Annotated in this window: 39 protein-coding genes; 4 read left to right on the top strand and 35 right to left on the bottom strand. The window is 27.2% G+C overall.

Going from position 1 to position 46,373, the window contains the following annotated elements:
* Positions 1-215: 215 nt before the first annotated feature.
* The 18 genes from KGF46_RS17805 to KGF46_RS17890 all read right to left on the bottom strand — a co-directional run bounded on the left by KGF46_RS17805 (position 216) and on the right by KGF46_RS17890 (position 22,920).
* Entirely contained in the window at positions 216-1,190 is a 975-nt protein-coding gene (locus KGF46_RS17805) for a glucosaminidase domain-containing protein (RefSeq protein WP_227862213.1), read from the bottom strand.
* Positions 1,191-1,313: 123 nt separating this feature from the next.
* A complete protein-coding gene (gene wecB, locus KGF46_RS17810) occupies positions 1,314-2,423 on the bottom strand; it encodes a non-hydrolyzing UDP-N-acetylglucosamine 2-epimerase (protein ID WP_227850759.1) in 1,110 nt (369 codons plus the stop codon).
* Between the two features lie 57 nt (positions 2,424-2,480).
* Positions 2,481-3,566 (bottom strand): glycoside hydrolase family 113, encoded by a 1,086-nt coding sequence (locus KGF46_RS17815; RefSeq protein WP_227843017.1) that lies wholly within the window; start codon positions 3,564-3,566, stop codon positions 2,481-2,483.
* Positions 3,567-3,603: 37 nt separating this feature from the next.
* On the bottom strand, positions 3,604-5,685 hold the full coding sequence (locus KGF46_RS17820) for a cellulose biosynthesis cyclic di-GMP-binding regulatory protein BcsB (RefSeq protein ID WP_227850760.1): 2,082 nt from the start codon (positions 5,683-5,685) through the stop codon (positions 3,604-3,606).
* Positions 5,686-5,707: 22 nt separating this feature from the next.
* Entirely contained in the window at positions 5,708-6,964 is a 1,257-nt protein-coding gene (locus KGF46_RS17825) for a glycosyltransferase (RefSeq protein WP_227830095.1), read from the bottom strand.
* Positions 6,965-7,013: 49 nt separating this feature from the next.
* Entirely contained in the window at positions 7,014-8,678 is a 1,665-nt protein-coding gene (locus tag KGF46_RS17830) for a polysaccharide deacetylase family protein (RefSeq protein WP_227850761.1), read from the bottom strand.
* Positions 8,668-9,516: a GGDEF domain-containing protein gene (locus KGF46_RS17835; RefSeq protein ID WP_227830097.1), complete on the bottom strand. Its 849-nt coding sequence runs from the start codon at positions 9,514-9,516 to the stop codon at positions 8,668-8,670. Before KGF46_RS17835 ends, KGF46_RS17830 begins: the two co-directional genes overlap by 11 nt.
* A gap of 341 nt (positions 9,517-9,857) precedes the next feature.
* Positions 9,858-10,910: a spermidine/putrescine ABC transporter substrate-binding protein gene (locus KGF46_RS17840; protein WP_227862214.1), complete on the bottom strand. Its 1,053-nt coding sequence runs from the start codon at positions 10,908-10,910 to the stop codon at positions 9,858-9,860.
* A complete protein-coding gene (locus tag KGF46_RS17845) occupies positions 10,910-11,584 on the bottom strand; it encodes an ABC transporter permease (RefSeq protein ID WP_227436781.1) in 675 nt (224 codons plus the stop codon). Before KGF46_RS17845 ends, KGF46_RS17840 begins: the two co-directional genes overlap by 1 nt.
* 104 nt (positions 11,585-11,688) lie before the next feature.
* Positions 11,689-12,525: an ABC transporter permease gene (locus KGF46_RS17850; protein WP_227830099.1), complete on the bottom strand. Its 837-nt coding sequence runs from the start codon at positions 12,523-12,525 to the stop codon at positions 11,689-11,691.
* Between the two features lies 1 nt (position 12,526).
* Positions 12,527-13,570 (bottom strand): spermidine/putrescine ABC transporter ATP-binding protein, encoded by a 1,044-nt coding sequence (potA, locus tag KGF46_RS17855; RefSeq protein ID WP_227830100.1) that lies wholly within the window; start codon positions 13,568-13,570, stop codon positions 12,527-12,529.
* A gap of 18 nt (positions 13,571-13,588) precedes the next feature.
* Positions 13,589-14,128 (bottom strand): helix-turn-helix domain-containing protein, encoded by a 540-nt coding sequence (locus KGF46_RS17860; RefSeq protein ID WP_021383760.1) that lies wholly within the window; start codon positions 14,126-14,128, stop codon positions 13,589-13,591.
* Between the two features lie 430 nt (positions 14,129-14,558).
* Entirely contained in the window at positions 14,559-15,248 is a 690-nt protein-coding gene (locus KGF46_RS17865; RefSeq protein ID WP_227850762.1) for a hypothetical protein, read from the bottom strand.
* Between the two features lie 349 nt (positions 15,249-15,597).
* The gene (locus KGF46_RS17870; RefSeq protein WP_227830102.1) at positions 15,598-17,499 is read right to left on the bottom strand and encodes a CotH kinase family protein; all 1,902 of its coding nucleotides are present in this window, start codon (positions 17,497-17,499) and stop codon (positions 15,598-15,600) included.
* A 16-nt stretch (positions 17,500-17,515) separates the two neighbouring features.
* Positions 17,516-18,190: a DUF4956 domain-containing protein gene (locus KGF46_RS17875; RefSeq protein WP_413841505.1), complete on the bottom strand. Its 675-nt coding sequence runs from the start codon at positions 18,188-18,190 to the stop codon at positions 17,516-17,518.
* A gap of 84 nt (positions 18,191-18,274) precedes the next feature.
* Entirely contained in the window at positions 18,275-18,964 is a 690-nt protein-coding gene (locus tag KGF46_RS17880; protein WP_227830104.1) for a polyphosphate polymerase domain-containing protein, read from the bottom strand.
* 327 nt (positions 18,965-19,291) lie between these two features.
* The gene (locus tag KGF46_RS17885) at positions 19,292-21,097 is read right to left on the bottom strand and encodes an ABC transporter ATP-binding protein (protein ID WP_413841514.1); all 1,806 of its coding nucleotides are present in this window, start codon (positions 21,095-21,097) and stop codon (positions 19,292-19,294) included.
* A 95-nt stretch (positions 21,098-21,192) separates the two neighbouring features.
* Positions 21,193-22,920 (bottom strand): ABC transporter ATP-binding protein, encoded by a 1,728-nt coding sequence (locus tag KGF46_RS17890; RefSeq protein WP_227861531.1) that lies wholly within the window; start codon positions 22,918-22,920, stop codon positions 21,193-21,195.
* A gap of 72 nt (positions 22,921-22,992) precedes the next feature.
* On the opposite strand from KGF46_RS17890, the gene KGF46_RS17895 reads away from it, so the two are divergent.
* Entirely contained in the window at positions 22,993-23,826 is an 834-nt protein-coding gene (locus KGF46_RS17895; RefSeq protein WP_227830107.1) for a MerR family transcriptional regulator, read from the top strand.
* 258 nt (positions 23,827-24,084) lie between these two features.
* On the opposite strand, the gene KGF46_RS17900 is transcribed toward KGF46_RS17895, so the two are convergent.
* From KGF46_RS17900 to KGF46_RS17910, 3 genes are all read right to left on the bottom strand, one after another.
* The gene (locus KGF46_RS17900) at positions 24,085-24,696 is read right to left on the bottom strand and encodes a hypothetical protein (protein ID WP_227843022.1); all 612 of its coding nucleotides are present in this window, start codon (positions 24,694-24,696) and stop codon (positions 24,085-24,087) included.
* 25 nt (positions 24,697-24,721) lie between these two features.
* Positions 24,722-25,345 carry a hypothetical protein gene (locus KGF46_RS17905; protein ID WP_227862215.1) on the bottom strand — a complete coding sequence of 208 codons (624 nt, stop codon included), beginning with the start codon at positions 25,343-25,345 and terminating at the stop codon, positions 24,722-24,724.
* A 71-nt stretch (positions 25,346-25,416) separates the two neighbouring features.
* Positions 25,417-26,496, bottom strand: coding sequence for an amidohydrolase family protein (locus KGF46_RS17910; RefSeq protein WP_227830110.1), 1,080 nt, complete (start codon positions 26,494-26,496; stop codon positions 25,417-25,419).
* A 211-nt stretch (positions 26,497-26,707) separates the two neighbouring features.
* On the opposite strand from KGF46_RS17910, the gene KGF46_RS17915 reads away from it, so the two are divergent.
* Positions 26,708-28,258: a PucR family transcriptional regulator gene (locus KGF46_RS17915; protein WP_227830111.1), complete on the top strand. Its 1,551-nt coding sequence runs from the start codon at positions 26,708-26,710 to the stop codon at positions 28,256-28,258.
* Positions 28,259-28,401: 143 nt separating this feature from the next.
* Here KGF46_RS17915 and KGF46_RS17920 read toward each other — a convergent pair whose 3' ends face one another.
* The 4 genes from KGF46_RS17920 to KGF46_RS17935 form a co-directional block, all read right to left on the bottom strand.
* Complete coding sequence (locus tag KGF46_RS17920) at positions 28,402-30,015, bottom strand: sensor domain-containing diguanylate cyclase (protein ID WP_227843024.1); 1,614 nt, start codon at positions 30,013-30,015, stop codon at positions 28,402-28,404.
* Between the two features lie 218 nt (positions 30,016-30,233).
* A complete protein-coding gene (locus KGF46_RS17925; protein WP_227830113.1) occupies positions 30,234-31,721 on the bottom strand; it encodes a sensor histidine kinase in 1,488 nt (495 codons plus the stop codon).
* 279 nt (positions 31,722-32,000) lie between these two features.
* Positions 32,001-32,747: an RNA-guided endonuclease InsQ/TnpB family protein gene (locus KGF46_RS17930; RefSeq protein WP_413841516.1), complete on the bottom strand. Its 747-nt coding sequence runs from the start codon at positions 32,745-32,747 to the stop codon at positions 32,001-32,003.
* Between the two features lie 526 nt (positions 32,748-33,273).
* Positions 33,274-33,906 carry a response regulator transcription factor gene (locus tag KGF46_RS17935; protein WP_227862216.1) on the bottom strand — a complete coding sequence of 211 codons (633 nt, stop codon included), beginning with the start codon at positions 33,904-33,906 and terminating at the stop codon, positions 33,274-33,276.
* Positions 33,907-34,392: 486 nt separating this feature from the next.
* Here KGF46_RS17935 and KGF46_RS17940 point away from each other — a divergent pair, with 486 nt between their 5' ends.
* Positions 34,393-34,812 (top strand): hypothetical protein, encoded by a 420-nt coding sequence (locus tag KGF46_RS17940; RefSeq protein WP_227862217.1) that lies wholly within the window; start codon positions 34,393-34,395, stop codon positions 34,810-34,812.
* A 94-nt stretch (positions 34,813-34,906) separates the two neighbouring features.
* Here the strand turns inward: KGF46_RS17940 and nagB are convergent, their stop codons facing one another.
* From nagB to KGF46_RS17955, 3 genes are all read right to left on the bottom strand, one after another.
* Positions 34,907-35,656 carry a glucosamine-6-phosphate deaminase gene (gene nagB, locus KGF46_RS17945; protein WP_227830116.1) on the bottom strand — a complete coding sequence of 250 codons (750 nt, stop codon included), beginning with the start codon at positions 35,654-35,656 and terminating at the stop codon, positions 34,907-34,909.
* Between the two features lie 102 nt (positions 35,657-35,758).
* On the bottom strand, positions 35,759-36,892 hold the full coding sequence (gene nagA / locus KGF46_RS17950; RefSeq protein ID WP_227861530.1) for an N-acetylglucosamine-6-phosphate deacetylase: 1,134 nt from the start codon (positions 36,890-36,892) through the stop codon (positions 35,759-35,761).
* A 9-nt stretch (positions 36,893-36,901) separates the two neighbouring features.
* Positions 36,902-37,636 (bottom strand): GntR family transcriptional regulator, encoded by a 735-nt coding sequence (locus tag KGF46_RS17955; protein ID WP_227436666.1) that lies wholly within the window; start codon positions 37,634-37,636, stop codon positions 36,902-36,904.
* A gap of 292 nt (positions 37,637-37,928) precedes the next feature.
* On the opposite strand from KGF46_RS17955, the gene KGF46_RS17960 reads away from it, so the two are divergent.
* Positions 37,929-38,771, top strand: coding sequence for a S1-like domain-containing RNA-binding protein (locus KGF46_RS17960; protein WP_227830118.1), 843 nt, complete (start codon positions 37,929-37,931; stop codon positions 38,769-38,771).
* Between the two features lie 87 nt (positions 38,772-38,858).
* Here KGF46_RS17960 and KGF46_RS17965 read toward each other — a convergent pair whose 3' ends face one another.
* From KGF46_RS17965 to KGF46_RS17995, 7 genes are all read right to left on the bottom strand, one after another.
* Complete coding sequence (locus tag KGF46_RS17965) at positions 38,859-41,192, bottom strand: ABC transporter permease (RefSeq protein WP_227843027.1); 2,334 nt, start codon at positions 41,190-41,192, stop codon at positions 38,859-38,861.
* Complete coding sequence (locus KGF46_RS17970; RefSeq protein ID WP_227830120.1) at positions 41,189-41,872, bottom strand: ABC transporter ATP-binding protein; 684 nt, start codon at positions 41,870-41,872, stop codon at positions 41,189-41,191. The genes KGF46_RS17965 and KGF46_RS17970 overlap by 4 nt, the downstream gene beginning before the upstream one ends.
* Positions 41,873-41,943: 71 nt before the next feature.
* Complete coding sequence (locus tag KGF46_RS17975; protein WP_227843028.1) at positions 41,944-43,185, bottom strand: sensor histidine kinase; 1,242 nt, start codon at positions 43,183-43,185, stop codon at positions 41,944-41,946.
* A gap of 10 nt (positions 43,186-43,195) precedes the next feature.
* Positions 43,196-43,882, bottom strand: a complete 687-nt coding sequence (locus KGF46_RS17980) for a response regulator transcription factor (protein ID WP_227861529.1) — start codon at positions 43,880-43,882, stop codon at positions 43,196-43,198.
* Between the two features lie 237 nt (positions 43,883-44,119).
* On the bottom strand, positions 44,120-44,548 hold the full coding sequence (locus KGF46_RS17985) for a hypothetical protein (RefSeq protein ID WP_227830123.1): 429 nt from the start codon (positions 44,546-44,548) through the stop codon (positions 44,120-44,122).
* 116 nt (positions 44,549-44,664) lie between these two features.
* Positions 44,665-44,928 (bottom strand): zinc ribbon domain-containing protein, encoded by a 264-nt coding sequence (locus KGF46_RS17990; protein ID WP_077705485.1) that lies wholly within the window; start codon positions 44,926-44,928, stop codon positions 44,665-44,667.
* Positions 44,929-45,109: 181 nt separating this feature from the next.
* The gene (locus tag KGF46_RS17995) at positions 45,110-46,291 is read right to left on the bottom strand and encodes an NADP-dependent malic enzyme (RefSeq protein WP_227830124.1); all 1,182 of its coding nucleotides are present in this window, start codon (positions 46,289-46,291) and stop codon (positions 45,110-45,112) included.
* Positions 46,292-46,373 lie beyond the last annotated feature (82 nt).

A 46,373-nucleotide genomic window follows, 5' to 3' on the forward strand; every position in this document is an offset into this window, starting at 1 on the left:
TTATCAAAATATCTGGCTTTATGGTTTGTTTCTTGTTTTATAAATTAACCTACTGTTTAATTTTCAAAGTTCATTTTGCTCTCTTTCGAGTACAGTAATAATAATATCACCTTTTAAATAACAAGTCAATACATTTTTTTATGTTTTTTTACATTTTTTCTATTCTTTTGTAAAAAACAAATTTATCTTGTTACACATTCATGTAGAATCAATACTTATTTTGTTTCTACTTTATTATCTATTAATTGTAAGTTATAACTTCTAATAACTTCTATCAGTAGTTCTGCATATATACGATTCCCACTTTTGTCTTCAGCTGTACTATATCCAGCATCTTCTAATGCTTGTGCTTGACTAATATAGTCTTTTGATTCAAACAATCCATTTTTTCTATACCTTTTATTATTCACTAAAAATAAACCATGGTCTTTTACAGAGTCCTCCAGTGAACCATATGACCTAAAACTTGCTACAATCTTTTCATTATAATGTTCAGAAGTTGAAATTGCTACACTTTTTCCCTTCCATGCTTTATCTGCCTTTATACCAAATAAATTATTACTTTGCTTTGTAAGTTTAGAATTACCCCACCCAGATTCTAATATTGCTTGTCCAATTGTTATAGATGGTAATATGCCATAATCGATATACTCTCTTATAGCTGAGTCTTCTAATTTCTTTATAAACTTAATTTTTTCATCACTATCTTTTAATTCTTTATTTCCAAGATACGTGTATTCTAAATCCTTCATGTATTTTTTTGCTCTACTTTTTTGAGAAGTGTCAAATTTCAATTCATTCAATACTTTATTAAACTTTTTTACCTTGTATACTTTTTCTCCCTTATCATTTTTGTCTTCTACTATAAATTTTTCACCGACATTTAATGTATCTTTCTTTTTTATATTACTTAAATCTTCATCATATATTACCATATCTATAGCAAGTAACTCCTTCCAGCTTAATTGAACTTTTCCGCCCCCTGCTTCATCAGCTACATCCATATAGTATTCAATTTTAGTAGTTTTTATATCTCTTACCTTGTATAAGTCTTCAAAATATTTTGTTATATTAAAAACAGCTATTATACTTGCTATTATAAATACAGTAATAAATATCTTTTTAAATATAAGCTTTAATCTTCTTATAATTTTATTTTTACCTAAATTTTTTATACATTTTCTAGCCATATTATTCCCCCTTGCTAATTGTATTCCTTATCTTATCATAATTTTTATATTAAGTGGTTATATTTTAATTCTATCTTATATATAAAATTTAAATTAAGTTAATAAAAGCTAATTTAAGTATCTTCAATTAAATTTTTTCACTATTACATCCACTATATACTTACTTGCATTTCCATCCCCATATGGATTAGACGCTTTACTCATTTGAATATAATTATTTCTATTTGTTAATAATTGTTTTACAGAATTATATATATTTTCTTCATTTGTACCTATTAATTTAAGTGTTTTTGCTTTAACACCTTCTATTCTTTCTGTCTTTTTTCTTAACACAAGTACTGGTTTTCCTAGTGATGGAGCTTCCTCTTGTATTCCTCCACTATCAGTCATTATCATATAGGATTTGTTTAAAAAATTATGAAAATCAACTACTTCCAAAGGCTCGATAATGTGAATTTTTTTAGAATTTTTCCCAAATACTTCACTAGCTATACTACGTATTTTAGGATTTAAATGTATAGGATATACTACCTGTACATCTTCAAATTCATCTACTATTCGTTTTACAGCTCTAAATATATTTCTCATGGGTTCTCCTAAGTTTTCTCTCCTATGAGAAGTCAATAAAATCATTCTGTCATCACCAAGCTTATCTATTATAGGATGAGTATAATTTTCTCTTATTGTCATCTTTAATGCATCAATTGCAGTATTACCTGTTACAAATATATTGTTTTCAGACTTTCCTTCTGAAATTAAGTTTTGTTTTGCCAAACTAGTAGGGGCAAAGTGTATATCAGCAATAATTCCTGTAAGCTGTCTATTTAGCTCTTCTGGAAATGGAAAATATTTATCATAAGTTCTAAGTCCTGCTTCTATATGACCCACTAGAATTTTACTATAAAATGCAGTTAAACTAGTAGCTAGAGTTGTCGTTGTATCTCCATGTACTAAGATTATGTCTGGCTTTTCTTTATCTATAATCATGGGAAGTTCATTTAAAACTTTACATGTTATATCATTTAAACTTTGCCCTTTTTTCATTATGTCTAAATCATAATCTACATTTATATTGAAAGTTTCTATAACCTGGTCAAGCATTTCTCTATGTTGTGCTGTCACACACACAATACTGTTTATATGCTCTCTTTTTTCAAGTTCCTTAATTAAAGGAGCTACTTTGATAGCTTCAGGTCTAGTTCCAAATACAGTCATAACCTTGATGTCATCCATTTATATCTCTCCTAATCAACTATTTATATACTATAATTGTCTATTTATATAACAAGTTTATTTATACCAAGATTTAATAATCTTTATACTCTCTTTTGATGGATAAAAGTTTTTTTCTTCATCAATTTTACCTACACAAAATACAGAAAAACCATTTATCCAATCTTCTTTTTCAAAAACTCGCCTATATGCTTCAAAGCATCTTGCTTGTTCTTCATCATTTATAATTTCTGAAGGAACATGATTCCATGGTTGAGAGCTTGCATTTTCTCTATTTGAAAAACCTAATTCTCCAAAAAATATCGGTTTACGATGAACCTTATAAAGATTATATAGTTCTTCTTTTATATTTTGTCCTCTATTATTCACAGTAGATGAATGTAGAGCAGAAACCAATTCATCAACTGTATTGACAGATTTATCACTTAACTCAAAATACGCTGCTATGGATATAAAGTCTAACTTATCAAAAAAATTATTATTTAGTTTTTGTTCATAAGATAATTTACTATTTAAATCACCTTTTCTCGTATACCACCAATTAGTTCTATATGTTACAAGACCATCAAATTTTGATTGTACAAAATCTATTATTTCACCCCAATTTTGTTGATATTCTTCTAAGTATACAAAATTAGAGCCTACATTTAAAACCTTTACATTCAATGGATTTGATACATCTTCTATAAGTTCATTTAATACAGTATTTTGCCAGTTATAAAAAAATCTTTTTTTATTCATAGGATTCCAATCGGTCTCATATAACTCTCCATTTTTTATCCATGGATATGCTTCTAATATTGTGGAAATACCCTTCTTATTTAATTTTTTTATTAGTTTAATTGCCTTTTTTTTGCTATTATTATCTATTGACATGATATCAGAATTAATATCATCCACATTTATAACTATAGGTACATTTATTGTATTCAATCCTAGCTTATCTATATCCTTCATAACTTGATTTATTTCATAATCTATAGATAAATTGGCTGATTTAATCTTGCCCTCATACTGGCTATTTACTAAACTTCTATTTTTTAATTCAACATTTACAAAATAAATTATAAATATAAAAGTTAAAATAATTCCTAAGATTAAAATATTTTTCTTAAATTTAAATTTGTTTACATTTTTATTCAAATCATATACCTCATTTTAAAATAATACGTTTACTGTATTATCTTCTTTTATATTTCTTAATAAATAACATTGATAGAATTACAGCTACAACTATAACAATAAAAGAAACAACAAAAAAAACTTTAGCTGTTTTACTTATATTCAATTCGCTACTCGAATCTTTTATTTCTTTATTTATTTTTGTATTATACGTTAAATCTTTTACTTCTCCATATTCATCAATTGTTAATGTATCTCCTTTTAAATCATTCACTTGACTTTTATTTAATAAATAATCCATTCCTAAATATAAATTTTTTTCATCTATTGAACTTATTACCATAATATTTTTTTGATTATTGTAAGGTGATTTTATCAATTGTATTGATGAAATATTTTTACCATAATCGTCAATAAAGCTTATCTTATCATTTGATAAAAAGTTAGAATAGTTTTTATTGAACTTTATATTTAAGTTGCTATTTATCATCTTTATAACAGAGCTGTTAAGTGGTACTCCAAAAACTATAATATTCGTATCTTTATATTTATTGCTAAACTCTTTACCTCTAATTACATTTATGTTTCCCTCATGCGAATTCATATTTGCACCTAAATTAACACCTAGTCTGGACATCCATGTCATTGCTTGGGACCCTGAATAATCTGGCATTATCACAGTTAAATCATTAAACTTATCATTCTTAACAAATGGATATGGATAACTTTCAAAACTCAGTGACTGATTCTCTTTTGTTGATAGTTCCAAATAAGAGCTATTTGACACATATGCCCAAGGATTATTACTTTCTCTTGTAACACAATTTAAATTTTTTATACTTAAATTAAACACCAGCTTAACTTGATAATAGTTTTTATTATCTATATCTTTAGGTATTTTTAATTCTAGTTTGTCATTATCTGAATATGCCCTATCTAATTTTTTACTTCCTACGACAACATCATTTATATACACTGTAACTAATGATTTGTCAAAATCCAAATTATCAGAATATCTTAAATTTAAAACAATCTTTGAGCCATTATCTAACTTTCTACCTTTTGGTATTCTAACATCAAATAAAGCTTGTTGACTAAATGCACCTTCCAGCAAAATATCTGTATATCCTAGGTCTTCTAAAGTCATATGACCTAAATTTAATTCTTGTTCACCAGCAGTCTTTATATTAGTATCTTTATTTACAAGTATTGATGATGATAAAATTTGATTAGAAAGTCTATTGTCTATCAATAAATTTGATGCTTTTATTAAATCTTCTTCATTACTACCTATTACTACTAACATCTTCTTATTATTGTTGTATGGAGAATTTATCTGTTTAATTATACAATTTGAAGATAATAAAGTTTGTTCCTTTGCACTTAGAATATTTAAAATTTCTTCTGCCGTATTTTCAGGTTTACCAATGTATATAATGTTATCATCTGACCAGTTCTTCATTTCTGAATATAATTTAACATCAAACTGTAACTTATCGTTCTGTGTTATTTTTCCAAATTCCGATGCTAAATTAAACACAGCTGTAGATTCACCCCTACTCATATTATCTGGAACTACTAAAGTTGTGTCTAATTTAAAATTTTCTTCAATTTCTATATATGGATATGGATACTCATTTATTGAATTGCCCAATTTTTTCTGCTTATATCTAATTGATGTATAAGATTCCTTATGAATAACCATCCAGTTTCCAGTGTTAGAATCATCTTGACATATTTTATCAGATATTGTTTTATATGCTTTTACTTTTATTTCATTATATCCTTGTATTATATATTCTTTTGGTATTAATACTTTTAGTGTATCTTTATAATCTTTTTTGGCATTTAGTTTAATTGATTTTATTGGTACATTATTTATTAAGATAGTTAAACTTGAAACATCTCCATTTAATATTTGACTCTTACTAAAATTAAGATTAAATGACACTTCCTCAACGTCCCAATTTTTGTTTACTTCAAAAAAAGTACTATTGCTCCCTATAACTCCATCAATAGTTACATCTCTTTCAAACTTATAATTTTTGACTTTAGTTTCATCAGCTTTTACTTCATCTACAAATGCGATATTTGAAAAAAACAATACTAAAGATACAATTAATACAACAAATTTTTTCATGTTAATACCTCCTGTACATGAATTAAAATCTTTCCGTTTTATACCATTTGACCTCTCTTTTAAAAATTATATCTTTTAAATACTCTACCATTCCTTTTATAGCAACAAATAGCCATAGTTGAGAATATGTAAAATACATAAGTGCTACTATAAATATATTCTCGATTGTAGCCTCACCTTTTTCTATAGTTAAGCTTATACTCACTTCTATGATAAATAAAATGTACGATAGTATCCATATTATGATAAAGTTGATTGGAATAGAAATCTCTATTAATTTAAATACACTTAAGACAAATAAAATATCTGAGATAATAACAGATGTTAAAAATAGAAAATATACAGAAAAAAAGTAGGCTATATCAAATACAATTTTATTTTTCCCTTGTTTAAATATATTTTTTATATATTTCATTAAAACGTATATATTACCTTTTGCCCATCTAGTCCTTTGCTTTATCCAAACTTTAATAGTTTCTGGTTCCTGCTCCCATGTTATTGACTGTGGCACAAGTTTTATCTTATATCCTAACTTATATATTCTAAAGCTAATTTCTGTATCTTCTGCAATTGCTTTGCTATCCCATCCCCCAATTTCTTCTATAATACTTTTTCTCAATATAAAGTTAGTTCCTGGTATTGTACATAAATTAAATAATTGCCATCTACCAGCTTGAGACATCCATTGAAAGCTTAAAGTTTCTATATTTATAAATTTCGTCAATAGATTTTTACTTTTATTTCTGGTTCTAAACTTTCCAATAACAGCACCTAATTCATCATCTAGAACTATTGTTTGTATTAAATACCTAAGTGCATCTCTATCTGGAGTATTATCTGCATCATAGACTGCTATAAACTCTCCTTTTGAAATTTTATATCCAATATTTAATGCATTTGATTTTCCCTTACCTCCAGTTATGCTATCTGTATTTATAATAGTAAAATTATAATTTTTATATTTATTCTTTATGCTTTCTAAAATTTCTCTACTATTATCAGAAGAATTGTCATTTATCACAATAAGTTCCATTTTATCTTTAGGATAATTAAGTAGTAGTAAAGATTCCACAGTCCTACCTATTACCTTGGCTTCATTATGAGCAGGAACAAGTATTGATACCATTGGATATCTATCAATTTTTTTTATTTTTTTATCAAAGTTCCTAAAATAAAATAAATACCCCCCCATAGCTAAAACTATATTTATAAGTAGTAAAGACCATATACTAAATAAACTAAATATAAATAGATACTCTGATACATTTAATCCTCTCATAAAATTCTCCTAAAATCTTTTTAAATCTTAGAACTTAATCTAAAATTTTTTATTTTAAAAATTTCTTTTTGTCTATTTTTTTAAAATACATAAATATAATTACAAAAACTAAAACACTTATGGATACTATTGATATTAAGATTTTGCTGATTTTAGATATAGATTTAAACCTAGTTTCATCTTCTTTATTTTTTTCTAAATTTCTATCATAGTTGACTTTAATTTCATTACCATCATTTCTTATTTGTATCTCATCAACCTTTACCCAATTATCAAAATCTCTTAAATCCATAAACTCTATATTTTGTTTTTCTAGGTATTCTATTGTATCTTTCAAATATTTTATATCTAAATACGAATGAAAGAAAAAACCGCCACTAAAGCCTCTGACAATAGATACTGTATCTAAATTTTCTTTTATATTTTGAAAAGTAAACTTATCCTCTGGGTCTATATATCCCAAATTCTCAGGTACAAATATATTAAACTCTTCTGTATCCCTAATAACATAGGGATATGTATTTGTGCTAAATTTTTTATCATTATTTTGATGTTGTCCTACATAAGTAGAAAAATATTTTTTTAATTCTTTATATCCTTCAGATTCTATTGCATAATGAGGAGCTTCAAATGCAAGAGGATAAATCCCATTTTCTATACATATTCTAAGCCCTTTTAAAACTCTATCTTTCACAAAAATTGTCATATTTTCTTTTAATGGAGCATCTTTTTCCCCATCCCAAAATTCATATCCTTCTCCAGAAACTTCTTCATTTTTATATTGATGAGTGTATCCATGTAATATCACTGTACCACCCTTATCTTGCATGTATTTTACTGCTTTAACAATCTCAGGGCTTTCTGATAAAGTAGTTATTCTATGATTTTTAGGATTTACATAAGCTGGTATTAAAGCAATTGTAAATGGTATGTTCTTATTGCTTAAATAATCAGCTATTTTTATTAATTCTTTTGGTTCTCTAAATGCATGTACATCTTCTATTCTTACAAATATGCGACCATTATTGAAGGTTTCAATATCAAACACATCATTTAGTGAATCACAAAATATATAAAATAAAACACCATCTAAATCCAACTTTGACACATAGAAAAGATTTTTGTCATTTACAATATACGGATATTCATTTACTGTATCACTAATAGTTCCTATAATTTTATTGCTTTTATCTGTTGATTTTACAATATTAAATAAATGGTGTTCATCTAAGTTATACTCTTTACCTTTATAGGTTACACTGTTTATATTATTTGTTTTTTTTACATATTCTAAATTATATTTCTTATATTCCAACAGATTTTCTATACCATACCCTAACCAACAGATGACTCCTTTATAGGAATCTAATGAATTAATTAAGATGTTAGTTTTTTCATCATTAATATATGAATTTTCATTTATCCCTATAATAAATATATGACTATAATAAGTTTTATTTATCTCATTATCATAGTTGCTTAATTTTAATAACTCGATATTTGAGCTAAATCTACTTAATAGAGTTCTTACAATTTTCAATATGTCTTGATTGTAAGATGTTTCTTTCTTAGAATCATAAATAACCAATACCTTATTTGTATTAGAATAAGTTTCTAGTGCATATGAGTGTATATTAAAATTTGACATTATCAATACTATTAAAAGCACAATTAATACTTTAGATAAATTTTTATTGTAAGTTTTAAACATCATACTGCAATTCCTCTTCAACCATATTTTTAAAATTTATACTATCTCCAAAAGTATCTCTATACTCTAAAATTGCAATTTTCACATCTATATTTACATATTTTCCTTTATCATTTAAATCTAAGTTTAACTCTTTTATCCTCTTCTTTATTCTATCTCTAACAACCTTTGAACCTTCTAATGCTGTGTTTGGCATCAGTATTCCTATCATATCTTTTTGTAAACTGTATATTATATCTTCATTTCTTGTACACTCTACAATATTTGAACTAATATATTTTACTATTTTGTTAGTTTTACTTTCACCAAATATAGTCTGTAGGTTTTCATAATATGGTAGTTTTACTATCATAAGAGAAAAAGTAGTAGTATGTCTGACTGACTTACTTATTTCCATATTTACATCATTATAAAAAATTTTTAAGTTTCTAAGCCCAGTTTCATTATCTATAGTTACTAGTTCCTCATATTGTTCAGTTAATTTTATATTTGTAAGTTGTAATTCATTTATATTTTTATTTATATTTCCCATTATAATTGAAGATATTGGTACTGCTATTATCCATATATATGATATAAACTCAATATCTATATTATGAGTAATATTGTTATATAAAATATAGGACGTATATATAAATATAATTATTGAACTTGTTATTAAACCAACTACTGAGTTTGATAAATAAGTTAACATTATTATAAAAAAAATAACTGATAACATTATAAATACATTCAATTTATTTTCTGTTCTAATAGATAGTATTACTATCCCAACAATTAAAAATATAAAAACAAACAAACTTAACATTAATAAATCTATCTTTTTATTTGTCCCATTCATTTTTTATAAATTTACACCTCCAATTATTTTATTAAGTTGCCCATTTTTTCTAATTATTATTAAAATCAATATGCAAATAATTTTTTAACTTAGTAAAAATAAATTAAATTATATATGTATATAAATAATAAAAAAACAAACAAATATTTAACATTAATGTTCTCTATTTGCTTATCTTCAAAATAATTATCATGTATGTATTCATAGTAAATAAATTATATATATCTATAACATATACATATATAGATATAAGTAAAAAAAATAAAACTGTTCAATAATTAGAAAATAATTTCTAAATAAGAACAGTTTTATTAAGTAAATATTATTAAATAAATAATACTCTATTTTGATTTTAACTCTATCCAAGCTTTATCGTATAACTTGATATTTTCACCAATATCTTCAAAAGTTTCACATTTAGCAAGCACATCTTTAGATGGATATGCAACAGGATTGCTAGTTATTTCTGGGTCCAATAACTTTAGTGCTCCTGTATTAGGTGTTGAATATCCAATGTATTCAGCATTTACTTTTGCATTTTCTGGGTCTAACAAGAAGTTTATAAATAACTCAGCTTCTTTTTTATTTTGTGCTGTTGTAGGTACACACATAGCATCCACCCACTTGTTCGTACCTTCTTTAGGTATAGCATAGTCAAGGTCAGGATTTTGATCCATCAATGTAACTGCATCTCCAGAATACAACATCCCCATTGAGACTTCTCCACCTAATAATCTGTCTTTTCCTTCATCGTTTACATATGCTAGGACTAAATCCTTCTGCTTTATTAAAAGATTTTTTGCTTCATTTATTTCTTTTGGATTTACACTATTCATACTGTATCCTAATTTTTTAAGAGTTATCCCTATAGTATCTCTAACAGAGTCAAACATCATCATGTTTCCTTTGTATTTTGGATTCCAAAGTATATTCCAACTATCTATAGGCTCTTTAACTTCTTTTTTATTATATAATATTCCAAGAGTACCCCACATATATGCAACACTATATTCGTTAGTTTCATCATATACAGGATTTAAAAAACTCTTATCTAAATACTTCATATTAGGTATGTTTTTAAAATCTATTTTTTCCAAAAGACCTTCATTTTTCATTTTTTCCACCATATAATCCGATGGAAAAACTAAATCATAATGAGTACTACCACTCTTAACCTTTTGATACATCATTTCATTAGTATCATAAGTTGAATATTGAACTTCTATTCCTGTTTCTTTTTCAAACTTATCTATAAGAGATTCATCTATATAATCACCAACATTATATACATTTAGAACCTTTGTAGAATCTGTTGATTTATTGCATCCTGTAAATAAAGTAGCTGTAATCATACCTACAGTTACAAGGGATATTATTTTCTTAAACTTAATCATTATTTAGTCCCCCTTACTATAGATTCTTTTTTATTAGCCAATAGAAGTAATCCTAAAACCACTGCAAACATTATCGTTGATAATGCATTTATTTCAGGCTTTATACCTCTTCGAGCCATTCCATAGATTTCTATAGAAAGATTACTTACACCATTTCCAGCATTAAAGAAACTTATTATAAAGTCGTCTATTGACATAGTAAATGCAATTAAAAATCCAGAAACTATACCTGGTTTTATTTGTGGTAAAATTACTTTTCTAAGAGCATACATAGGTGTTGCTCCCAAGTCCATAGCTGCATCTTCTATATTATCAGGTAATTGCTTCATTTTTGGTAAAACTGAAAGTATAACATATGGCAAACAAAACATTATATGTGCTAATAACATTGTTGTAAAACCAAATTCCATTTTTACAAATACAAATAGACTCATAAGGGCTACTGCTGTAACTATTTCTGTATTTAAAATAGGAAGGTAGTTTACATTCAGTATTAATTTTTTACTCTTCCCTCTCATCTTATGTATTCCTATAGCACTTATAGTTCCTACTATTGTTGATATTACGGATGCTAATATAGCTATCACAACAGTGTAATATAAAGCACTCATTATACTTTCATTTTGAAGTAATTGACCATACCACTTCCATGTAAATCCATTCCATCTTGCCATTGATTTTGAATCATTAAAAGAAAATAGTACCAATGCAAATATGGGTGCATACAAAAATAAGAATACTAATGCTAAATATATATTAGAAGTTATTTTCTTTAATTTTAAAATAGTAACCCACCACCTTCTTTGTCAGATTCATCTCCAAATTTTGACATTATCGACATGGATATTAATATTACTATCATCATAAATATTGATATAGCTGAGCCAAAGTTCCAATCTCCAACAACTGTGAATTGTTGTTCAATCAAATCTCCAACTAACATTATTTTGCCTCCACCTAGCAGTCTTGATATTGCAAAAGTAGTAACTGCTGGCATAAATACCATAGTTATTCCAGACATTACCCCAGGCAGACTCAAAGGAAATATAATTTTTCTAAATACTGTCATGTTATTTGCACCTAAGTCATGAGCAGCATTTATTAAATCATTATCCATCTTTGAAAGTGCTGTATATATTGGAAGAACCATAAATGGTAAAAAGTTATATACCATACCTAAAAGTATAGCAACATTAGTATACAAAATTGCTAATGGCTGTATTCCAAACCATCCTAAAAACGTATTTAAAAGTCCATTTTTTCCTAATATAGCTACCCATGCATATGTTCTTAAAAGAAAGTTCATCCACATAGGAAGAATAAACAACAGTATTAATGAACCTCTTCTACTTACATGAGCTTTTGAGATTATATATGCCACTGGATAACCAACTACAAGACATATCAATGTAGCTACTCCTGCTAAAAGAATAGAGCGAGCAAATACTTTAATATATATAGGGTCTATTACTTCTTTATAATTCTCAAGTGTAAACACATAACCTGTACTTGAGTCTTTTGTAAAACTGAAAAATACTACTAGTATTAAAGGAATTATTACAAATATCGCACTCCAAACTACATATGGATATGCTAAAAAAGATTTCTTCTTCATATTAGTTACTCTCTTTTCTCATTATATGGATGTCTTCTGGATATATATCCATGCCTAGTTCTACTCCAACTTCAGCATTTTTGGTATTATGAAGTATCCACAATCTTCCATTTTCATTTAATTCTATTTCATAGTGCACTCCTTTAAATACTGTAGATGTAACTTTCCCCTTTAACATTCCTTCTTCTGGCTTTACCATTTTTATATCTTCTGGTCTTATTACTACTTCTATATTTTCATTTTTTTCAAATCCTTTATCTACGCATTCAAACTCTCTCTTACAGAAATTTACTTTATAATCTTCCATCATAATTCCATCAAATATATTACTTTCACCTATAAACTTCGCTACAAATGAATTTTTAGGTTCATTGTATATGTCTTGAGGTGTACCCATTTGTTGTATTTTACCTTTATACATTACAACAATAGTATCTGACATAGTAAGAGCTTCTTCTTGGTCATGAGTTACAAATACAAATGTTATTCCTAACTTTTTTTGAATTCTTTTTAATTCTATTTGCATTTCTTGTCTTAATTTTAAATCTAATGCTCCAAGTGGCTCATCTAACAACAACACTTTTGGTTCATTTACTAAAGCTCTTGCTATTGCAATTCTTTGTTGTTGACCTCCACTTAATGAGTCTACTTGTCGTCTTTCAAATCCTTCTAATGCAACAAGTTTTAAAACTTCTTTTACTTTAGTATCTATTATATCTTTTGGAGTTTTTTTAATTTTCAAGCCAAAAGCTACATTTTCATATACATCCATGTGTGGAAATAAAGCATATTTTTGAAAGACTGTATTTACTTGTCTTTCATATGGTGGTAAATTATTTATTTCTTTACCTTCAAATAAAACTTTGCCATCATCAGCATACTCAAACCCTGCTATTATTTTTAATGTAGTAGTCTTTCCACATCCACTTGGCCCAAGTAAAGTTAAAAACTCATTTTTCTTTATATCTAAATTGAAATTATCTAAAACAGTAAGTTCCTCATAATGCTTAGATATATCTCTTAATTCTATTATATTTTCTACCAATTATTAAACACCTCTATTCTAAAATGATGGTGGCGTACTTACCCAAATCACTTTTGCTGTCGTTTTTCCTTCGTTTGATATATAGTGATTTGCTCTTGGTCTAAAGTAAAAGCTTTCTCCTTTTTTTACCTTATTTTTCTTTTCGCCTATATGAACATATATTGAACCTGCTAGTACATATCCAAATTCTTCACCTTCATGTGGCTTTTCTTCTTTATATTGTCCACCTGGATACAATGTTATTATTATTGGCTCCATTTCATTTTTTTGTGAATTTGGAATTAACCACTTTAATTTATATTTTAAGTCCTCATCTTCAGTTTCAAACATGTCTTCTTTTGTAAAACTAATTCTTTCGTCATCTATTTCATTAAAAAATTCCCTTAAATTTGTACCTAATATCTCAAGTATATCTATAAGGGTAGCTATGGATGGTGATGTTAAGTTATTTTCTAGTTGAGAAATAAATCCTTTTGACAATTCACATCTATTAGCTAACTCTTCCTGGGTCAGTTGTTTTTCTGTTCTTAATCTTTTTATCTTTTCACCTATATCCATGTTGCACCTCCTAATTTGTGTTTTATTTTACTAAACATTTTGTTTACTAAACATTGAGTTTAAAATTTGTAAACAACATAGGTAATTATATATAAAATTCAGATATAATACAAGACTTTTTTGCTAATTTTTTTATTTTTTTAGTTAGAATAAATACAAGTATTTTAAAGGCTTTGAAAATACACAATTTGAATGTGTTTATATTAATATCTATAAAGTTTAGTATCTCTAATTATAAATAAATCAATTCATCTAACATATATAAAAGCTTTTAAGGTCTTAGAATATGTTAAGTAAATAAAAAATTGCTAAAAATCTATATTTTATAGTTTTTTAGCAATCCATATCTTTTAATATTTGAAATTTTATATATTTACAAGAAAATTTTTATTTATAATTACTATATACTCTTAATTAATTCTTTATAGGACTATTTAGCCATATTTTGAGTGGCAGGTTTTTTATCTCCACTCATATATAATTTTATAAATTTTATATCATCTATTATAAATCTATGTTTAATTTTACTACAATCTAATTTAAACAAATTAAATAATATTTGTGTAAGATATCCTAGGCCAAATGCACTTATTATAGTTCCTATACCAACTTTTCCACCTAAGAAAAATCCAACTATTAATGCACCAACTTCTATAGTTCCTCTTATTAAGTTAAGTGATTTTCCTGTTTTCTTTTGAAGAGCAACCATCAAACCATCTCTAGGTCCACTTCCTAGACCACTTCCCATATAAAATACCATTCCAAGAGCTACAAGCCCCAAACCTAAAATCAACATAATTATTCCTATTAATACACTATCAGTCTTTGGAATTAAGTTAGTGTATAGAAGTAAATCCATAAAAAAGCCAATTAATAACATATTAAATACAGTTCCCCATCCTACATTTTCACCAAGAATAACATCAGCTATAACTACTATAGAGCCTACAATTATAGAGGCAGTCCCTATAGTTATTCCTACATGATTTGAAAGACCTTGATGAAACACATCCCAAGGAGATAAACCAAGGTTACAATTTATCGTCAATACTATACCAATTGAACATATAAATAGACCTAAAACCAGCTTTGAAAATTTCCATAATACTTTTTGTAACAAAATCTACCCCTCCTAAACATAATTTAACTACTCACCTTAAATACCAAAAGTCAGCAGTTTTCATACAAAAATCCTATTTTATAAATTTTATAATACAACTCTATGATACATCATTTTATGCTAAATAACTACCATTTTATTACAATTTGGTTACAAATTTTCAGATTATTTTTTCGAAGAGATAATTTATATATTTCTATGTTGAAATTCTATATTTTAAAATCTTTTTTAGGCCTATTTATAATGAAATAGTAAAACCTAATGTGAGATTTTAAATTAATATAAAGCAAAAAAATACTGTTAAGAAAGTAGTTGCACTTAACAGTATCAGTATTTATCTATTTTTATTTTATTTTGACTTTATAAATTTTCTTCTATTTATTTTTGATATACATACTAACATAACCGACATAACTAACATAGAAGTTCCGCCTAAAACCAATTTAGAGCATGCTGTTGTTTTACTCATAGAACCTCCTCCTTTGCCTCCAAAGTTTCCAGCTTCTTTTGGACTACCTTGATTTCTATCCATTTTCATATTACCATTTTGCTTATTATTCGTATCGCCTTTATCCATATTTCCCATACCTGGCGGCGTATTACCATCCATTCCTTCAGGTGGTTCTGGCATTCCATTCATACCTTCATCAGCTTCTTTCATGTCTTTATTATCACTTGAATTCTCACTATCAGAGGTTTCCTTCGTTGAAGAAGACTCTCCACTTAATTGAGCTTTTATTGTTTTACTCATACTTTCTGCTACCTCTAAAACTCCTGGTATTGATTTTCCTCCTTTACCCATAGGACTTTCTAAATTTTCTTTACTCTTATCGTCACTTTCATTGTTATTTGTACTATCTTTGTTATTTGTATTATTCTTATCTTCATTATTGTCTACAGCTTGACTATCTGCATTATTTTTAGTTTCACTTAAAGTAAGTTCCGCATTGACTTCTTTTTCATCACTTTTATTTTCGTTATTTTCATCATTAGAATCTTTATTATTAAATTCTTGATTGCCAAAGCCCTTATTACCACCTTTATCATCATTAGAACTTTCAATTGAAGATGTTATATTTTTTTCAAATTCTTCATATGTATAAAATGCTGTTGGGTCTTCTTTTACATATGATACTATTAAGTCATGTACTTTTGTTGTCATATTTTCTAGATAATCTGAACCTAAATATTTTGTTACTATCTCTTCTAGATATTCATGGTATTTTGTTTTATATGTCTCATTTTTTAATAATGCAGATATTAGAGGTCTGTCTTCTAAATTACTTGTCGTTGGTTCATCAATATATATTGATTGCCCATCTCCGCTTTTACCAGTACCACCAAACCCACCAAATGACATATTAAAATCCCATGGTAACATAGAAAATACTCCATCTTGCTCATACAGATAGTAATTGTGAGCAAAATTACCTTGATAGCTATCGAGATTTAACAAAGCTGTATTTATTGCTATATTTTTAAGAACAGAATCTACATCAAGATACTTTTCAATGTCTTCACCTGTATCTAGAGATTTTAATAGTTTTGTGACCTTAGACCAATCAGCTGTTTTTTTATCACTTTCAACGATTAAATTTGAATAACTTTCTGAATCATCTCCATTGTACTGCAATGAAGCGCCTTCATCAGACTTGTATAAATCACCTGTTACATCTCCAAAGTTATTTTCAAGATAAGATTCTTTTAATCCTTCCACTGCTAAATATAAACCATGATATTCACCATTTATAGAAACCTTTGCATATGCAAATTCTGGAGTAGCTAATCCCATATCTTCACAAATACTATATGTTATAAACTCTCTCATATAAGAGGGGTCAGAGTAACAGTTATTAAGATTTAATTGAGTAAGCCCTTCCATACTTTTACTAGTGTTATATTTATCAAAATTAATCTTATAACTATATCTATCACTATCACTATTTGCTACAGATGTAAGACTTGAATTTCCTTTAGTCCTGATTCCAACATTTCCATATGCATCACCATCTACGGTTACTTTTGCAACTTTAAATTCTTCTTTTATAGCATTTTCATTCATATCTTTTAAATCACTATCATCTATTTCTATATTAATTTCCATAACTTTATCTCTATCAAAATATTTTTCAATATACGCATCACTATATAAATCAACACCTTTATTTCCAGATATACTGTATATTCCAACTATTGCGCATAAAAATACAACCATAAATGAGATAAGAAGGGTAAGTTTTTTATCTTTCATAAAAGATTACTCCTCTCTATGCTACATAATCACCATTGTAACTTACAAGAACTGCATTAGTAACTCCATCTACTTGACTTAAATCATTTATAAGACTTGTTTCTCCATCTTTCATTCTAACTTCAAACACCAACTCTATTCCTTTTTCTGGTGTCACGCTCTTTGATTTTATTTGATATTTAGAAAATACCCTTTTGATTTTGTCAGTTGCAATGTCTTCTGAATCTTCATTATTACAATTTACCATTAATATATATGGTGTTTCAGAGATTGTTTTGTTTGAAAAGAAGATTAAAATTAATCCCATAATTACTGAACCCATTACAGCTAATGGAATTAAACCTGCACCCAAAACTATACCTGAACCCAATGACCAAAATAGAAATACTAAATCCATTGGGTCTTTAATTGCTGTTCTAAATCTTACTATAGATAAAGCCCCAACCATACCTAGAGATAAGACTACATTTGATGTAACTGCCAATATTACAAAAGTTGTAAGCATAGTGAGTGCTACAAGTGATACATTAAATGGTCGAGAGTACATAATTCCCATATATGTCTTCTTATAAACCATATATATAAACAAACCTACTAAAAATGCTGAGCCTAGAGCTAAAGCACTATCCACAAATGAAAAACCTGATACGTTTTCTATAAAACTTGACTTAAAAATATCGTTAAATGTCATAATTAAAATCATCCTTCCTATTTCTTCGTTTTTTCTTTAAATTTTATTTAAACATGTCTTTATCTAAATCTTAAATTTTTATTCTTATGTATATAACCTACTTGATGCATACTTTGAAACAGCTGTAGAAGTAGTCTTATTAATTTGAACTAAATCTTTTATAAAGTCTGGTATAAATTCGTCATATTTAACTTCCAATACAGTCATATTTTCGTCAATAACTGAAACAGTTGGCAATTCTTTATTAAATAAATCTGTTGAGTTTACAGCAGTTTTAATGTCACTATCAATTGTCACTCTTACATTCCCAACTGGATAAACAAAAGCTTCTCTATCGTAATCGACTATACTTTTTGCCTCCAATCTTTCACATTTTATCTTTAGATAAAACTCCCTTAATAAACAGTTTGTTGATTCTTTTAAGAATTCAATATCATTATTTAATATCTTCAATACTTCTTTTTTAGTTAAACTAGCTGACAGCTTTGATGTCATATTATAGTGCTTTATTTTTTTTTCTAATTTTATAAAAGAACAATCATTATTATAAAATCTTATTCTAAACTTTTCTCTTATTGCAACACCATTTAACTTATCAAGAAGAGCTTTATCTTCTGGTGTATCAAAATATAAACTTCTAATAAGATATTTTCCATCTTTTGATGCATTTGCATCTTTTTTCATTATTGGATAAAGTCTTGATTTCAAAGCTAACACATCCGCTTCAGTTATTTTATGTTTCATTTCAAATCTGTAGTTTAACTTTTTATCCATTTTTATCACCTCTCAATTTCTTAACTATATTTGATTTATTTTATATTTAGAGTATACTTTACTCGGCTTTGTTAAATCTCCGTAAAATAAGTGCATCTTTATGGCATATATGTGGCAAAGAAAGTTTTCCAGATAATTTAATGTTTCCAATTTTATCTCATGCTTAAACTTTACATTGTAATGACAAAATAAATAGGCTATATAGAATACACCAATATTTTGTATTCTACATAGCCTTTATTCATGTTACTTATTTTCAAAGTAAGTCATTGAGTTGGATTTATTCTCTAAAAATCATGGAATATAGATTATGAATCTTCCATTAAATTATACAACTTCTTCATCATATTCTCTTGAAAATTGACTATTATAAAGTTCCTCATAAAATCCTTTATTCTCAAGAAGCTCTTTATGGCTTCCTTGTTCAATAATAGTACCTTCTTTCATTACTAATATTAAATCTGCATCACGAATAGTTGATAATCTATGTGCGATAACAAAGCTAGTTCTTCCTCTCATCAAGTTATTCATAGCCTTTTGAATTTCAACTTCTGTCCTAGTATCTACACTAGAAGTTGCTTCATCTAGAATTAACACTGATGGGTCTGAAAGTATTGCCCTGGCAATTGTTAAAAGTTGCTTTTGACCTTGAGATAAATTAGAAGCATCTTCAGTCAATATAGTATCATATCCTTTAGGTAAAGTCCTTATAAAATGGTCTACTCTTGCTGCTTTTGCTGCTCTTACAACATCTTCCATTGTAGCATCTGATTTACTGTATGCAATATTTTCTTTTATGCTTCCATTAAATAGCCATGTATCTTGAAGTACCATTCCAAACATCGTTCTAAGTTCTCCACGTTTTAAGTCCTTTATATCAATACCATCAATAGTAATTCTACCCTCTTGTATCTCATAAAATCTCATAAGTAAATTTACAAGAGTCGTTTTTCCGGCTCCTGTTGGTCCAACAATTGCAATCTTACCTCCTGCATTTAACTTAATATTAATATCTTTCATAAGAATAGAATCATCATTATATCCAAATTTAACATGTTCAAATTCTACCTTACCTTTAGGTATATTTATAACTTTTGAAGGCTCTTTATCTTTTACCTCCTCTATTTCATCCATTACTCCAAATACTCTCTCAGCAGATGCAATTGCTGCTTGAAGCATATTTGTAATATAAGATATTTCTGTGGTAGGCTCTGATGATTGATTTACATATTGAATAAATGCCTGTATACTACCAAGAGTCATTGTTCCATTTGCTGCAAATATACCACCGACAACTGCTATAACCACATACCCAATTTGATTTACAAATCTAATGATTGGAGATATTGAATATGATGAGAATTGTGCTTTTCTACTAGCATTATAAAGATTTTGATTTACTATTTTAAAGTTTTTAATAGTATCTTCTTCTTTACTAAATGCCTTAACTACTACTTGACCAGTAAACATCTCCTCTATATTACTATTTAATTCACCTAAAGCCTTTTGGTTTTCTGAAAATCTTTTTTGTGATTTCCCCGCAATTACAATAGTAATGCATAGCGAAACACCTAATGTTATAGCTGATACTATTGTAAGTGACATACTTATGTTTATCATCATAACTATAGAACCAATCACCGTAACTACTGCTGTAATAAGTTGCATTAATCCTTCTTGCAGGCTATCTGCAACCTTTTCTAAATCATTTGTAACTATACTAAGAGTTTCTCCCTTTTTATGTGAGTCATAATACTTAAGAGGAAGTTTATTTAGCTTATCACTTAAATCTTTTCTCATACTAAGAACTAAATTTTGTGCAACTCCTGACATAATATATTGTTGTATATATATAAATACTGAACTAAGAAGATACAAGCTTAAAAGTACTGATATTATACCTCCCATAGTACTAAAGTTTACACTAAATTTTGTGCCAGTTTGAACTGCCGTTTTTATTCCATTAAATAGTTGGTCAATAGCTTTTCCCATAATCATTGGTGCTAAAACCGTAAGAGCTGAACTTATTAATACTGCAATAAAAATTGTCAGTATTTTAAACTTTTGTTTTGCCATATATTTTAATAGTCTTTTTGTAGTTTTTTTTGCGTCCTTAGCTTTTTCTGCTGACATACCATCTTCAAAACTAAGTACATCTACTTCTTTTTTTTCTACTATATTTTCACTCATATTACACCTCCAAATAAACAAATTGAATTTCTATTTTGCTATGCAAGTTCTTCTTTACTAAGCTGTGAATCTGCAATTTGCTTATAAACATCACATTCTCTAAGTAAATCTTTATGTTTACCAATCCCTACAATTTTACCTTCATCTAAAACTATAATTTGATTGGCATCCATGATTGTACTTATACGTTGTGCTATAATTATAGCTGTTGAATCTTTAATTTCATCTTTTAATGCTCTTCTAAGTTTTTTATCTGTCTTAAAATCTAATGCAGAAAAACTATCATCAAATATATATATTTCTGGCTTTCTAACTAATGCCCTTGCAATAGAGATTCTCTGCTTTTGTCCACCAGATAAATTATTTCCACCCTGAGCTACAAATGAATCATAATTATCTTCCATACTAGAAATAAATTCATCAGCTTGAGCTATGTTTGCTGCATGTTTTATTTCTTCAATACTTGCATCTTCTTTTCCATACTTTATATTTTCTTCTATTGTTCCACTAAACAAGAATGCTTTTTGTGGTACAAATCCAATTTTATCTCTAAGCTCTTTTTGAGACATATTCTTAACATCTTGACCATTTATAGATATCTCACCTTCTTGAATTTCAAAAAAACGTGGTATTACATTTGCAATCGTAGATTTGCCAGAGCCAGTACTTCCTATAATTGCAGTTACTTCTCCAGATTTTGTTTCAAATGTTATATCGCTTAAGACAGGTTCCTCTGATTCTGAATATGAAAATGTTACATTCTTAAAGACTAAATGCCCTCTTTCTGAAATAATATTTTCAGAATTATTTCCATCTACAATTTCAGGTACTATGTCTAATATTTGATTTACTCTATCTGCACAAGCCCCTGCTCTGGGTATGTACATAAATACCATTACTGCCATGATTAGATAAAATAAAATTAAAATACAATACTCAACTAAAGCCATTATATGACCTATTTCCATATTTCCATTACTTACTCTTATTCCACCAAACCAAATAATACTTACTATACCTAAATTCATTATTAACATTACAATAGGCATAAGTACTGCAAATATCTTATTTATTGAAATTGCTGTTTGAGAATAATCCACTGCTGTTTTATCAAATCTATTCTTTTCAAAACTAGTTCTATTAAAAGCTCTTATAACTCTTACTCCAGTTACAGCTTCACGTAACACTCTATTCATATTATCCATTTTTGTTTGCATTATCTTAAATAATTTGATAACTCTTTTACCAACTAAGCATGCAAACAGCATGAATAAAACCATTATTATAACAATAATAATTGTCATTACTCTATCTATAGAATAAGCTAAAAATAATCCAGAAATAGTTATAATTGGTGCTGGTAACACCAACTCAATAAACATAAATAAAGATTGCCCTATTAAAGTAATATCACTAGTACTTCTAGTAATCATAGATGCTGTACCTATTTTATTAAAGTCATTTATTGATAATTCTTGAGCTTTTATAAATACTGCTTCTCTAATATCTCTACAAAATCCTGATGAAAGATTTGCTGATACTTTACATACTAATACAGCTGATAGAGCTGTTATTCCTGCTACTATTAGCATTAATACACCTGTTTTTACAATATAATCTATATCTCCTTTTACTACACCGTTATTTACTATACTCGCGGTAAGAGTTGGTATATATAAAGTTCCAAGTGTTTGCAAAAACGTAAATATTAACATTGTAACAATTAAAATCCTATAAGGTTTTAAAAAACGAATTAATTTTTTCATACTTTCACACTCCTTTACAAAATATTATGATAAACTATACTGTAACAGGATAGTCAAGGAGGAATTTTAATTATGAGCCAAAATTCAAAAAATTACTTTACCACTGGTGAGTTTGCAAAGATTTGTGGAGTCAATAAAAAAACACTTTTTCATTATGATGATATAGGTCTTTTCTCTCCAGAATTGAAAAAAGAAAATGGGTATAGATACTACTCATACCATCAACTTAGTATTTTTAGCATAATCTCATCACTTAAAGAAATAAAAATGCCTTTAAAAGAAATTAAAACTTATATAGATAAACGAACTCCTAGTTTGTTAATTGAACTTTTAGAAAAAAAGAGTATTGATATTAACAATGAAATTGAAAAATTAAACAATATTAAGACTTTAATGGAATCCACTATTGCACTTACTAAAAAAGCTTGTGATATTGATATAAATACTATTACTTTAGAAGAACATGAAGAAGAATACATAGTTAAAAGTCCTCTTATAGAAACAGAACAATTTATGGGAGATGATGAAGAGAAATTCTTATATGAATGTATCAATTTTATGGATAACTATGAATTAAGTGATGATTGCTTGATTGGTTCGATTATTAAAGGTGAGGATATACTAAATAAAAATTTCGAGTCATATTCACACTTGTTTACTAAAGTTAATCGTGAATACAAAAAATGTCCAATATCAATCAAACCAAAAGGACTCTATGTAACTGCTTATCATAAAGGAAGTTATGATACACTTGAAACAACTTATGAAAAACTATTAAATTTTTTTAAGTATAATGATTTACGTATAGGAGACTTTGTTTATGAAGAATATCTTCTATATGATATAAGTATTCGAGATATTGATGAATATATAACTCAAATCTCAGTTGAAGTTAAACAACTTTAAAAATAACTACAACTGATTTTGCTTTTACACAAAACTTAAACTTAAATTAGTATAATTATCAGAAATCACCCTATTTAATTCTTTGACTCTTTTATATAAGTTTATCTCTATAAATTAACTATATAGACAAATAAAAAAGTGATAGTTAAATATAGCTATCACTTTTTCATCCATTAATTATAAGTATATAAATTTAAAGTTATTCTAAACATTAACCAATTTATATATGTAAAGGTACTTCTTTCTATTCTATTAGATTCATTTTATTTTCTTCTTTTCCCATCTATTTTTTGATTTTTGATAAATTAAATAAGCAGTAATTGTATATAAACATGAAAACAAAGAAGCAAATCCAGAAACTCGTGTAAGACCTAAAATACCTCCAATTCCAAATCCAAATGTAAAAATTATAACAGCAATTCCACCTAAAAAAGCAATGCTTGCAAGAATAATCAAAATAATTTTCTGCCAAAATATAGTCACACACAAAGTAATAACAAAATATACTACTGCTTCAATCAACAATAATGAACCAAGATAAACAGGTGATACGTGGATTAAGTAACGTGAAAAAGCTATTGAGTGAAGTCCAAACACAATAAGTAAAATTGCTATAATAAGACTTCCATAGTTAAAAAGGTGTTTTGCACCATTTTCTAAGATAAAATCCACAATCCGCAAAACACCACATAAAATCATATATCCAACAATAACATAAAACATGCCTCCAAGAAGAAATTCAGGGAATATTAAAAATGCAATTCCCATGCCTCCAAGAAAAACCGCTCGCAGTATTGCATGCTTTGTAAACTGTTTATAGAGTAATAAATTCATAATCAATCCCACCTCTCTTGGAAGGTATGATACCATGTAAACATTACTCTCACATGAATCTCTACTTACAATTTTGTAATGTTAACCATCTTTCTGCATCTTCATAAAGCTTATCAACCATTTCTTTTCTATCTATTCCAGGAAGTTCTTGATTTATTTTATATCCATCCTTACTCAACATATAAGAAAGATTTGCATACGTTGGTCTATAATTTTTTATTTCACTCTTAGAAACTTTGACATCACTATTCTGATAAACTGGTAAAAGTATATCTTTTTCGTATATAGCATCCATAGATACTATATACCACATATCATCTATCTTTTGAGTTTTATACACAAGCTTAACATCTGACTGAAGTTCAACTAAATTTCCATCTATCTCATTTCTAATATGAATAGCCGCCATTGTAATTGATACTGCCTTATTATTATTTATCCAAACTACTGTATTATAAACTTTATGAAGTGCATAAGACTTCATCTTACTTGATTCTTCTACAAAACCTTCTCCACTCCCTTGGTACCAAGATATTGATACTGTTGAATCTTTTGCAAAACATTTTTTCATTTCATCCCACAATGCATTATCTCTACAAAATCTCTCAAATTCTATAAGTTCTTTTACACTATTTTTATCTATTATATCTTGTATAGAATTATTCTCTAGTCTTTTTAATAACATATTTTTAATCTCCTTTAGTATAATATTTCTTTTATTTTTTTACCTATATTCATCTAATAATACTCAAGCTACTATCTTACTCTCTTACCTTTTATCCATACACCTTCTATATTTCTAGTTGCTGTTATATCTTTAGTTGGGTCTCCCTCAACCATTACTAAATCGGCTCTTTTTCCCTCTTTTATTACTCCACGGTCATCAAGTTCTAATAATTTTGCTGGTAAACTTGTTGTACTCTTAAGTACTTCAGTTGTAGTAAGCCCTGCTCTAACTAATAATTCAAACTCACGATGAATGGATTCTCCATGCTTTACTATGCTGACAGAGTTTTCATCATTATTTGAATCAGTACCAGCTAGTATATCTACTCCAGCTTTTTTCAGTGCTGCTGTATTTTCTATTGCTGTTTCTAATCTAATATCTTCTCTTCCTGTGACTTTATTTATATTTGATGCTATTTTTTCCATCATAACTATTGTTGGAACTGAAATAAGATTTTTATCTTTTATATTTTTAATTACCTCATCAGATAATTTACCTATAAATGGAATGTGATTTATTACATCAACACCTGCTTTTTCTGCATATTCATAAGCTATAGTTGTAGGTGCATGAGCGAATACTTTTTTACCATTTTCATGAGATACTTCAACTACTCTTTTTATAGTTTCAAAATCAAAAGCTGTATTTGATGTTTTTGGATCTTCTATTATAAGCTTTACAAAATCTGCTCCTTGTTTAATTTGTTTCTTAGCAAAATTTTCAGCATCTTCAATAGTGTATATTTTACTGTCTTTAAATCCCATTCCCATAAGGTGAGGATGTGCTGCTGGTGCTACAGGTTCATATACACTACGAATATCTGTTAATCCCTCTCTATTTCTCAAATAATCTACTATCTCTTTACTATCAGTTGCCATATCAAGCATAGTAGTTATACCCCAGTTAGTTGCATCCTCCAGGTTTTTTATACTATCTAAATGTATATGAGAATCAATAAATCCTGGAAGTAAAGTACATCCTTCCCCATCTACAATAATGTCACCAGTTGTTTTTGATGATATTAATCCATCTTCTATAACAATACTTTTTGCTTCTAAGAGCTTTTCTCCATCAAATATTCTAGCATTTGCAATTTCAGTTGTTGCCATAGTCTTACACTCCTTTTATTTTTGAATTTATTAAGACATTTACCTTTTATTAAGTTATTATTTTTATTACTTTGAATCTTTCTTAATTTATATAACTAATTATATATAAATAATTTTATCTAAACTATGTATTACAATTTAAACTTTGTTGTAAAATATATTATAGTGATTGTGCTATAGCACAATCAAATATGATTATAGGAGTTTTAGAATGAAACTAATAGATTTAATGAAAGAAATATCTCAGTATATATCAGTTTTAAAGCCATTTTCAGACGAAGATATAGATATCACCAGCTTAAATATTTATAAAAATAAGCAGACTGAATTTATTTCAGGATGTTTGTATTTAGGAAATATATCGGATATTCCTGTAAATTTGACCAATATAAATTTTTTAGGTATATTTATACAGAATGAAAATAACAGTGATTTGAAAATATACAATTTAAATTCAAATATTTGTATCATAAAGTCTAAAAAAGAAAAATATGACCTTTTTAGTGAACTATTAAATGTCATCAATCAAGAAATACATATTAGTTTATCTTCTCAAAAATTTTTTAATGTAGTCTCTGAAAATAAAGGCATACAATATTTAATTGATATAGCATATGAGGAATTTGGCTATCCTATAATAGTTAGAGATTCTAGCTTCAAAGTCTTAGCTTATTCTTGTAATGTTAAGGATATATTGCAACTTAATGAAGATTCTAATGGTGACACATATTTAAATGAAGAAACTATAAATTACATAAAATATCAAAATATACACAAAAAAATATATTATAACAAATCTACTAAAGATGAAAATAAACCAAATAACTGGCTTGGCACACTAATTTCATCAGTATGTGTAGAAGAAATCGAGGTAGCTCATATAGCCGTCTGTGAATTGAAAATACCCTTTAAGAATTTTCACTTTAAACTATTAGAATCACTTAATAAAGCCATCTCTCTTGAACTACAAAAAAATAATTTATTTAATATAGATAAAAAACTTATTCCTAATTATATACTTTCTGATTTATTGGAAAAAAAATATATAGATGATGATACTATAAGTAAAAGATTTCACTATTTAAATTGGACTAAATCAAATTCATTAAATATAATGGTAATAGTAAACAAGGATAATAATTCTTTTGACAGTAAAGTACCTTTTATTATGCAATCTTTAAGTGCATTTATACCTTCTAATAACTGTGTAGTATATAAATCTGCTTTAGTTGTTTTTATTAATGATTCCTTGATTCCTAATTTAATCGATTGTGAAAATAAGGATTTTATTGATTACTTAAAGCTAAATTCACTTTATGCTGGTATAAGTTCAAAATTCTCAAAGTTATCTGATAGCCATAAATATTATAATCAAGCTAAAAGAGCCAGTGAAATTGCTCAAAAATATGGTATAAATTTTTCTCCATTTGGAAAAAGCATACCATATATACTTTACGAGCTACTTAGTGCAAACTATGATTTATATGATCTTAATCATCCTGCTGTAACTAAATTGATGGAAGAGGATAAAAAAAATGGTTCTAATTTCTTAGAAACTTTAAAACAATATATATACTTCAGTAACTCCCCCAGTAAGGCAGCTAAGATTTTAAATATTCATAGAAATACTTTATTTTATAGAATTAATAAAATAAAGGAAATTACCGGTATTACATTAAATTATGCTGATGAAATACTTCAAATTTATATTTCTATAAGGATGCTTGAAATTAATAAAAAAATAGACTACTTGCCTAAGTGATGTTTACAATTAAAAATAACTACAGCTAGTTTTGTATTTTCACAAAATTAACTGTAGTTCCAAGTTATAATTATATTCTAAAGATTTATATAATCATCTATCACATAACTATACATATTAATCAAATTTTTATTGTATTAAAATTAATGTATATAAATATCTTCTTCAAATAAACAATATGAATTTTTTCCAGATGCCTTTACATTATAAAGTGCTCTATCTGCATTTTTAAACAATTCTAAAAATGAATTTCCATTTTGAGGATACCTTGCAATACCAATACTAACAGAAGCCTCAAAGCTAAAACTTAAATCTTTGTAATTATCTGTAAGAACTCTGTTTAATTTTTTTGCTTTTTTATGTATATTTGCTTCTGTATAATAATCTCGCATATATACCACAAATTCATCTCCACCAATTCGACCAATTAAATCTTCATTATCAAAATTAGCTTGAATCTTCTCAGCAAAAGTTTTTAGTACAAAATCTCCAAATGGATGTCCAAAATTATCGTTTATCTCTTTGAAATCATCTAAGTCAATAATGAATAAAGCATCTTTTTTATCACCTTTATTCATGACTATAGCTTCTTCTACTAATTTTTCAAATACCCCTTTATTATATACATTAGTTAGGGAGTCTCTTTCTGCTCTAGTTTTTAATTCTTCATATTTTTTTATATCATTATCTACATCTACAATTACTCCCACAACTTTTAAAATCTCATTCTCATTATTACAAATATTTGTTGCTGATGTTCTACACCAAATATACTCACCACTAGATTTTCTTAAACGATAAACTGCTTGATTATGTTTGTTATTCTTTTGAATACTTTCAAAAAAACTCTCAAAGATATTATAATCTTCATGATGAACTAAATCTTTATCTCTAATTTCTTTAAAAATATTTTCACAAACACTACTATATCCAAATTTTTCAGTCCAAATTTGAGACACAAATGACTTCTTCTCCTTGATGTTCCATTCAAAAACAACAGAATCAGTCTGTTCAACAATAGTTTTGTAACGCTCATTACTAAGCCTTAATTCTTCCTTATGAACTACTTCTTTTTCAAGCATTTCATATTTCATAGACAATTTAGTCTTTTCTATAATAGATTTAAATAAATAAAATACAATAAAGTTGATATATAAAATACCAACACTTGATATTAAGTTTAAAATTTTTAAACTTTGAGCTGGAAAAAATTTATTTATATCAAAAATAGAAATAGATAAAAATACACTAAATAAAGGTATTACAAGTAAAGGAAGCCAATATTTTATTGGCATATCTGAATGTATGTCCTTTTTAAAAAGGCAAACAATTTTACAGATAAATAAAAAAACAATTTTTGATAAAATTACAGCTAATACTCTTATGCTATTATTTTCAAACATTATTTTAAAATCTTCTTTTATAAATAAAACAAAGATACTTGTAACTACAACTTCTGATAGTATAAAAAATGAACTTAGTAATACAGTCGCAAATAATCGTGTCTTTATATTTCCTTCATACAAAAATGAGGACGAAAAAATAAGGATAAAAATTAAAGGCATTGTTACTATAGGATTTAAAGTTACTAAATTAGAAATACCTAAACATATCATAAAACCCAATCTAGCATATTTTATAGCTTTTGTATATTCTTCTCTTTGACCTAAAAAATCTGATAAAAACATATGGACAACAAAGGCTTCAAACACAACTGTTACTAAATTTGTAATATCAAAAAGCAGTTGTTCTTTCATAAATAATTTTTTGTAAAATCAAGGGTCTCTTTAAACTTAAATACTCCTCAGATTTTACTTTTCCTTTCTCTATCTATATTTAAACACGTACTTTAAATGTCAAATTTTACAATATATGTCAGCTTGATATTCTTCTTTTTTCAACAGTATACAATAGATATATGTAAAAAACAACTTTAAATATTACTATATTTTCTTTAATTACTCTTTATATTTTTTTATAACTTAAACACTATAGTAAATTTAGCACCCTTTTTCCCATTTTCTACATATATACGACCTCCATGCTTATTTACAATGGATTTAACTATTGATAATCCAATTCCATGATTTCCGCCAACTCCCTTGTAAAATCGGTCAAATACATGAGGTAAATCTTCTTTATTAATTCCTATTCCATCATCTTCCACTATTACAACTATATTTTTTTGATTATGTTTACATATTATTTTAATTTCACTCTTAGCATATCTTAAAGCATTTTCTATAAGATTCATAAATGCTTTGGATATATTTTTTTCATCACATTCAAATAGAACCATGTCTTCCTCAAATTCATAATTAAACTTTATTCCTTTATTTATAGCTCTTACATTTTGCCTAGAGCCACAGTTTGAAAGCACTTCTCTTAAATCACATTCTACCATTTCATAATCTTTAGTGATATTATCTATTTTAGAAATATACAGTAAATCTTCAACCATATCATTTAACCTATCACTTTCTTCAAGTATGATATCACTTGCATGTTTGCTATCTATAATATTATACTTTATAGCTTCTGCATATCCTTTAATAGACATAAGTGGAGTTCTAAGTTCATGAGATGCATTTTGGAAAAATATTTTTTGCTCATTATCATACTTATCCAGATATTCAGCACTCTTATTCATAACATTTGAAAGCTCTACTAACTCCTTATCCGAAAAATCAAAGTAATTTCTTTTAAAATCTCCTTGACCTATTTTTTTTGCAAATCCACATAACTCTTTTATAGGTTTTGCAATTTTTTCAGATAAAATCACAGCTGTAAATATCGCCAATATCCCAGCAAAACACATTACAGATATTAATACAATATTTATCTTCTGGGCTAAATTTAAAGTCTTTGATATATCTATAAAAAGTATTAAATAATTATCTTGTTCATCATTTATACTAGTAATTTTTACAGTGGAAATATAATAATCTCTATTTCCAGTAGAAACACGTGTATTATTATCTGAATTTAAATCCAATTTTTCATTTTGAATATAAGTTCTAATCAAATCCATTTCATCAATATTTTTTAAAAAATCATCCTCTCTAGTTGGAAATATCAGTTTATAGTTAGAATCAACTACCATTGCATCTGCATCTGATTGCATCTCTGCCATTCTAACCTTATCTTGTACATTTCTAATAAAGTTCGATAATTCTTTAGGAGGTAGCTTTCCATCATTCTGCGGAGGCTTAATAGGCTTAAAATTACTATCCATATGTTCTATCATTTCTGTAGATTTTGTAAGTTCTTCATTTGCTGTTGTTTTTATATATGTATTGACCAATATGTTAAAAGATACTAATATTATCAAGAAAACCACTACTGTCAAACCTAATATGCTCACTAAAATCCTAGTTTTTATACTTATATTTTTCCTTGAAAATTTCAATTTAAATAATGATTTAACTTGATTTTTTATACTTTTATTATTTTCATTTTCCATCTGATTTTTTCTCCTTTAATCTAAACCCAAATCCCCAGACAGTTTCTATTAAAATATTTGTTTCTAAAATTTTTTTACGTAGTCTCTTTACTGACGTATAAACTCTATAAATTTATATAAATACTTTATATTTTTTATAGTTTTATTTCCTTTTTCATCCTGCCCTATTTTGAAATTCATAAGAATATCTACTCTAGTTTAATATGGCAGTCCAAAGGCTTAAATTCGACCTCGTCAATGTCTACATATTAGCACAATCTTTTTATTTGATTTTCTATGCTAATTTAAGTAACCACACTGGCGATTACTTTTATAATTTGCTAAATTAATACTTGCATTTTTATCCCTATCAATCACAAGATTACATTTTTCATTAGGACATACATAAGTCCTATCTTTTAACTTTAAATCTTTTTTGATAGTTCCACAACATGAACACATTTTACTACTTGGATAAAATCTATCTGCTTTAACAAATTCAATTTTGTTCCATTTGCATTTGTATTCAAGTATAGTTATAAACGTATTAAAACATTGCTCTGAAATTGATTTAGACAAGTGTTTATTTTTCAATAAACCTCTTACATTTAAATCTTCTACTACTACTCTACAAGGCTTGGTTTTCACTATTGTATTAGTAGTTTGGTGTATATGATTTAATCTAATATCAGAAAGTTTTTTATAGACAAGTTTTATCTGCTTTTCAACTTTTATGATATTTTGAGTTTTTAAAAGTTTCTCACCTTTTTGAAAGGTGTTACCACTTTTCAACATATCATATTTCCTTGAAACTTGCCTTTGAAGTTTTCTAAGTTTTTTATTTAATCTTTTAACTTCTTTTGATTTATTAATGTTTTTAAAAGGCTCATCTATATTACTAACTATGGCTAAATCCTTGATACCTAAATCAACACCAACACTTTCATTAGTGAGTTTAATATCAGTTTGTTCCTCAACTTCCATTGCTAGTGACAAGTACCAATACTTTCCATTAAACTTTACCCTTGGATTTAGAACTTTTATAATCTAATTATAGCCATTGTGAAAATTACAGGAACACTCATAAATAGAGAGTTTCTTTTTTTACAAGTTTATTTAATTTAACATTTGACGAATTATAAAGTATTTATATTAATTTATAGAGTTTATACATTTTTATCTACAATCGCTACTTTGTAGATGCTATTTCGCTCACGCTAATAACCACTTCCTTTCAGAACGTGCAAAGACTATTTCTTCATCTTCAGCATTACCTGTTAAGAGCCACCCATTTCTTCCCTCAATCGCTTAGGGCTTTACGACCTCTCGGTCTAGTCGTTTGACCTTCCTATTTCTAGGCTTGGCGACCAAATCTCCATTGTATAAGCACTTAGGATTTAACCTTATGCCATCTCTACACTTGTTATGATTTCTCCCCATCATAAAGGTTTCTGATTCTATCCTTTATTGTGGTAGTAGAGCTTTAGGGTTTACTGGTTTTAAAGTGGTGTCCTATGCAGATTTCTCTACATACGCAGTATAGTTTATATTTTTATAATTTTTTTATAAAGTTTTATAAACTATTTGTTACTGTATCATCTGCAGCTCTTGTCTCAACTTCTATATCATATCCCCATATTTTATTTAACAATTCATCCCTAGAGACTGCTCTATCTCTATTTTCAAATAAATATGTCAATAAATTATATTCATTTGGTGTAAGATCTATATTGATATTTTTACTTGTAACCATCTTACTTTTTTTATTTATTGTTACATCTCCAAATTTTAATTCCATGTCTAAAAAATCATTACACTTATCATAATTCTGTTTCTTCTCAAATTCAATCCTTCTAAATATAGACTTTACTCTCATAACCAGTGACATAGGACTAAAGGGTTTTGTAAAATAATCATCACTTCCCAAAGTTATTCCTGTGATATAATCTATGTCAGTATCTCTTGCTGTAAGCATTATTATTGGTACTGTACTTTTTTCACGAAGCTTTATGCATACTTCAAATCCACTTGAACCTGGCATCATTATGTCTAGGATTACTAAATCACATTCTTTTTTATTAAATTGTTCTAAAAGTTCATCTCCAGTTTTAAAATCTACAACATTGTGACCTTCATTTTTTAAAAACGTCTTTACTAAATTTCTAATATTATCTTCATCATCTGCTATATAAATTAATTTCTGCATAAAAAATTCCTCCTTATTTCACTTTTAATTTAAATTAAATAATCTAATATACTAATTGACTACTAATTTCTAATAAGATTTCTATTTCAATTTTTCTCCTATACTTAAATTATATCAGTTTTTTGTAGTACGTTAGTTTCAAACTTGTTTGGATTTTAAGGCAAATTTATGGCAAATATAAGCTTTCGATAATATTGTTGAATTGTATATAAGAAATAGTACAACGTAATAGTTCAATAATCGACTATATTTATTCGTTTTTTATTAAAAATGATATTTGTCATGTTTTTTATTGAATATTCTAACTATTACCATTATAATTATACTAAATACTATAATTTATTGTTTTTTTAATAAATTTTTGCATATTAAAATCTGTTCATCTCACTACTTCAACTATTTTAGATTTTTCTTGAATCAGTTCAATAAAATTTAGGTTATAACAAAATCAAACTAGATAAAATTCTTTTGAAAGGGGAATTTAAAATGAAAAAGTCAATTAGATATTTTTTATTTTTGATTATTTTAGTTATTCTATATCTTTTAGTTGTAAAGCTGAATTTTGACTACTATGTACAAACTCGCACTGACTTTGCCTTCAACTTTAATAAGCTTCTCTTTATTAATTTAATTTCATGTGGTCCCATTGGATTATTGCTGGGATTTGAATCATTTCTTAATGAATATAGAAAAAGTGGCAGTTGGAGTATTGATGTACCAAGATTGATTATTCTTTGTTTACCATTTCTTTTACTATCAGCAATGCCTATATTAATCTTTAATTTTGGAATAGGAAGATTACCAATTGTAGGTAGCATTATTATAACTGATAACAAATTCTTAAGCATAACAATTTTTAATATATTATTTGGATATTTTTTAATAACAAGTTTTTACAAGAAATAGTATATATATTAAATAGTTTAAATAAAAATAGCTATCTTTAAATAATCAAAATTATTCAAAGATAGCTATTCTTTTAGAATTATCTTTCGTATTCTTATACTAGTTTGTAATCTTCTGGGTTTAACTTACTTGCTGCTGCTTCATCTACTATAACTATAGTATCTTTATGAAGTTGAAGTATAGAACCAGGAACTTCTGGAGTTATATCGCCATAAACAGTTTTATATACTGCATCAGCTTTTTCTTCTCCTGAAGCTAAAAGTAATATTTTTTTAGATTTTAAAATTGAGCCAATTCCCATACTTACAGCTTTTTTAGGAACATCTTCTCTTGATTCAAAGAATCTTGCATTAGCTTCTATTGTAGATTCTGTTAATTCAACTACATGAGTTCTTTTTGCAAATTTATTATCAGGTTCATTAAAACCTATATGAGCATTACGGCCTATTCCAAGTACTTGTACATCTATACCACCTGCTCTATCCATAGAAGCTTCGTAATTCATACATTCTTTTTCAATATCATCAGCCATTCCATTTGGTAAATGAGTATTTTCTGACTTAATGTTTACATGATTAAAAAGATTTTCTTTCATAAAATAATCATAACTTTGGTCATTAGATATTGGCAACTTATAGTATTCATCTAAATTAAAGCTTATTACATCTGAAAAATCTACTATATTTTCATTATATTTCTTAACTAAATCTCTATACATACCTATTGGTGTACTTCCTGTAGCTAATCCTAGTATTGAATTTGGCTTTAAAACTATTTGAGCCGCTATCATTTCAGCTGCTTTTTTACTCATTCCATCATAATCTTTACATACTAATACTCTCATTTTGTTCCTCCTAAATTTTAGCTAATACTTTCACTGATATAAGTTTAATTTATTACTATTTTTAAATATCTTTTATTTTCTTTAAAGCTTATTTTTTACATGCTACATATTTTTGTATACTACTTCTCCTAAGCATAGAGTCATCTTGCAGTCTAAGTTGTCATCAAACACAGCTATATCTGCATCTTTACCTATATCTAGACTTCCTTTTTTATCATTTATGCCTAAAGATGTTGCTGGATTTAAGGATGCTAAATTAATTGCTTCATTTACTCTAAGGTTTGTATTATTTAGAAAGTTAAGTACCATTTTATTTAAAGACAATACACTACCAGCTAATGCACCATTTTCAAGTCTTGCTTCATTACCTTTAACTATAACTTTTTGACCTCCAAGAGCATAATTTCCATCTTCAAGCCCACCTGCTTCAATAGAATCTGTTATTAAAATCAATCTTTCTCTACCTTTGTTGTTCAATATAAATTGAAATAAATCTTTATTTATATGGATTGTATCTGCTATTAATTCACTATATACATCAGTTGTAAGTGCTGCACCGACAACTCCAGGGTCTCTATGGTTTAATCCAGTCATTGCATTAAACATATGAGTTATATTTGTTACACCTAAGTTTATAGCTTCCTTAGCTTGCTCATAACTTGCATTACTGTGACCAATAGATAAAACTATATCTGTACATCTTTTGATTTCTCTAGTAAAGTCAAAATCTATATCCTTTTCTGGAGCATAAGTTATGACCTTTATAACATCCTTGTATTCTTTGATAAATTCATATTTTGAATTTATTATAAACTTTTCATTTTGTGCCCCTTTATAATTTTCATTTATAAAAGGTCCTTCTAAATGTGCTCCTAATACTTGAGCTCCTCCAGTTTTTCTACTTTTAGCTTTTTTAATAACTTCAAGTGCATCATAAACATGCTCTTTATCCATTGTCATTGTAGTTGGAAGAAAAGATGTTACACCATGTCTCATTATTGATTTTGAAATTGTCTCAATAGATTCATCAGTTGAATCCATTGTGTCTTTTCCCATATTTCCATGTATATGAATGTCAATAAGACCTGGAGATATATATTTACCATCAACATCTATAACTTCACAATCTTTTGGTATCTCATCAGCTATATCAATTATTTTTTCATCAAATACTAATATTTTATTTTCTAAAATTTGATTCTTTAATACTATTTTCCCATTAATTAAACATTTCACCTTATTCACCTACTCACTCAATACTATTTCATATTGATATTTATCTGTTCTAAATATCGATATGGTATACTCTATAGGATTACCTTCTTTATTATAAGAATTCCTATGAAGTTTAAGGGCTAAAGAACCTTCTTCTGTTTCAAGAAGCTTACTTTCTTCATCTGAAAGTATAATTGGCTCCATTACTTGCTCAGCTTTTTGTATCTTGTAGCCATATTTTTCATTCAAAACTCTATATAATGAAGAATTATCTAATATTCCTTTTGTAAGACCTTTACACATTTCTTCTGATAAATACACTATTTCTAATCCAAATGGCTCTCCATCTGTATATCTAAGTCTAATAATTTTATATATATTTGTTGTATTATCACTTATTCCAAGCTTTCTTTTTACTAAATCGTCTGGTAGTTCCATCTCAAAGGATAATATATCCGTTCTTATGTTTACTCCCTTTTCCTTCATTACATCAGTGAAACCTTTTACATTTGAGAACTGATACTTCTTTTTTTGCTTTGCGACGAATGTACCCTTTCCTTGTACCCTGTAAAGAAGACCTTCTGTAACTAAGCCAACAATAGTTTTATTCACTGTCATACGACTTACATTTTGTATATTACAAAGTTCTCTTTCTGGTATTATTGCATCACCTTCTTTAAGCTCACCTGTTTCTATCATCTCTCTTATTATGGCACTTAGTTGAGTATGCAATGGTATATTACTAGATTTATCTACTATTTTCATAAAATCACCACTTTTCAATATGGTATATACCAATTTTGGTATATACCAATTATACTTTAAAAGAAAATTTATTTCAATACTTTTAACTTATTTTGTAAAAATTTTAGGAAAATCTAAAGACAAAAAAGAAATTGGAGTTTATACTATATAAGAAGCTAAATAATTGAAAATACATGAATAATTACATTATTTATTATAAATTTCACTAATACTAATACATATACTGTGAAACACTACTACATAAGAGTAGTATGACTAAATTGTAAATATAAAATGAGAGGATGATTTTAATTTGATAAAAATAGGTGATTTTAATAAGCTTATAGTAAAGAGAAAAACAGAATTTGGATATTTCCTAGATGGACAAACTAATAACACAAAGGACGATGTGCTTCTTCACAATAGATTAATAGGAAAAAATGAAATAAATATAGGCGATGAAGTAAATGCTTTTATATTTAAAGATTCTGAGGATAGAACTGCTGCAACTTTAATACCTCCTTTAGCTAAAGTTGGAGATGTTGCATATCTAAAAGTAGTTGATAACACAGACATTGGTACTTTTATAGATATGGGGCTTACAAAAGACATACTAGTTCCTTTTAAAGCTAAGACTTATCCATTGTTTAGAGATGAAAAATATTTATTTTATATATATTTAGATAAAAGTGGAAGAATAGCTGCTACTACAGATATAGATTCATATTTAGAGACAGACCATACTTACAATGCAGGGGATGTGGTAAATGGAGTTGTGTATGGATTCCAAACCAACAACTCTGCTATGATATGTGTTGACAATAAATACGCTGGTGTAATCCTTCATAATGAATACTTTACAGAATTAAAAGCTGGAGATGTTCTTGAAAATTTACATGTTATAAAAATATATGATGATGGTAAATTAGGGCTTTCTCCTAGAGGAAACAGAAAAGATGAACTTGATACCTTAGAAAATAAAATTTTAAGCTATTTAGAAGGTTCAGATGGATATATGAGATTTAATGATAAATCTGACCCTAAAGATATTTCTATCTTATTTAATTCAAGTAAGAAAAATTTTAAACGTGCTCTTGGAGTACTTATGAAGAAAGACTTAATTTATCAAGATGAAGATGGAACTTATCTAAAGTAAATTATATAACACAAAAATCGAAGTAAAAATGAAAGATATTTTCTATTTCATATTTACTTCGATTTTTGTTTAAGTTACTACCTATATTTATTGCGCATTTACTACATCTATTATGTCTAATTCACAAATCTTTTTAATTGGTTTTCTTACTGATAGTAAAGTTATTAGTATCATAGTCACCACAATGATAAACAGTAAATCAAAAGGTATTTGCCACTCTATATGAAATTTTAATGTTACTAAAGATACAAATATATACCTATGTAATATTAATCCAAGTACACTACCCAATAAACACCCACTTAAAACATATGTACTTGATTCTACTATTACCATTTTTCTTAATTGCTTATTGGACATGCCTATTGCACGCATAATACCATAATAATTTATTCTACTTGTAACACTTATACTCATACTGTTTATGATATTAAACATACTTATAATCGCAATTATAAATACAAACCCATATACAAAAATTGCCATAGTGTAAAATGAATTTTTAGCTTCTAAGTTACCTTGTCGCTTATCTCGAACCTCTAAAGTATCATCTAGCATACTTCTTATATTTTGAATTAAATTTCCAGGAGCATCTTCATCAACTTGAGTATCAATTATTATATAGTCTTTTATACCTGTTACATTTGTAAAAGTATTTTCAGATGTTATAATATTTCCAATATATTTGTCTTTAACATCAAATGGAGTTGAAGAAAGTATACCCGCTACCTCTATCTCTTTCTTAGAATTTCCATTTTTAATATATATCTTATCTCCAATATTAAACCCATGACCTTCCTCTACCAATCCAAGATTTTCTGACTCTAATTTTTCTTCATTAATTTCCCCTTTTACTAGATACTTTTTAGCCCAGTTAAATTGATTCTTTTCATAAGAAATTAGCTGAGATTTTGCCCCTTTATTATCATATGTAGCCTCTATATCTGTCATCATTCTACTATATACTTTTTTTATTCCTTTGATATTACTTATTTCATTAATATCTTCTTTAGTAAGAACAGATTTAAAGTCAGGGTCAACAATAGATATATGAGCAGCTTCTGGCTTTATAGGTTTAAGTGCTTGATACATAAAGTCTATAAATACACTAAAACCTAAAAATAACACAATACTAATAGCAAATGAAGAAGTCATCAGTATAAAAGATTTTTTTCTTGAAAAAGCATGATTTATTCCCATAGAAGTATCAATTTTAGAACTTCTTGCATTAGCAATTTTACTTGCTTTTTCATTAGTTAAAATTTCTTTGAACATTAGATTTCCACGTATAGCACTTAGTGGCGATACTCGAGAAGCTTTTTTTGCTGGAACAACAGCTGATAATATTACTGTTAAAAATCCTACTATTATTCCAAACACAATACCTATAAAGCTAACCTTTAAAATTGGCATCGAACCAAATAACTCTGTATTCACATATTTGAGAAATATAGAGGATATAATGGTTACAATACTTCCTAATAACACCCCTATTGGAATAGCCTTTACACTTAGAATTAAACTTTCTAAAACAACAAATTTTTTGACTTGGAGTTTTGATGCTCCCAAGCAACGTAATAGTCCAAAAAATTTTATTCTCTCTACTACACCCATATTAAAACTATTGTATATCATGATAATACTTGCTATTAACACAAGTATAAAAAGTACTCCTGCTGTCAAGTAAAGTGGTTTAGAATAATCAGAGTCACCTTGACCTATAATAGAAAGTAATTTTTCATTTTTACCAACTTGTTTATCACTTAAGTTTAAGGTGTTTTTAATATCAGAGGTTGCTTTTCTAATATTAACTCTGTCTTTAAATGTAATATAATAATTATTATATGTTTCTGATTTTTCAATAGCTTGTATACCTAGTATTGAAAGCATCAATCCATGTTTATCTGAGGCTTTTAATCCTGCCATTGATGAATATACGCCTACTATCTTATAGTTTTTATCTCTCCCATCTGACAACCTTACTTTTATAAAGTCTCCTACTTTTAAATTAAATTCCTTAACTGCATCTATATCTATTAAAGTTTCATTCTCTCCAACAGGATAACGCCCTTTTATTATTTCTAGACCTAATTGTTTTGCTAAATCTTCATCTAAACCTTGTATCAAAATCTCCCTTGATTTAAATTCTCCATTTTTAGCAACTTGCCCTCTCCCATGGTGAGCTATATCTACTCTACTACTTATTTCTGATATAGCTTCTTCATTAAGATTTTTAAGTACTATGTGCCAATTTCCATCATCCTTAATAAATTGTACTTTTTGACATTGTATAGCCATATCTGCTAGTCCAAAAATAGCAGTAACTAAACATACTGCAATGACAATACATAAAATTGTAGTTTTATTTTTTTTCTTATGTACCTTTGCATACTGTGGTACTAGCTCTAAGTAGCTTCTCATTCTCTATTCACCCCCAGGTCTTTAAGCACTCCGTCAGAAACCTGCAGTATCCTATCTGCTGTAGAAGCTATATTTGTATTATGAGTTATCATAATAATAGTTTGATTATATTTTTCTGCTGTCACTTTTAAAAGTGAAATTACATCACTACTATTTTTACTGTCAAGATTTCCCGTTGGCTCATCTGCCAATATAATTGATGGCTTTGTAATCAGTGCTCTTCCAATTGCAACCCTTTGTTGCTGACCACCAGATAATTGATTTGGAAGATGGTTTTTTCTATCTTTAAGACCTAAAATTGTCAATACTTCATCTAGATAAATAGTATCTGGTTTTTTGTAATCTAGTAGTAAAGGAAATACTATATTTTGTTCCACAGTTAATTCAGGTATAAGATTATATGATTGAAAGACAAATCCTATATTACGACGTCGAAAAATAGTCTGTTTTTCTTCTTTCATTGAACATATTTCTTTACCATCAATAAATATTTTTCCTGAGGTTGGAGTATCAAGACCTCCTAAAAGATTTAATAATGTACTCTTACCTGAGCCAGATTCTCCAACTACAGTCACAAATTCTCCCTTAGAAATTGTAAATGATACATCTTTTAACGCCTCTACTTTTGTGTATCCATTTCCATATGTTTTACATAAATTATTAACCATAAGAATATCCATTTGCTCTCTCACCTTTCTAATTGATTAATATCATAATAATTCATACACCTTACTGTAAGATGTATCCTATCTTACATATTAGTAAGCTTTAAAAAACTTAGAGTAAATGTACATCCTTGTGAAAAATTACTTTCTACAGTGATGGTTCCATTGTGTTGTTCTATGATAGATTTGACTAGTGGCAACCCTAGTCCAAGACCTTGATTATTTTTTGAAAACTTACTCCTATAAAATCTTTTAAATATATGATGTATATCTTCAATATGAATTCCATTTCCAGTATCCCTTACTGAAATAATAGTTGTTATAGGTGTTTCAATCCACTCTATCATTATTTTATCGTTCTCTTTTGTATTATCTAATGCATTTTTTATAAGATTACTTAAAGCTTCTGACATCCATTCATAATCGCAAAATAAGTTTGTATTTTCTAGGCCTCTTATAGAGATAATCTTTCCTTCTTTTTCTGCTCTAGTTTCAAAACTATATAAAATTTTAGTAATCATTTTTTTTATGTTAACACTATTTTTGTTAAGAATTATTGTCTTTGAATCTATCTTTGTAATCTTTAATAAATTTTGTATCAATGATTCTATACGCTCTAATTCATTTTGACTCTTCTGGACAAAACCTTCAATAACTTCACTATTATGAATCTCTTCTTGCAATATTTGATTGTACATCATCAATGCAGTAAGTGGAGTTTTTAGTTGATGTGATATATCTGAAATTGTATTTTTAAGAAATTCTTTATTCTGTTTTTCTTTCAATATATGCGTGTTTAGAGATGTTGACATAGCATCTATTGAACCAAATAACTTTGATAAGCTACCTTCTTCATAAGTATTTAACCGTACATTTATATTTCCATTCATAAATGAATCAATTTTATAACTAGCTTCTTCTATCTTGTTTTGTTGCCTAAAAAAATACACATACAGTATAAAAATAATCAAAGCAAAGAACATAAATAAATACAGAAACATAGTTTTTATATATTTACTTTGAAACAATTTCACACTTGGCATAAAACTATCATCTGTATCAAAGTCATATCCAGCTGTATTTAAGATTTCTTTTCCTTTTAGAAGATACTTATCTTCATTAGTAGTGAATACTGCTGGTATTTTTGATTTATCAACACCCATACTCTGTAAATATCCAGCTATATTATAATCATGTTGTACCAATGCTCTTTTATAATCACTGGTTATATTTACAACTACTACTTGACCTACTACCATAAACATCAATAAAACGGATATAATCGCCAAAAAAAATATTTTTATGTCTTTATTAGAAAATATCTTCATATTAACACCCTCACTTTATAACATTCCATTTATAGCCCATTCTTCTAACTGTTAATAGAAATTTTGGATTTTCTGGATTATCTTCAATCTTATTTCTTAGTCTTCTTACATATACAGACAAAGTGTTATCATCTACAAAACTACCATTTCCATCCCATAGCTTGTCCAATATATTTTTTCTCGTAAGTACAATGTTTTTATTTTTCATAAGTAGGCACAATAATTTATATTCTGCTGTAGTAAGTTCCAGCTCAATTTCATTTTTAAAAACACGATTTTCAAGTAATTTAACAGTAATATTATTTGATTTTAATTCAGCTATATTTTCATTTGTAAAATTATAACGTCTAAACAAAGCTTTTATTCTTGAAATTAACTCATTTAATTTAAAAGGTTTTGTTATGTAATCATCTCCACCCATATCAAGCGCCATTACTACATTTACTTCTTCATCAGAAGCAGTTAAAAATATAATTGGCACATTAGAAATTTCTCTTACCTTTTTACAAATATCAAAACCATTACCATCAGGTAAGGATACATCCAAAAGCAGTAAATCATAATTTTTTTCTTTGTACATTTGCAATGCTTCTTTTACTGTTCTTGCTATATCAACACTAAATCCACTCTTTTGTATAGAAAATTCTAACCCATATATCAAACTTAAATCGTCTTCAACCAACAATATACTACTCATCTCAATCACTTCCATTTTATTTATTTTTATTTTTCATATATTATATACCTAACTTATTATATTTTTACTCTGTTAAAAATACAATACCTTGAAATCAATGATTTAAATATTTTAAAATTATTTTTATATGATTTTATATCATTAATTTAATACTTTGAAATCTTAATAATTAAAAAAGCTTAAAATACACTAAGTATTCTAAGCTTTATTTAATCATATTTTATATATTTATATTATTTATTTTTTTAAAATACTATTTTCAATACTGCCTTTATCAAACATTTCATTATCTTTACCATTACCTATAGAAATATCACTTATATTTCTAATATTTGTTGAATAGTTACCACTAAGTTCCATCTTATCGAAATTCATATGCCCTAGCTTTTGTATTACAAATCCCATTGATGCAAGTAAAATAGCAAATATTATATACTGACTAAAGTTACTCATATAATAATTTATAATGTTATATTCATTCCCTGTGACTGTTAACTGTTTTGTAGATAGCATAGTATATATATATTCAGTACAATTTATAAATACATATATACCATAAATAACCAACAAAATAGATAAACAGTACATTATAATTGAAACTTTTGATATTTTTTTAAATTGCTTCACTCCAAAACTTTTTTTCAACTTCTCAATAAAATTTTTCATTTTAACTCCTCCAATACATTATTTAATAAAATATAATAATATTAGTATATAGAGTTAATGTGTTTATAGTATTAAGTTTTAATGAATTTTATATGAGTTATTGATTTTGTATAAGCTTATTTCCAGCGCTTTAATGTTGGAAAGAAATTATTCATCATACTTCTTGCTTCATCTTCAGTCATACCTTTATTACTTTGAACCATAGGAGGTATACAGATTTCTATCATCTCTTCCATACTTATATCAGCAGTAAATTCACCATCTTTAAAACAATAGCTACAGTAATCATCACTTTTACTTCCATCTTTATTTGTTCCATACAATTCATTAGTACATCCCATTGGCATACCACAACATTGACAAAATCTAGTTTCTTCCATTATAATCACTCCTTGTATATTTTTCTTTGGCTCCTAACCATATTTAAATTATAGCAATATTAATATGACATGATTATGTCATATTAAAAATAAAAAGACTAATAAAATTATATATTAAGATATAAATTCTATTAGTCTATATTTTATTTACTCACTTAAATTTTTGATTCTTAAATAAAGGTTATATTCTATTTACTTTAGTCTTTATTGCTGCTTCTTTAACTGCTTCAGCAACATTTTTTACTACATTTTTATTAAATACATCTGGTAATATATATTCTGGACATATTTCTTCATCAGTTATTGTATTAGCAATTGCATATGCAGCTGCTATTTTCATTTCTTCATTTATTTCTTTAGCTTTCACATCAAGTGCCCCTCTAAATATTCCTGGGAATGCTAAAACATTATTAACTTGATTAGGGAAATCTGAACGACCAGTTCCCATTATAAACGCTCCACCTAATTTTGCTTCTTCTGGCATTATTTCTGGAGTAGGATTTGCCATTGCTAGTATTATTGGTTTTTCAGACATACTTTCAACCATTTCTTTTGTTACAGTTTTTGGACCTGAAACACCTATAAATACATCTTTACCTTTTATAACATCTTTCAAAGAACCTTTTTCATTTCTTATATTAGTTACATCTAACATTTCTTTTTGAACCAAATTTAATCTTTCCATGTTAGCTTCCAGTGCACCACTTCTGTTGCATAGTACTATATTTTTAACATTCATTTTAAGTAATATTTTTGCTATTGCTATGCCCGCAGCACCTGCTCCATTTATAACTATTTCTAAATCTTCTATTCTTTTGTTTTCAATTAACTTTATTGCATTTATTATTGCTGCTGCCACTACTATTGCAGTACCATGTTGGTCATCATGAAAAACAGGTATACTCAAAGATTTTTTTAATCTATCTTCTATTTCAAAACATCTTGGAGAAGATATATCCTCTAAATTTATTCCTCCAAATACTGGTTCCATTAATTCCACAGACTTAACTATTTCATCTACATCATTAGTCTTTAAACATATTGGAAAAGCATCTACATCTCCAAATTGCTTAAATAATATAGATTTACCTTCCATAACAGGTATAGCTGCTTCAGCACCAATATTGCCTAATCCAAGTACAGCACTTCCATCACTAACTACTGCTACTAAATTACCTTTAGAAGTATATCTATAAACATCCTCTTGATTTTCATGTATTTTTAGACAAGGTTCTGCAACACCTGGCGTATATGCTGTTGATAAATCATCCTTAGTTTTAACTTCTACCTTACTTTCTACATTTATTTTCCCTTTATTAACTTCATGCATTTCTAATGCCAATTTTGCGTAATCCTTAGACATCAATCTTCCTGCTACTCAAAATATGGTCAAATATATCCATATCGAGATTTTTCCTTCTTCACTGAACCTCGCCTTGCCTAAG

Origin of the sequence: Clostridioides sp. ZZV14-6153 (genome assembly GCF_020657855.1) — a bacterium.
Taxonomy (GTDB): Bacteria; Bacillota; Clostridia; order Peptostreptococcales; family Peptostreptococcaceae; genus Clostridioides.

Excerpts from the sequence above, each read along its gene's own strand:
- KGF46_RS17845 (WP_227436781.1), bottom strand. The coding sequence starts at position 11,584 with ATGGCAAGATGGAATGGATTTACATGGAAGTGGTATGGTCAATTACTT.
- KGF46_RS17920 (WP_227843024.1), bottom strand. The coding sequence starts at position 30,015 with ATGAAAGAACAACTGCTTTTTGATATTACAAATTTAGTAACAGTTGTG.
- KGF46_RS17805 (WP_227862213.1), bottom strand. The coding sequence starts at position 1,190 with ATGGCTAGAAAATGTATAAAAAATTTAGGTAAAAATAAAATTATAAGA.
- KGF46_RS17980 (WP_227861529.1), bottom strand. The coding sequence starts at position 43,882 with ATGAGTAGTATATTGTTGGTTGAAGACGATTTAAGTTTGATATATGGG.
- KGF46_RS17995 (WP_227830124.1), bottom strand. The coding sequence starts at position 46,291 with ATGTCTAAGGATTACGCAAAATTGGCATTAGAAATGCATGAAGTTAAT.
- KGF46_RS17830 (WP_227850761.1), bottom strand. The coding sequence starts at position 8,678 with ATGATGTTTAAAACTTACAATAAAAATTTATCTAAAGTATTAATTGTG.
- KGF46_RS17835 (WP_227830097.1), bottom strand. The coding sequence starts at position 9,516 with ATGAATGGGACAAATAAAAAGATAGATTTATTAATGTTAAGTTTGTTT.
- KGF46_RS17915 (WP_227830111.1), top strand. The coding sequence starts at position 26,708 with ATGAAACTAATAGATTTAATGAAAGAAATATCTCAGTATATATCAGTT.
- KGF46_RS17975 (WP_227843028.1), bottom strand. The coding sequence starts at position 43,185 with ATGAAGATATTTTCTAATAAAGACATAAAAATATTTTTTTTGGCGATT.
- KGF46_RS17870 (WP_227830102.1), bottom strand. The coding sequence starts at position 17,499 with ATGAAAGATAAAAAACTTACCCTTCTTATCTCATTTATGGTTGTATTT.
- KGF46_RS17840 (WP_227862214.1), bottom strand. The coding sequence starts at position 10,910 with ATGATTAAGTTTAAGAAAATAATATCCCTTGTAACTGTAGGTATGATT.
- KGF46_RS17970 (WP_227830120.1), bottom strand. The coding sequence starts at position 41,872 with ATGGATATTCTTATGGTTAATAATTTATGTAAAACATATGGAAATGGA.
- KGF46_RS17880 (WP_227830104.1), bottom strand. The coding sequence starts at position 18,964 with ATGGATAAAAAGTTAAACTACAGATTTGAAATGAAACATAAAATAACT.
- nagB (WP_227830116.1), bottom strand. The coding sequence starts at position 35,656 with ATGAGAGTATTAGTATGTAAAGATTATGATGGAATGAGTAAAAAAGCA.
- KGF46_RS17925 (WP_227830113.1), bottom strand. The coding sequence starts at position 31,721 with ATGGAAAATGAAAATAATAAAAGTATAAAAAATCAAGTTAAATCATTA.
- KGF46_RS17885 (WP_413841514.1), bottom strand. The coding sequence starts at position 21,097 with ATGTCAGCAGAAAAAGCTAAGGACGCAAAAAAAACTACAAAAAGACTA.
- KGF46_RS17965 (WP_227843027.1), bottom strand. The coding sequence starts at position 41,192 with ATGAGAAGCTACTTAGAGCTAGTACCACAGTATGCAAAGGTACATAAG.
- KGF46_RS17890 (WP_227861531.1), bottom strand. The coding sequence starts at position 22,920 with ATGAAAAAATTAATTCGTTTTTTAAAACCTTATAGGATTTTAATTGTT.
- KGF46_RS17935 (WP_227862216.1), bottom strand. The coding sequence starts at position 33,906 with ATGCAGAAATTAATTTATATAGCAGATGATGAAGATAATATTAGAAAT.
- KGF46_RS17985 (WP_227830123.1), bottom strand. The coding sequence starts at position 44,548 with ATGAAAAATTTTATTGAGAAGTTGAAAAAAAGTTTTGGAGTGAAGCAA.
- KGF46_RS17990 (WP_077705485.1), bottom strand. The coding sequence starts at position 44,928 with ATGGAAGAAACTAGATTTTGTCAATGTTGTGGTATGCCAATGGGATGT.
- KGF46_RS17905 (WP_227862215.1), bottom strand. The coding sequence starts at position 25,345 with ATGTTATTAAAAAGACTAGAGAATAATTCTATACAAGATATAATAGAT.
- KGF46_RS17895 (WP_227830107.1), top strand. The coding sequence starts at position 22,993 with ATGAGCCAAAATTCAAAAAATTACTTTACCACTGGTGAGTTTGCAAAG.
- KGF46_RS17955 (WP_227436666.1), bottom strand. The coding sequence starts at position 37,636 with ATGAAAATAGTAGATAAATCTAGTAATATACCATTGCATACTCAACTA.
- KGF46_RS17875 (WP_413841505.1), bottom strand. The coding sequence starts at position 18,190 with ATGACATTTAACGATATTTTTAAGTCAAGTTTTATAGAAAACGTATCA.
- KGF46_RS17825 (WP_227830095.1), bottom strand. The coding sequence starts at position 6,964 with ATGAGAGGATTAAATGTATCAGAGTATCTATTTATATTTAGTTTATTT.
- KGF46_RS17900 (WP_227843022.1), bottom strand. The coding sequence starts at position 24,696 with ATGGTATCATACCTTCCAAGAGAGGTGGGATTGATTATGAATTTATTA.
- KGF46_RS17850 (WP_227830099.1), bottom strand. The coding sequence starts at position 12,525 with ATGAAGAAGAAATCTTTTTTAGCATATCCATATGTAGTTTGGAGTGCG.
- KGF46_RS17860 (WP_021383760.1), bottom strand. The coding sequence starts at position 14,128 with ATGGATATAGGTGAAAAGATAAAAAGATTAAGAACAGAAAAACAACTG.
- wecB (WP_227850759.1), bottom strand. The coding sequence starts at position 2,423 with ATGGATGACATCAAGGTTATGACTGTATTTGGAACTAGACCTGAAGCT.
- KGF46_RS17910 (WP_227830110.1), bottom strand. The coding sequence starts at position 26,496 with ATGGCAACAACTGAAATTGCAAATGCTAGAATATTTGATGGAGAAAAG.
- KGF46_RS17820 (WP_227850760.1), bottom strand. The coding sequence starts at position 5,685 with ATGAAAAAATTTGTTGTATTAATTGTATCTTTAGTATTGTTTTTTTCA.
- KGF46_RS17940 (WP_227862217.1), top strand. The coding sequence starts at position 34,393 with ATGAAAAAGTCAATTAGATATTTTTTATTTTTGATTATTTTAGTTATT.